Source organism: Dyadobacter luticola, assembly GCF_005860805.1.
Taxonomy (GTDB): domain Bacteria; phylum Bacteroidota; class Bacteroidia; order Cytophagales; family Spirosomataceae; genus Dyadobacter; species Dyadobacter luticola.
The window spans coordinates 1,903,162-1,960,832 of record NZ_VCEJ01000004.1 but is presented as its reverse complement, the minus strand read 5'-3'; the positions used below and the strand labels follow the sequence as shown (position 1 = coordinate 1,960,832).

Here is a 57,671-nt window from a genome sequence, read left to right as displayed (position 1 = left end):
AAAAGATTGGAATACATAGCAGTGATACATTTGGCATCGCTGGTCGAAAGGTGGTCACGCTGCACGCCGAATGTTTTGTTGTCGAGCGTGGTCATCACTGGCTGACCATTTTGCGAATAAGCATAGGAATCCAGCATCATGATGGAGCCGAAATCAAAGGCGCCGTATTTCCGGTTGTCGTAACCCTCATCGTCCAGAACAGTGAAAATGGATTTATTGATTTCGGCCACATTATTAAGGTTGACTTTCACGGCAGAATTCCGGTCGTAGCGGGTATGCTCATGCAGCAAGCCCAGCGTATGACCGATTTCGTGCAGGATACCTCCTTTTGTTGCACCAAGCGGCACGCTGATAAACTGCTGCCCACCAATCCTGCCAACCGAAGACGAATATCCCCTGGCACGTCCGAATGTCACATAACTGTCTTTAATTGGCAAGCCTCCCTGAATGTTGGGCATGGGTCGGCGGTAAACAAAACGTACCGGCGTGTTGGCTTCCACCTCTGCAATCGCCGCGAGGACCGCGCTCTGGTCGGTGATACCGTTGTCGATGGTGTACAGCACCCGGTTGTTTGGCCAGAGTGAATGTATTTTGGTAAACGCCTCGGTACGTGCGCCCGTGGTCTGGCCCAGCTGCTCGGGCGTCAGGATCATATCTCCTTCAAATACCGCTTTTCCATCGATCTCGGCATACGAGATTTTTTACCAAAAAGTGTCCCCTGCTTCTGTACACCGCTTTCTCCGGGATACGCTACCTCCGGATCTACGCGGCTGATACCGGCCTGCGGAGCGCTGACGATCGTATTTTCGTGCTCCGGTTTTTCGCAGGAGGTAATGTAAAGTGTGGCACATAATACCAATCCTGTTTTGACTAATAGATGCAATGATTTCATGAGTACGCTGATTGAATGTGATGTAGTTTTTTGAAAATGCGCCCTGCATTTGAATGACCAAAACTAAATCGCCCCGCCGCCGCCAGCCGACGGTAATCGGTGAACGGCCCGTCAAAATCGCTGAACGGAAGGGAATCAAGTAGATTTACTACACCGGCTACCCATATTCCAAATCGTGTTTTTACCTGCCTGCGCCAAAATACCTGATTTTAAAAACGGGTAGTCTGACGCTCAAAGACGGCTTGCCCGAAGTATAAATTTGTCAGGTTAAAAAATAACAAATCGAATATTTCGAACGAAGTCTTTCATGAAAGGAGGTGCGCTATGGGATAGTCAGCAGGAGTTTTGAGATACCGTTTTCACTGATCTTTTCCGGATAAAAAAGTCAAGAGCATCACCATTTAGCCATATCCAAAAATAAAAAACATGAAAACTTTCAAATTCAAGGACCTTGCCGTTACAGTCAACTTTGATCCCAATAAGACCAACGTATGCAGGCTCGTAAGTCCGTCCATTTGCGCCGGTCACACGGTGATCAACTGTCCGGCACATACATTGGTCACCTGTGCGGGAATTTCGTATTGCCACTGGCCGACGATTTGCCCGGCATTCACCTGCGGCGGATGCAGTGTCCTGGCTTGCAGCCACTTGCCTTCCTATATTACCACGGACATCACGGTCTGGAAAACCACCACGCCGGTACAGTATGTCGTGGACGAATTAGAGGAAACCGAGCTGAACGATTTCAGGAACAGCCTGGCGGAGCTTCAAAAGTATGTAGACGTAAAGATCCAGGATGCGCCAAACCAGCTGGATATGCTTGAAAAGAAATTGCAGGAAGCCATCGAAGAAGTGCGTACACAGCGCGGAAACAGATAAAATGTCCAAATCTGATGATCAAAGTCAAATTTCTTTTGCACGCCACATTCCGGTCAAACCCGGCATTTGAGCTGATTGAGCAGGGAAATTTAAATCCGCAGGCGCTTCATGCGCTTGCGGATTTAACCCAGGACCCTGAGTTCTTTGGAGTATTCCGGCGGAAAAACCCGGAAGCTGGCGAAAGTGCCCGGCTGGCTTACAAAGAAGTGGCGCTCCTCTTTTATTTTTTACAAAAAGCGGGTGAGCTGCCGCATTATTTTAAATCCGTATATGATGACGAGGTAAACCGCACAATGGCTAAAATGGTACTGGAAGGCATTTTCGAGATCCAGGTTGGCCAGGACTTTCACTCCGGTTTTGCAGCGCAACATTTCATTTATGAATCACAGGAGCGCGGCGAAGACCGTCCGCATCCTTTGTTCGAAATGTCGTCCCGGGCGATCCGGTATGCGGTTTATTTAAATGAAACAGATACGACTTCGCTGGCCGCAAAACTTTACGCCTACAACACCGTGCCGCTTTTTATCGCGCCTGACAATGTGCTGGCAACTTTTGAAGAAGTAGAAGCATTTTTGGGAATCAACAAAAATAATTTGCTGGACCGGCTGCTTTTGAAACATTGGAACAAGCAGGAGCCGAATGAAAAATTCAGCTGGATTTCGTGGAGCCGGAGGCAGCAGGTACGTCACGATGCCAGGCTGAGCCAGACTTATAAAATGTATATCAGTCCGGTTTTGGAAGAACTGCCCCAAGTTTTCGAAAAGGCCGTGAATGTGCTCACGGCGTCTGAGGCTTTCAGTTTCAAAATCGGTATAAACCGCGAAGGTCTGCTCCGCCCCGACAAATTCGTGGCCTACTTCACAAACTTTCCTCAGCTGAAAACCGCCGCCGACCAACTCACGCCTATTTTGAAAAACCACCAGGCGCAGGGTGTCCCTTTCACCGCTCCGCTGGACGAGTCGGGCATCCTATCCTGGGGTGTGGACCACGCTTCCGAAACGATTTTAAAGGATATTGAAGGAGGCAGCTGGCGAGGTGCAGTTACCCAAAAACTGGCAGCGTCCATAGCTTTATCCAAAACAGAAAAGCTTGGCCAGTCAGAAAGCGTTGACTTTGTTTTAAAAAAAATGATGCTGGAAGGGATTGATACCACCTCCTGGACCGCTGCCTGAAAATACCTGCGTAAAACTTAATCCATCATAAAACAAATCTTAAAGTCATGGCTTCCAATCAATTATACATACTGCCGGAAGATGTTCAGGTGCTGCCGGTAGAAGCATTGCCCGAACAGGCGCTGGCCAAATTCGAGTACGAAGCGGACGATTTCATCATCACTTACACGCACGCAAGAAATACGAGCAAGATCATCGACGCCTCTTCTGCGTCGCTTTTGCAGGAATTCCGCAAACCCAAATCCCTGCCGGAAGGCGTGCTCACATACGCGCTGCTCAACAACCTCGACGCCCAGAAGATCCTGGAAGGTTCTTACACTTTTCTGGCACGGCTCCGAAACGAAGGTTTCCTCGTTTCCTATGACGATACTTTCGGGCAGAAAAAGTCATTTTTCAGGGCTGGTGACCGGTTTAAGGAATATGAAGTTGTGTCAAAACTGGATGGGGTGGCTGATACTGAAATTTATAAAGTCAGTAAAAACGGTCGGCTACATGCGCTTAAACTTTTGAAAACCAGCAAAAAAACACCGCAGCTGCTGGCGAATTTTTATAATGAAATTGAAATTTTAAGTGCGCTCGACAACTTCGTCAATCCCGCGCTGACAGAACACGGCGAATTTGAAAATGACCACTATCTGATCATGGATTGGGTGGACGGAAAACCGTGCCTGCAGGCAGCCGAAAAATATCAAAACCTGCACGATCAGGCCAATGTGCTTGCTTTACTCGATCTTTCCAACCGCCTGCTCAATGCTTACCGGCATCTGCACAGCCAGGGAATGATCCACGGCGACGTGCATCCGGCCAATATCATCGTGACGGAATCGGGCGAGGTGAACATCATCGATTTTGGGCTTTCCAGGATGGTTTCAAAAAACCAGCATCCTGCACGGGGCGGACAGGTTTTCTTTTTCGAACCGGAATATGCGCAATCTGTGCTCGACGCCAAGCCCGCGCCGCCAGCCACATTTGAGGGTGAACAATATGCGATCGGCGCACTGATTTACCAGCTTTTTACCGGCAAGCCTTACCTCCATTTTTCTTTTGATAAAAAAGCGTTGTTTACGCAGATCGTGGAAGAAGCGCCGGTGCCTTTTCAAAAGCTGGACATTGTTATAGACGATCAGATTGAAAAAACGATCCTGAAAGCGCTTTCCAAGCGGAAAGACGATAGATACAGCAACATTGAAGAGTTCTATTTAGCCGTGATGAAAGTTCAGGAAAGTTTCCCGGACCGGTCTTCCGAAGACAAGAAATTGTCGGTGCAGGTCTTCCGGGATTCAATTCTGAGCGAGTATGGCTTTGATGGAAAACTTTTGAAAAACGGGCTGCAACTGGCGCCGAAAAGCTCCGTCAACTTTGGTGCGGCGGGCATTTCTTACTTGTTTCTGCGGAAGGCATTGATACGTTCCGACAGTGAAATCCTGGCCCTGGCAGATGTGTGGAGCGACCGTGCGGCGAGTTACACGCAGGATCCGGATGCTGGATTTTATTCAAAAGAAATGGACCTCACTCCTTCTGCGATCGGACGGTCCTCGATTTACCACACACCGAGCGGCGTGGATCTGGTGCAGGCGCTGGTTTGCCAGGCGTCGGGGAATTTGGGCGGATACTACAATGCCGTCCGCAATTTCCTGCATCACGCCTCGCAGCCTTGTGAAAATCTGGACCTTACACTCGGTAAGTCGGCGGAGCTGATCGGCAGCTCGCTGATTATGGAAAATATGCCTACTTATGACAAATTCATCCGGAATGATCTGCTCAACTTTGGCAAAAATGTATTGTCGGACATTTGGTCAAATGTGGATTCCTACGCAGCGATCGGGGAACAAAACCCGATCAATTACCGGGGGATCGCGCATGGCTGGGCGGGGATTTTATACGCTACTTTAAAATGGTGCAAAGTTTCCGGGCAACATTTACCCGCTCATTTTTTCGAAAGAGTCGGGCAGCTTGTCTCGCTTGGGATGGAAGAAAACGGGTACCTGCGCTGGGAAATTTCTAACAACGAACCGGTTTCCTGGACCGGCTGGTGCCACGGATCGGCCGGATATGTGTTTTTGTGGACAGCTTTATTCCGCTTCACAAACGAAGAAAGTTACCTTGAACTGGCCAGAAAAACCGCCGTGCACTTTCTGAATGCGGTAGCGGCGGGTATGAATGGTAGCTTATGCTGCGGAAGGTCCGGTGAATGTTACGCCCTTTTGAGCATCTACAAAGCCACGCACGATGATTTTTATCTGACCGAAGCCCGGCGCCTAGCGAAGGAAATGCTGCCGCACATGTATACAAATCAGATGAAAAACCACAGTTTGTATAAGGGTAACATCGGCGCAGCGGTTTTGTTTGAAGAGCTCGAAAGGCCGGAATTTGCGCGAATGCCGCTTTTCGAATGATATAAATGTTACCGGAAACCCTACGCTTCTACTTTCGGTGCACTCAAAGCGCGGTAATCTTTCGGCGACATTTTATTGATCTTCTTAAAACAGCGGTTGAAATAGGAAATATTGGCGTACCCGCATTCCAGTGCTATCTGCGTCACCGGCAAATCCGACTGCTGTAAAAGCCTGGCCGCAAAGCCGATACGTACCTGATTGAGGAAATCGGAAAATGTCCGGTTGGTGAGCGTTTTGAAAAAACGACAAAATGAATGCAACTGCAAGCCGGCCACGGACGCCGCCTGCTGCAAAGTAATTTCTTCCTTGAAATTCTGCTGAATGTAATGCATCAGCTTGTGGACGCGCCCCGGCGCCTGGCCGGCGTAGACCGAAACCAGGTTTGGCACATTGAGCCATACAAGGTCCTGCGGGTCGAGCAGCTGATGTAATATTTCTGCGAAAGAAGCCAGCAGCGCAATGTTTTTCTGGCCGGGCATTTGCAGCAGAATGTCTGTGATCAAAGCTTTTTTCGCCCCGCAAATGCTGATCCCCCGCTCCGATTCCTTAAAAAAATGCCGCAGCTCCTTGGTATCGATCAGCCCGTCGAGATGCTGGCTCACGGCATCCGGATTAATGTAAAGCGCCACCGAAACCGCTTCCTTCAAATGTATTTCAGTATCTGACTGGCTGTACCACACGTGCGGCACATTCGGCCCCACAAAAGTCAGGTCGCCCTCCTCAAAATGCTCGATGGAATCGCCGATGATGCGCGTGCCTGAACCCGACAGGACATACACCAGCTGACACTCCGTATGGAAGTGAAAATCCTTGGAAAAAGACGGCCTCACGATCTTCTTAACGAGGAACGGTTTCCGCATTTCAGCGAAATCGGGCAGCAGTGCGTAGGTAGGTTTCATGGAGATGCAAACATAGTATCACAAAATATCAACCTGAAATCAACTTACTGGATTTACCGACCATAATTTTGTACAATATCTTTAATAGTAAGGCTATCCAAGACAAGCATATCATTGAATTTTGCCCCCAAAAGTGACGGAATTAGCACATTTACTTACTTAAATACAGATTATAATTCGATTAAAAACAAAACAGGATCAGGGGCATTTGCAAACAAGGAACATTCTCAACACTAATAGCATATTGACATAAATATACGAATGCAGATCACTTCCATCGAAATAAAAGACAAACGATTCGACCTTTTAAACGGTGTGGGCTCCGACGCGACCCATACCACACCCCAATATGCCTACGCGGTTTGCTGCCTGAAAACCGGTACTTCGTTGACGGGAACCGGGCTTGCTTTTACGCTCGGCGTAGGCACAGACCTGGTTTGTAAGGCGATAGAATATCTTTCCGCGCCGCTGATCGGCCGGGACATTGAAGATCTGATGCAGGATTTTGGCTCGGTTTATCGCAAAATGGTGGATTCACCCTCGTTCCGGTGGCTGGGGCCGCACAAAGGCGTGGTGCACCTGGCCCTCGCCGCGATCGTGAATGCGTGCTATGATCTTTGGGCGAAATCGCGGCAGGTACCTTTGTGGAAACTGTTGCTGGACCTGACGCCGGAAGAACTGGTAAACTCGCTGGACCTCAGCTACCTGGAAGAAGTTCTGACAAGGGAACAGGCCATTGAAATACTGACGGAAAATTTGCAGACCCGCGCGCTGCGGCAGGACGTTTTGGCGACAGGCTATAAAGGATACGATACTTCGGTGGGCTGGTTCAACTTTTCGGACGAAAAAATTGTGGCCAACACCAAAAAAGCGATGGACAATGGTTTCACCGCATTGAAACTAAAAGTGGGCTCCGACGACCCGATGCGCGATATCCGCCGTGCCGGGCTGATCCGCAAAACTGCCGGCGACGACGCGACGATCATGGTCGATGCCAATCAGAAATGGAATGTGCCCGAAGCATTGGATATATGCAGAAAGCTGGGCGAAATCAATCCTTTCTGGATCGAAGAACCGACGCATCCCGACGATGTGATCGGCCACCAGACGATTGCCAGAAACATTGCGCCGCTCAAAGTGGCGACGGGCGAGCACATTCCTAACAAGGTGATTTTCAAGAATTTCTTCCAGGCGAAGGCAATGGATTTCTGCCAGGTGGATGCGGTGCGGGTAGGCGGCGTTTCGGAATTTCTGACGATCAGCCTGCTTTCGAAAAGGATGGGTATCCCGGTGGTGCCGCATGTGGGCGATATGGGCCAGATACACCAGCATCTGGTTTTGTTCAACCATATTGGTATGGGCCACGAACATTTATTCCTGGAACACATTCCGCATTTGAAACAACATTTTATAAACCCGGCAGAAATCGTGGACGCTTACTACCAGGTGCCGCAGATACCCGGCAGCAGCAGCGATTTAAAAGATTGAAATACAAGATTTTAACAAAAGAAAATAACAATATGAGTGCATTGGCGGGCAAGGTCATTTTTCTCACAGGCGGGGCTTCGGGCATCGGCAAAGCCTGCGCGGCCGCCTACATCCGGGCCGGGGCGAAAGTGCTGGTGATGGATCGGGATGAAAATGCCTTGCAGGACCTGGAAGCAACATTTGGCGGTGACAGCCTGGTCACTTTTGCCGGAAATGTTACCTCGGAAAATGATGTAAAAGAGGCGATTGAAAAAACAGTTGGGGTATTTGGCAAAATCGAAGTCATCCACAACAATGCAGGTATTGCCAACCCTTCCAAACCACTCGATCAAACCTCTGAGGAAGAGTGGGATAATGTGTTTTCTGTCAACCTCAAAAGTGTTTTCTGGACGACGAAATACGGTATTGAACATTTGAAAAAAACCAAAGGCTGCATCCTCAACACCAGCAGCATGGTGGGCGAAATCGGCCAGGAAAACCATGCGGCGTACGTGGCGACGAAAGGCGGCATGAGTGCGCTGACAAAGGCGATGGCGCTGGATTATGCGCCTTTCGGGATCCGGGTAAATGCAGTTTGTCCAGCGGGTGTCTGGACGCCAATGTTGAGAAAATGGTCTGCTGAGCAGCCGAATACGGCGGAGATTGAGCAGTACCTGCACAACATTCATGCGCTGGGCTATTGTCCTGAGGGTGATGTGATTGCGGATGTGGCAGTGTTCCTGATCTCGGATGCTGCGCGGTTTGTGACGGGTTGCATCATGCCGGTGGGCGGCGGTGCCGAACTGGGTTATAAAAGATAAAAAGATGGGCACGAAAAGAACCTGCATGGCGCTGGACCTGGTGGACGAGCCAAACCTGATCTCGGAATACGCGCATTACCACAGCCTGGAAGGCATGTGGCCGGAGATTCCTGCGGGGATCCGGGAGGCGGGCGTTTTGGACATGCAGATCTACCGCATCGGTTCGCGGCTTTTCATGATCGTGGATTTCGACGAAAACACGGATTTGACTGAGGCTTTCCAGAAAATGGGTCAGATGCCGCGGCAAACCGAGTGGGCAACATTGATGGCCGAATTTCAAAAAACGCTTCCCGAGGCCCGGGCGGGAGAACATTGGGCGGCTATGGAGCCGGTATTTCTCTTAAACGACCACATGCAATGAAAAACGGGAAGGCAGTGGTGGTCCCTTTACTGGTGGTTATGAGCCTGATGTTCATCTGGAACCTCAGCCGAAATATCAATGATATCCTTATTCCGCATTTGAAAAGAGCCTGTCAATTGACTGATTTTCAATCCTCCCTGGTGCAATCGGCATTTTTTGGCGGTTACTTTTTGCTGGCTTTGCCGGTGGGTCAATTCATCAGTAAATATGGCTACAAAGCAGGCATGGTCACCGGCTTGCTGACGGCCGCCTTGGGCACATTCCTGTTTTTCCCCGCAGCCGATACGCGGTTTTATCCTCTTTTCCTGGCGGCGCTATTTATCATGGCGGCCGGTTTTACCTTTCTCGAAGTGACCGCAACACCTTATATATCCGTTCTTGGCGACCCTGATCGGGCTTCCAGCCGGCTAAGCCTGGCTTCGGCGGTAGGCTCACTCGGCGCGACCATCGGGCCGTTTATTGGCAGCCGCTTTTTGCTGCATGCCACAGAGGTGGCACCTTCTACGGTGGCTGGTTTTAATGCTGCTGAGCTGGATCACTACTTAAATGCGGAAGCGCAACTGGTAAAAACACCCTATCTGAGCCTGGGCGGGCTTTTTGTCGTGATCGGGTTGCTTTTGTATTTTATCAAATTACCAACAATTCAGGAAGATGGCGGGTCGTCGGGCAGCCTGAAAGCCGTTTTTAAATTCCGGCATACCGTCCTCGGCGCGCTGGGCGTATTTTGCTATCTCGGCGCGGAAGTTGGGATTGTGAGCTTCATGATCCGCTACGCCAAATCGTCGGGGATTGCGGGACTTACCGAGCAAAATGCGGCTTTATTTATCACTTTATACATGGCCTTGGTGCTGGTGGGCAGGCTGGCGGGGGCTTACGGGCTGCGCAGCATTGATCCCGCCAAAATGCTGATGGTCTGCGCATTATCGGCAATGATCCTGCTTTTCATTTCTATTTCCCAAACCGGCTATATTTCCATTTACAGCATTTCGCTGATCGGATTTTTCACCTCCGTCATGTACCCGATCCTGTTCACTTTGAGCATCAAGGACCTGGGGAATTATACCAAAACCGGCTCGTCGCTGATCATTATGAGCATTGTGGGCGGTGCGGTGATCCCGCCGCTGATGGGGCTGGTTTCTGACGGCTTTGGCATTAAAACCGCATTTTTCGTTCCCCTGATCTGCTATGCGTACCTGGTTTTTTATGCGAGATCGGGGCACCGGGTCCTGACTCGCCCGGCGGCCCTGGATTTAGAAAATATCAACATTAACAGTTCTGTTTTATGAAAAAGCTCTTCTTCGTTTTACTCCTTTTATGCGCCTTTTTCAATGGTTTTTCCCAAAAAGAAAAATCCGCCGGGATACCGCAAGCCGAGCGGCTCAAATGGTGGCAGGATGCAAAAATGGGCTTATTCATTCACTGGGGGCCGGTTTCATTGATCGGGAAAGAAATCAGCTGGTCGCGAAAGGATTATGGGGCCGCGAAATATGATGCGCTTTATAAGCGGTTCAATCCTAAAAAATTCGATGCAAAAGAATGGGTAGCCCTGGCCAAAGCTTCGGGCATGAAGTACATGGTCCTCACCGCCAAGCACCACGACGGCTTCTGCCTTTTTGAAACAAAAACGACAGACTACAACATTATGAACACGCCTTTCGGGCGCGATGTGTGCAAGGAACTTGCCGAGGCCGCGCACGAAGCCAACATGCCGATCTGCTGGTATTTTTCGGTTGCCGACTGGAAAGATCCCGACTGCCGCGACCCGAAAATGAACCCGGTTTTTGCAGAAAGGGTGCTCAAACAAGTTGGCGAACTGCTGACCAATTATGGTAAAATCGGTTTGTTATGGATTGATTTTGAAGGTTGGCCCAGTCCTGTCGAGCCGAAAAAAGTGTATGACTTAGCGAGAAAATTACAGCCTGAAATCATCATCAACAACCGCCTCGAACCTTTCACACCGGACGAATCGCACGGCTTTGTGGGTAACTACGCGGATTATGCCACGCCCGAAGGTTTTGTAGCTGGCTATGGAAAAACCGCGTGGGAAACCTGTACGAATATGGGCCACCAGTGGGCCTGGAAATTCGGCGACCACCCACGGAGCCTCAAAGAATCGGTGCACACATTACTGCGCTGCGTGGGCGGAAACGGCAATTTACTTTTCAACATTGGCCCCGACAGCACCGGCGTTTTCCCGGCTGATTTCGCCGCGCGGGCGAGGGAAATGGGGAGTTGGATCAAGAAGAACGAGCCTGCGATATACAATACAAAAGGCGGGATCTACACGCCGGCTGCCGATTATGTGAGTTCTTTCAAAGGCGACAAGCTTTACATTCATTTGCTCAATGCTGCCAAAAACGAGCTCACACTTCCCGCGATTGCAGCCAAAGTGAAGAGAGCCACATTGATGGATGGGACGAAAATCAATGTGACGCAAAGTGGCAAAGACCTGAAAATCAGTTTCCCGGAAAACAAGATCGACTCCATCGCGACCATCGCGGTACTGACGATGGACAAACCGCTATCTGCACTTTCTCCCATCGCGCCATTTTCCACGACAAACTCTTTGGCCTACAATAAAAAAGCCACAGCGTCCAGCTCTGTCGGGCAGTTTTACCACGACCCGGCGGCGGCATTTGACGATAATCCGAAAACCTGCTGGAAGATCGGGCGGAGGAAAGACATTGACGTGCATCAGATTTATGGAAAAAACATTCATTACCTCTCCGATGAAATCATGTCGCTCTACCAACCGACCGGCTGGCTGGAAGTGGACCTCGGCAAGCCGCAACCGGTAGGCAGGATCAAGCTTGGCGAGTCGAAATACAGTGAATCGGAGATCAAAAAATTCAAGGTACAATACCTGGCCGGCAACAGCTGGAAGGATTTGGCGGCGGACACGAAAATGGGCGATTGGCAAAAAGACATTACGCCGGTGACCGCGCAGAAATTCAGGCTGGTGATCGATCAGTACCATGGCTATTTCGGCGTCAACGAATTTGAACTTTTCCCGCCCGGAAATTAGTCTGTTTACACTTCAAGGTATTAACATTCAAGATTTTACGCATAAACCTCAACACTAATCCTTAACCTATGAAAAAACTATTTTATCAGCTCTTATTTATTTCTGCCTTCTCCGGGGCAACGTTCGCGGAGGGAGGTACCCGGCTGCCGGCAACGCACGCCAAAACCGTGGCCAGTATCCGTGGAAAGGTGAAAGACGGCCAGGGAGTGGGCCTGCCCGGTGTGAATGTGGTCGTGAAAGGCACGCAGCGCGGGACCGTCACCAATGGTGAAGGTGATTTTACGCTCGAAACCCAGCCGGGGGACGAAATCCTGGTTTTCAGTTTTGTCGGCTACAAAACGGTGGAAGAGACGATCGGAAACCGTACCGAAATTGCTGTGGAACTATCACATGAAGACCGCGCGCTCGACGAGGTGGTCGTGGTGGGATATGGTACCCAGAAAAAACGGGACGTAACCGGGGCCGTCGGCAGTGTGAAAGGCAGTGACGTGAAAAGTGTGATTGCAGCCGATGCGTCGGCTTTATTGCAGGGACGACTGGCTGGTGTGACGGTGCAGCAAGGCGGTAGCGCGCCGGGACAGGCTCCGGCTGTGGTGATCCGCGGAACCGGAACATTCGGGAATGACCAGCCGCTGTATGTCATCGATGGAATGATCGCGGCATCGATGTCGTACATCAACCCGAATGACATTGAATCGATGGAAGTATTGAAAGATGCTTCCGCAGCGGCGATTTATGGTAGCCGGGCTGCAAATGGCGTGGTGCTCGTGACGACGAAATCGGGCAAGGCGGGCGACGTGAAAATTGCCCTCAATGTAAAAGGTGGCATCCAGGCGCCGAGCAAAAAGCTCAAATTCCTGAACGCGCGCCAATATGCTGACTGGAACAACCAGGCGCATGACAATGATGGCCTGGAACGTGCCCCGGCCAATGATGCGCAGTTTAACCCAGCGATCGATACCGACTGGCAAAGCCTGGAACTCGGCACGGCGCCGATGACGGACTACAACCTCAGCTTGTCGGGCGGCAGCAACTCGGCGAAGTATTTTATTTCGGGCCAATATTTTGACCAGAAAGGGATTGCGACGGATTCCTGGTTTAAAAGGTATAACCTGCGCGCCAATTCTCAGTTCACCAAGGGACGTTTCAAGTTTACGGAATCGCTGAGCTTGTCGCGGAGTGTCAACAATCCCAATACGTATGTAGGCCGGGAAACAGGCCCGCTGCCAACCAGCGCGGTGTATGATCCCAAAAATCTGGGTGGTTATGCCGGTCAGGACCCTGCATTTGCCGGGGTGGCGCGGACGGTGAGCTGGTATGGGCTGGCACACATGGACGATAACCGGTACACAACGGACCAGGCTCTGGGTAACATTGGCCTTGAATATGAGATCATTGATGGTTTGAAATACAAATTGAATGTTGGTCTGGATTACTCGGTTTACCGCCAGTACGACTTCACGCCGGCGTTTTTCATGAGTAATTCGCAGGAAGCTTTCCAGCAGCAGGCCACTTTGAATGATTCGTACATTCAATCGTTCACCACATTGGTTGAAAACACATTGACCTACAACAAATCCCTCGGCGATCATAATTTCGAGGTGCTGGTAGGTTATACTTCGCAAAATGGCCAGGCGAGAAGTCTGGGTGCGACGGCGGCGAATTTTCCTTCCAATGACCTGCGCGTAATCAATGCGGCGATCAACCGGACGGTGAATACCAATGGTGATTTACAGGAGTTTGTACTGCAATCGGCACTGGCGCGGATCAATTATAATTACAAATCCAAATACCTGCTCACTGCCACGATCCGCCGGGATGGTTCTTCCAAATTCCTTTATCCGCACAATACCTTCGCTACATTTCCTTCCTTCTCATTGGGCTGGCGGGTAAGCGAGGAAGCATTTTTTCCAAAGAATGCGGTGGTCAATGACCTGAAACTGAGAGGAAGCTACGGAACCTTGGGCTCACAGAATATTGGCAACTACCTGACTTCGCCAACATTTAACCTTACCTCGGATTATTATTTCGCAGGCGGTGCGCAGCCAGGAATCGCGGTGACACAGTATGTGAACCCGGCTCTGAAATGGGAATCGACCAAAACCAGCGATATCGGTTTTGATCTGGCTTTATTAAATAATGCGGTCACGATTTCAGCGGATTATTTTGATAAAACCTCCTCCAATGTACTGGCAAGTATCCCGATCCCGGCTTACGGCGGTGCGGGTAGCACATTAACCAAAAATGCGGCTTCGATCAATAACAAGGGTTTCGAGCTGGCAGCCACTTATGCGAGACCGGCCGGAAAGGATTTCAATTACAGCATAACGGGTACATTCAGCACGGTGAAAAACAAGGTAATCAGTTTGGGTGACGGGGTAAGCCCGATCATTGCGGGCGGATTTACCCAGCAGTCGCTGCAAGCTACCCGCACGGATGTGGGCCAGCCGATCGGCAGTTTCTGGGGTTACCAGGTATTAGGAATTTACCAAACCAAAGCGGAGGCAACCGAAGACGGACGTACTGACGCGACGGCGGGTGATTTTAAATTCAGTAAAAACCCGACCTGGCTGGGGAGTCCTTTTCCGAAATTCAATTATGGTCTTAATTTCAATGCGAACTACAAAAATTTCGACTTCGGCCTGTTTTTTCAGGGTGTAAATGGCAACAAGATCTGGAATGCAAAAGGCCGGTTCCAGTACATTCTGGATTACGGAAGCAACAAAAGTCCGGAAGTGCTGAATGCGTGGACGCCGACGAATACCGATACGGACATTCCTAGGGCGACCCAGCTGGATCCTGCCAATAACAAACGCTCGTCTTCCTTTTATATCGAGGACGGATCTTACCTGAGACTTAAAAACCTGACGATCGGCTACACTTTGCCGCAGTCGATCCTCTCCAAAGCGAAGATCAGCAATGCACGTTTTTATGTGAGCGGACAAAACCTTTTGACTTTTACCAAATACAAAGGGTATGATCCGGAAGTGGGACGGAACAGCAACGGTGGCAGCAACCCTAACAACATTGGCAGCCTGCTCAACAACGGTGTGGACCAGACGGCCTACCCGAATGCACGGATCGTGAGTATTGGTATTGACCTGAACTTTTAATTAGAAACCATGAATACAAGCATGAACACTCATAAAAAGCGGAAATTCATCACACTTCCCCTGGTTTTCATCATGGTCGTGATGATGACCGTGAATTGCAGCAAAGATGACCTGAACCTGACCAACCCGAACGCGCTGAGTACCGCAAGCTTCTGGAAAACAGCGGACGATGCAGAAAAAGGTCTGGTGGCCTGCTATGGTCCGCTCACCACCACCCAGGGATGGGGACGGATGCTCGGCGGAATCCTCACGATCCAGCGCGGCGACGACGCAAACGCATTTTCGTGGCCGGCGGTAAACGACCCGGGCACATTTACGGTGGTACCTACCGACGGTCGTGTGGGCGAAGGCTGGGGCGAGCTGAATGCGATTGTGGCGCGTACCAATTCGGTTTTGTTTTTTGTACCAAAAATCGAGATGGACGAGGCGCAGAAGAAGCGGATTTTGGGAGAAGCTTTCTTCCTGCGTTCGCTGGCGCATTTTTACCTGCTCAATATGTGGGGCAACATTCCGCTCATCCTCGCACCGGTGGAAGAAGTGAATGACCTTTTCGTGGAGCAGGCGCCGCAGACGGAGGTTTGGGCATCGATCATCAGCGACGCCAAAGCGGCACAGGCTGCCTTACCCGAAACAGTAGACGCCGCCAATGTGGGCCGCGCTACCTGGGGAGCCGCTACTGCGCTGCTTGGGAAAGCTTATTTGTTTACCAAAGACTGGACGAATGCGGCTGCTGAATTTAAAAAGATCATTGACAAACCGGGATTGTACCGGCTGGTGGCGAATTATCAGGACAACTTCCTGACGGCTACCAATAATAATGCGGAGTCGATCTGGGAGCTGCAATATGAAAGCAATGTGAATGCGAGCTGGGGTACCAGCGGCACACCGAATGTGGGCCGCGGCCAGGCTTACGAGCCCGACATTGCGCCGCCCGCGTATTCGAGCCAGGGCAGTATTTCGGTGAATAAATGGGTTTTCGACGCATTTATGAAACAAAAAACAAAAGATGGTAAGATCGATCCGCGGGCTTATGCGACGATGGTCTGGAATTATCCGGGGGCGAAAATTTACCAGGATAGCTTCAAAACGAAAATGACCGGCGCGGATACCAACCGCATCTGGGACCGTAAATATTTGAATTATGACCGGGAAAGTTCGCTGGTGCCGGGCTCCTGGTGGTATGCGGCCAACAATCGGAGGATGATCCGCCTGGCCGATGTGCTGCTGATGTACGCAGAGGCCAAAAATGAAGCGACCGGCCCTGAGGCGACCGCTTACGAGGCGATCAACCGGGTACGTGCGCGTGCCAACATGCCGGATATCCCGGCGGGATTGAGCAAGGATGCATTCCGCACGGCAGTCCGCGACGAGCGCGTGCTGGAACTTTCCCTGGAAGGCGACCGCATTTTTGACCTCCTGCGCTGGGGTACCATGGCAGAAGTGTTCACCAAACACCCGGAATACCGCTCCAACAGTGGCGGCAAATTCATCCCGAACAAGAATGAATATCTTCCGATACCATTCAATGACGTGAGTGCCAATCCGAAATTGAAGCAAAATCCGGGGTATATTGATTGAGGCACGATGAAAATCCGCTTACCAGGAATTACCGTTTTTATTTTGGTATTGCTTGTCTCCTTTGCCTGCAAACGCGGGGGAGACAGGCTTTTCAACAAACTTTCCCCGGACGACACGGGCATTCATTTCGCGAATAACATTACCGAAGGGGATACGATCAATACCTTCACTTACTATTATTGCTACAATGGCGGCGGGGTTGGTGTTGGTGATTTTAATAACGACCAGTTGCCGGATATTTTCTTTACGGGCAATATGGTTTCTTCCAAATTGTACCTCAACAAAGGAAATATGCAGTTTGAAGACATCACCATTCCAGCCGGCGTTACTACTTCCGACTGGATCATGGGCGTGTCGGTGGTGGACATTAACCACGATGGTTTCCTGGACATTTATGTCAATGCAGCCGGGCCGAGATTTGCCAAAAAGCACCATAACCTGCTTTTTATCAATCAAAAAAACCTGACATTCAAAGAACAGGCTGCCGAGTATGGCCTGAATGACAGCACCTTCTGCGTGCAATCGGCATTTCTGGACTACGACCGCGACGGCGATCTGGATATGTACCTGCTGACCAATGATGTGGATGAAGTGGAAAAGACCCTGATCATGCCTTCCACATTCGGGATCACCAGGGGTAAAACGGCGGACAAATTTTATGAAAATGTGGGCGATACGCTCGGACATCCGTTCTATAAAAACGTGTCTGCCAAAGCCGGGATCATGCAGGAAGGCTACGGACTGGGGCTTGCCGTGGGCGACCTCAACCAGGACGGCTGGCCGGACATTTATGCTGCCAACGATTTTATGCCAAATGATCAGCTGCTGATCAACCAGAAAAATAAAACCTTTAAAGAATCTGCGAAGGAGAGCATGCGGCACCAGACCTATAATGGTATGGGGGTTGACATTGAGGACATTAACAACGATGCGAAGCCTGACATTATGGTGATGGATATGCTGCCGGAAAACAACGAACGGCGCAAAACCATGATCGCGAAGGCGGATTACGAGAAGTTTTTTCTGCGCAAAAAGGCGGGGTACATTGACCAGTACATGCGCAACACGGTGCAGCTGAACCAGGGTACTACTCCCGGCGGCGTCACCTATTTTTCGGACATTGCCCAGCTGACCGGCATGCAGGCCACGGATTGGAGCTGGGGCGTACTCCTCGCCGATTACGACAACGACGGCCGCCGCGATGCCTACATTACCAACGGTTTTGTGAAAGATATTACGGACCTGGATTTCCTGGCTTACAATACTGAAAACAGTATGTTCGGCACGAATGAAGTGAAAGCGAACCGCACAAAAAACCTGCTCAGTTTGCTGAAAAGCGTCAAATTATCCAATTATATGTACCGGAATACCGGTGACCTTTCTTTTGAAAATCAAACCAAAAACTGGGGACTGAAATACGATTCTTTCTCAAACGGAGCGGCTTATACCGACCTGGATAATGATGGCGACCTGGATCTGGTGGTCAATAATATCAATGAAGAGGCCTTTGTTTTTGAAAACACCGCGATGAAGCGGGAAGCGAAGGACAACTATTTGCAGATTGTTTTTAATGGCAGTGAAAAAAACCGTAATGGAGTCGGCGCGGCGGTGACTTTGTACTGCGCGCAGGAGAAGTACTACAATTATTTTTCTCCGGTAAAAGGCTATTTGTCCAGCATGAACGCGCCGCTGCACGTCGGGTTGGGAAAGAATGTTGTGATCGATTCCTTAAAAGTGCTTTGGCCGGATGGGAAATCGCAGGTTTTGAAATCGGTGAAGGCAAATCAGCGGCTGACGCTGGACTATAAAAATGCAGTTGAAAGCGAAAATAATGGCCCGAGCAGTTCTGAGGCTGTTTTTTCCAATGGAAATGATCAATACAATCTGCACTGGAAACACACGGAAAACGAGTACAATGACTTCATCGACGAGTCTTTGCTGCTGGCGATGTATTCCAAAAAAGGGCCGGGCATTGCGGTGGGCAATGCGGATCAGCAGGGCGGAACGGACTTTTTTATCGGCGGCGCGGCTGGGATGCCGGGAACATTGTTCAGGCAGTCGGGAAAAGGTTTTGAGGAGAAAAAAATCAACGAAGCGGATGCCAAATTTGAAGATATGGGCTCGCTTTTCTTTGATGCCGACGGTGACATGGATATGGATCTGTACGTAGTCAGCGGCGGCAGTGAATTGAAAAATGAACCCAATGCGTACCAGGACAGGCTTTATGTCAATGACAGTAAAGGAAATTTCGCAAGAAATACGGGTGCATTGCCACCTACGGTTTCCAGCGGGAGCTGCGTGGTAGCTGCGGATTTTGACCGGGACGGTGACCTGGATTTGTTCCGGGCGGGCGCGGTTTCACCAGGCGCTTATCCCGAGCCGCCACGGAGCTATCTTTTAAAAAATGAGGGCGGGAAATTCACTGACGTTACCCGGCAGCTCGCCCCGGACTTGCTCAATGCCGGCATGATCAATGCTGCGGTCTGGACGGATTTTGACAACGATGGCTGGACCGACCTGATTGTCACCGGCGAGTGGATGGCGCCGGTTTTTATGAAAAACCAACAAGGAAAACTGGTGAATGTGACCACGCAGACCGGCCTGGAAAACATGGCGGGCTGGTGGAACAGCATTTACCCCGCTGACCTGGATAATGATGGCGACACCGACTATGTGCTCGGCAACATGGGCAACAACATTGACTACCGCCCGTCGAAGGATCAGCCGCTCGAACTTTTCTATGCAGATTTCGCCGGAAACGGAAAGTTCAAACCGCTGGTGACCAGCTACATTGCCGACAATGATGGCGAGAAAAAAAGTTACCCCCTCACCTACCGCGATGACCTTTTCCGCTCGATGCCGGTTTTGAAGAAAACATTCGGTACGTACGAGCCTTTCAGCAAAGCAAAGTTGGAAGATATTTTTAGTAAGGATCTCATTTCCAAATCGAAGCATTACACTGCCAATACTTTCCAGAGTGTGATTTTGATCAACAAAGGAAATGGCAAATTTGACGCGAAACCCCTCCCGGCGGAGGCGCAGCTTTCCTGCATTTTCGGCATCCTGGCCACGGATACCGATGACGACGGCAACCTGGATCTGCTGATCACCGGTAACTCGCATTCCAATGAAGTGGTTTATGGTTTCATGGACGCCTCGCTGGGGGTTTTGTTGAAAGGCGATGGAAAAGGGAATTTTAAGGCGATACCTGCCGAAAAAAGCGGTTTGTTCCTGGCCGGGGCTACGCGCGGGATCGGTTTGCTTCATGATACCCAGGGACTTGAACTGATTTTGGCCGTCTCGAATGAGGATAGCTTGCATGTTTTGGAAAACAAAAAACAGGCTTTTTCAAAAATCATACACCCTTCACCGGGTGATATCTATGCCAGCATGACATTAAAAAATGGCACAAAACGGAAGCAGGAATTTTATTACGGGGCGGGTTACCTGTCTCAGCAGGAAAGGTCGGTCGGTATTTCCGAGGCTGTGAAAGAGGTAATATTTTTTGATAAAAACGGGAAAGGAAGGAAAGTTTTCAGCCGGCAATAATGTCTTATTTAAAATACTTTAAATGTTAATAATGAAGCGCTTACTAATTATTTTATTGATCATTACGGGCTTTGCAGAAACAGCCTTTTCACAAAAAACCGAACCTTCCAGAACACTGGTGAATTTGCAGCAGCAGTTTGTCGACCTCGGTTTTGGCATGTTTATTCACTACAACATTCCCACTTACGGTGCCGACGACTGGGCCGATCCTGACGCGTCCCCGGCGGTTTTCAATCCTAAAAAACTCAACACCGATCAGTGGGCGGAAGCTGCGAAATCGGCCAACATGACTTACGGCTGCCTGACCACCAAGCACCACAGCGGATTTGCGATCTGGGATACCAAAACCACCGATTACAATGTCATGCACAGCCCGTATGAAAAAGATATTGTGGCCGAATATGCCAAATCTTTCCGCAAACAGGGCTTGAAAGTGATGCTCTATTATTCGATCCTCGACACCCACCACAAGCTGCGGCCCGGCCATATTACCCCGGCGCACATTCAAATGATCAAGGACCAGCTGACAGAATTGTTGACGAATTACGGCGAGATCACAGCCCTGATCATTGACGGCTGGAATGCGCCCTGGTCGCGGATTTCGTACGATGATGTGCCTTTTAAAGAAATTTATAACCTGGTGAAATCCATCCAGCCGCAATGTTTGCTCATGGATTTGAATGCGGCCAAATATCCCGCCGAAGCCTTATTTTATACGGATATCAAATCATACGAGCAGGGTGCCGGCCAGCACATTTCCAAAGAAACCAACAATTTGCCTGCACTATCCTGCCTGCCGATCAACAAATACTGGTTCTGGAAACCTTCATTTCCGACAACGCCCGTGAAAAAAGCAGAGGATCTGGTGAACAAAAATGTGGTACCGTTTAATCAAATTTACTGCAATTTTATCCTGAATGTGGCCCCGAACCGCGACGGACTGATCGACGATAATGTGATTGCAGAATTGAAGGAGATTGGCAAACTGTATAAAAAACCGGCCGCCTCTCCCACCCTGCCCGCCAACGAAGGTCCAATCATTTCTTCCAATCTGGCCAAAAACCGTCCCGCTGATTCCAGCTGGGGCGATGATATGATGATCATGGATTTCGCGAATGACGACGATTTCAAGACAAGCTGGATTTCGAATCCGTCTGTCAAACAGCCCTGGCTGGAAGTGGATCTTTTGAAGGAAATCAGCTTTAACACGGTGGTAATCACCGCTACGAAAGCCAATCCGCTGCATTACAACCTGGAATATTTTGCCAACAACAAATGGCATCCGCTGTCGGAAGGCAGGCAGGAAACGCGGATCCAGGTCGTGCGTTTCGACCCGGTCGTCGGGCAAAAAATCCGGGTTAAATTCAGCGATTTCAAGGAAGCGCCATCGATCGCTGAGCTGGGCGTTTACTAAACTAGTTCTGCTTGCCGCTCAGGTGTGAGCTGCGGCCGCGCATTGGCTTTTGCCAGCAAGGTCACGGCCATCGCTACCCAGACGATAATGGAATCATACACCCCGATACACATAAACGGCGCACCCAGTAAAGCGGCAATTGCAAGTAAGTTTGTTTTCATGGATCTGTTTGATTTGAGTTGTTTCTCAATGATTTAACAGATTAAAATTAACGGGCGTCGAAGCCTGATCAGGTTTGAAATACCTGCCCTTGAAATAGGTATTTCTTTTATCCTTTGCATAACCATCTCCCAGGGTTTCAAAACTTTCAAAATCGATGTCGTGAATGGTAACAATCCGCTGCTTTTTGGTCAGGTAATAATTTTGTCCTTCCCGGTATTCATCACAATAATAAGCCCGGTTGCAGTCCTTTGCATAATGTTCGTCGAGCGCTACAAATGTGGGCACATCCGCGTAATTGAATGCGTACAATTTGTAATAAGCGGTGGTCAGATCTTTTGCAAATGATTTATTGAAAACATGGAAATTTTTATTCTTAACAACCACCCCATTGAATTTAACGGGTTTAGGCTTTTCCGGAAGATGAAATATTTCGCGCAGCAAGCCGCCGAGAATCAGAAAGAATAATTTAAGCAGCCATTTAATTATTTTGAAAACGTCACGCATGATTTTGTTTTTTTAAATGGCTATAAAGTGTTTCGTGAAATTCTCTGCTCCGGATCATTTTCAATGATTTTCAATACCGCATAAAAATCGGCCGGCATTATTACTTTTTCTTCAATTGCTTTTTTATGAATGCTCTGGGTAATGCTGGAAAAGCTTACGCCGTCGGGCCTTTTAAAAGTATAGTCGGCATTTGCCTTTTCGATGAGGTAGCGGATCAGCCGCCAGGTATCCTGCCAGCGTTCGCTCGTGCCCGCATTTAATGCCGCAAACATTAGCGGCGTGTTCCCCTCCGCGTTTCTGACGTTGCACCTCGCCCCTTTTTGAACCAGTAAAATGGCTATGTCATTTTCGGTTTTTGTTTGCCCGATGGCTTCAAAAAGCAGCGGTCCGGACTTAACAAAACCGTGGGTATTCGGGTCGGCACCGGCATCGAGCAAAAGCCTAATAACGTCCTGCGGCAACCGCCTGATCCCCTCCGGAAGCGCCAAAGTTGGATTTGAGCCTGCCGCGATGAGCATTTTAATGATCGCCAGGTTCGGCTCTTCCTGAAATTTTTCGGTCGGGGTACTGCGGAGGCGGATCGCAAATTGAAGGTAGTTGAGACTGTCGCCGTCTTTGTGAGGCGTGCCCGTGATATTCAGCTCCTGGCCCTGGATCAACTGTTTTACAGCTGCCACATCCCCATTTTCAATAGCTTCGGCAATTTTTCTTTGGGATTTATCCTGGTAGTAAAATTCAGCCATGCTCAAATTCCGCTTGAAGCTGGGCAGGTAGTTGGAAGCGAGAATTGACAAGAGGATACCCAGCGGTAGAAAAGCAAAAAAGCCGGACATAATCAGGCTGAAATTTGACTTCCCGAAATGCAAAAAAGCAGCGCCAAGCGCAATCACAACCACGCCGGCAATGAACAAGATCGCCATCCACCCCGACTCCATGGTGTCCACATTCCGGCCGGCGGTGCTGGCAAAAAAAGCAATCGCCACTACCACCAGCGCGATAACATTCAGGCCCATCACGGCCCACAAAATTTTGGTAATCAAAGGGTGCATCAGTTCTGAAATTTATCTGACGCAAAGTTACCTACCCGCATTCCCCCGCCGCTATCGCGCAGGTATACAAGAGGTTTTTAGCAGGGGAAAAGAGGTATACAAAAGGTAGACGAAGGTTGGGAATAGGGCTGGACGTCGGGTTTTGGCAATGATCTGTTAGTTATAGAGTTGTGCGTCTGATTTTGAAAGAATGGTTTTGAAATGATTTTTTGTGATTTAAATCAAATGTTTCCACCCGCTACGGCTATTTACTTTGTATCAACAAAAACAAAGAAAGCCGCAGCCATGACTTCTCCCGCAACCTACCACGCGCCGATTTTTACTACTTTTAAACAGGTAGAAAGAAAACAAGTGGCAACCATCGAAAAATTAAAAAACGCGGCCGGAGAAGTATATGCGGTACTGACTTACGAGCCTAATAAGAACTACCTGTTGATGAAATGGGTGGGATACTCCACAGAGGAGGAAGTGAAGTTGGCGTCCTCAAAGATGATGGATTGGCAGCAAAAAGAGGGGCTGCTGCGGAAATGCAAATTTCACGTGCACGACACCAAGGAAATCGAAGGCGCCTGGATCGGTGTGGTAGAATGGATTGAAAAGGAGATGTTTCCATTTTGCTACCAATTTGGTTTAAGGTATAATCTCAGCGTCACTTCACCCGATCTTTTCTCTAAAATGTCGTCGGTTGCCTTGCACCAGATGAATTCAGGATTAGTGCCGACCATTTTGTTCGAGACACTTTCGCAGGCCGAATCCTGGCTTATGGCCAAGTACAAGAGCATGTAATCTTCAAAAAATGATACCGGAATTTCAGCCGACCGAAATATCGGGTGGAAAAACATTGTCTAAAAAATCAATTACTTAAACAATTAGTCATGAACAACAACAAAACACTTTTAAAAGGCGGCTGCGTGGTGACGATGGATGCCGAGCAGCAAATTTTTCGGTCGGCGGATGTGCTGATTACCGGCGAAGTGATTACGGCCATCGGCAAAGATATGGACGTGGATCAGGACTGCGAGGTGGTAGACGCCTCGGGGATGATCGTTATGCCGGGCTTTGTGGACACGCACCGTCACGTTTGGGAAAGTCTGGTGCGCGGAGCGGCTGGCAACTATTCGCTGATGGAGTACCTGCAGCACATTCTCGGTTCGCTGGCGCCCTCGTACCGCCCGCAGGATGTTTACACAGCCAATTTACTCGGCTCGCTGGAAGCTTTGGACGCCGGAATTACCACGGTGATGGACTGGTCGCACGTTATGAATAGCCCCGACCACGCCGACATGGCGATTGCCGGATTGAAAGACTCGGGTATCCGAGCGGTGTTCGGGTATGGCACGCCTGGGACATCGGTTTGGGAATGGTTTTATGAGAGCCAGCTCAACCATCCTGCTGATATTGAGCGCATTTTGAAACAACATTTCTCATCCGCCGATCAGCTGGTAACGCCTGCCCTGGCAATCCGGGGACCAGAATATTCCGCTTTTGAAGTAACCCGCCACGACATTGAGCTTGCGCGCAGACTGGGTTTGCCCATCTCCATGCACGTCGGCTGCGGCACATTTGCCGGCAAATATGAGGCTGTAAAAAAATTGGCAGACGCAAAATTGCTCGGCCCGGATCTGAACTTTGCACATTGTAATTTCCTGACGGTCGATGATTTCAGACTTCTGGCTGACCAAGGCTGCTCGGTATCGATCACACCTGAGGTGGAGATGCAGATGAGCCTCGGTTTTCCGGCGACAGGCAATGCGATCCGCGGGGGGATCCAGCCTGCTTTGGGCATCGACGTGGTGACCGGAGCGGGTGGCGATATGCTTACCCAAATGCGCATTGCCTTGCAAACAGCGCGGGCGCTGGCCAATCAGGAAATCCTGAATACAGGAGAAATGCCTCAGCAAATTCCGCATACCATCACCGACGCATTACATTGGGCGACGGTTAACGGTGCAAAAGCGCTGCATCTTGATCACAAAACCGGCTCGCTGGAACCCGGAAAACACGCGGATTTGATTTTAATTGATACTAAATCATTGAATATGTGGCCCGTAAACAACCCGATCGCATCGATCGCTACCCAGGCGCATGCCGGTAACATTGATTCCGTATTTGTGGCCGGAAAAGCGGTGAAGCGAAACGGCCGGCTATTACATGCCGATCTCTCCACACTTCGCAAGCAGGCATCGGAGTCTGCCGAGCACATTTACCAACAGACGCTGGTGACGTCGATGACCTCAGTCTAGTTTTTTATATATTTTTCAACATTCCATTTTATTAGTCATGAAAACAAACACCATTAATCCCTGGAGCTGGCAAGACAATTTCGGGTACGCCCAAGCCGTAGAAGTCAAACATAACAACGGGACACTCTATTGTTCCGGCCAGGCGGCTATCGATGTCGAAGGAGCGCCGGTTGCAGGAGATATGAAAGAACAAATTCAGTTAGCTTTCCAAAATCTGCACAAGGTGATCGAAAAAGCGGGATACCAGACTTCAAACACCGTGCGCGTCAATTTTTACACAATTTCCATAGCAGATTTTTTCGCAGAGTACGGCGAAGTAATTGGGTGGTTTCATGCTCAGCAATGCAAGCCTGCCAGCACATTGGTGGAGGTGAAAGCGCTGGCTTATCCGGGACTTTTAGTTGAGATTGAAGCCACCATTGTAGGCTAGATCCGGCTTCATCGACCGGGAATAGTAAAAACGCCCGGTTGATAGCCTTCATGCATTAATGCCAGCCGCTTAAGAAATTGACTTTATGCGCGTACTGTTTAATATTGAACGCCTCATTAATCCGACCCCTCAGGAAAAAGCAGAACTGGAAAAAGTCCTGCATGTGCGCACAATTAAGAAAAACGCGTTTTTTCTTCAGGAAGGCCATGTTTGTAAAAGCATTGCTTTTATTGAAAAAGGCAGCGTCCGGTATTTTTATCAATTGGAAGACAGGGAGGTATGTAAAGATTTTGTCTTTGAAAATGGGCTTATAGGTTCTTTTGCGAGCTTTTTTTCACAACAACCCGCTACCCTGAACATTCAGGCGATGGAGGAAACGCAGCTCATAGAGTTGAATTATCCTGATGTCATTTATTTGTACGACCATGTACCGGCCTGGCAAAAGTTGGGAAGAATTATCGCACAAGACCAGTTTGTGAGAGCAGAAAAACGAGAGGCCGCGCTGTTGAAAGATTTGCCGGAAGTACGCTTTCGTGCCTTAATCGAAGAACATCCTAAAATTTTCAAGCGGGTGCCACTGCAGTACATTGCGAGTTACCTGGGTATCACCAGAGAAACGCTGAGCAGGTACCGCAACAAGGTAAAAAATGACAAATAGTTGTTTCAAAAGCAGTTCTAAATTCCCATGTTGCTAATTAAAACTCTGCCGGAATTCCAGGGGCGAAAAGCTGGTTTTGGTTTTGAACATTTTGCTGAAAGATTGCAGGTGCTCGAAACCGAGCTCGTAGGCTATTTCGCTGACGGTGAGATTGGTGGTGGAGAGCTTTTCTTTTGCCAGCTCGATGAGCTTGTTGTGTAAATGCTGCTGGGTGTTTTGGCCCGTCAGGGATTTGAGCAGACTGCTGAGATAGCCGGGTGAAATGTTGAGACTATCGGCAATGTAAGTCACGCTGGGCAGGCCTTTTTCGGCGAGGGCGCCGCTTTTGAAATAGTCGCCCAGCAGATTTTCCAGCTTGGAAAGTATTTCGTGGCTGGCGATTTTGCGGGTGATAAACTGTCTTTGATAAAACCTTTCGGAGTAGGTCAGCATCAATTCCAACTGCGCAATGATGACATTCTGACTAAACCGGTCAATGTTCGCGTGGTACTCATTTTCAATGTTTTGCGCGATGTTAGTAAGCATGGTTTCTTCTTTGTCGGACAAATACAACGCTTCGTAAACCGAGTAGCTGAAAAACTCGTACTGCTTGATGGTTTTGGCCAAAGAAGTATTCCACAGAAAATCCGGGTGGATCAGGATCATCCAGCCTTCGGGGCGGTGTACGACTCCGCCTTTTTCCAGTTCCATCCCGAAAACCTGGCCTGGCGACATAAAAAATAGTACACCTTCATCAAAATCACTGGCCTGCTGGCCGTATTTGAATCTGCCATTTTTCACCCTTTTCATTGAAATCGAATAAAAATCGTAGATCAGGTTGAACGAGCTTTCGCCCAGCGGCCTGGTGAGGTCTTCCATGTGCACCACACTGATCAGCGGGTGCGCAGGTTTTGGCAAACCTGCGGCCCGGTGATATTCGGTGATCGTCTTGAAATGATAAAGCGGCTTACTGTTCATAGGATCAGTAAATTACAAGGATTATTTAGTATAAACACCGTTTTCAATGTCGGCCAGCAGAGTAGAATGTGTTGGCTGCCAGTTCAGTTCCTGCCGCGTCCGGGTGCTCGATGCCGGGCAATCGATCGCAGCCATGTGGGCGAACCACCCGAAATGTTCGGCGGCAGCTTCGGGTGTGATGGATACCACCGGCAGGTTCATTTGCTTTCCAAGGGCTTCTGCGATGGCTTTTACGGTGATACCTTCCTCGGCAGAACCATGAAAACGCTCCGCCAAACTATCCGCATTTTGTGAAGCCGCATTTTCAATCGCCAGTCTGTACAAATGTGCCGCATCGAGGCGGTGTACTGCATTCCAGCGATTTTGTCCGTCGCCAATGTAAGCCGAAACCCCTTTTTCCCGCGCGGTATTGACCAAGATGGGTATAAAACCATAGGTATCCCCGTCGCCATGCACCGAGGGTGAAAGCCGGATAGCAGCAGCCCGGACGCCCAGCGCAGCTACGGTGTCGGCGGTTTGCTCGGAGGCGCGCGGCCAGGCCGGGTTGGCCGGTGGCCTGATGTCTTCGGTGGCGAGGCTTCCCGGACTCACCAGTGCCGTGCCGGAAGTGACGATAAACGGACGATCAGAGCCCGCCAGCACGTTTCCGATCGTCTCAATGGCTGTTTTATCGACCTCACAAACCTCCGCAAAACGTGTAAAATCGTGGATAAAGCCGGCGTGGATTACCCCATCTGAGGCTGCGGCGCCGCTGCGTAAACTTTCCAGATCTTCCAGGTCGCCCCGATGCACTTCTGCACCTGCGTCGGTCAGTTTTTGGGCAGATGCATCCGACCGCGCCAGCCCGAGAACCTGGTGACCTGCGTCTAACAATTCCTGCACGATGGCAGTACCTATGAAGCCTGTGGCCCCTGTGACGAATATTTTCATGATTGATCTTTGTTTTTGGTATTACAAAGATCGGCTGCTTTGCCTGGCAGGACTTATCCAAATCAGCGTTTGGTTTAGCCAAAACCGGACAAGACGCGAGTTCAAATGCGGATGAATGTTCCCGGAAAATAAAAACCCGTCATTCCGCCCGAAGTGTATCCGCCGGATTGGTCATCGCAGTGCGGTATGCCTGCACACCAATAGTAATCAGTCCGATCAGGGCCAGGCTGGTAAGACATTTGAAGAAAACCGCCGGTCCCAACGGGGTGTGATAAGTGAAAATTTGCAGGAAAAGCCCGCCTAAAAAGTAGCCCAGCGGCATGGCGATGGCCGATGCGACCAGGATCAGCTTTACAAAACCGGATGAGAGCAAAAGCATGATCTGGGCCACGCTGGCCCCCATAACCTTGCGGACGCCGACTTCTTTTGTACGTTTTTCTGTCGTATAACTTACCATCCCGAGCAGGCCCATACCGGCAATGATAAAGACAATGAACACAATGACGCTCGTAAATCGCTGGTCGCCTCCTTCGGCGTAATCTTCGTATAGCTGCTGCTCGTACCACGCGTACACAAACGATTCTCCCGGGTGCGTTTTCTTCCAGATTTTGCTCAAAGCTGCTTCAACATTTTTATTATCAGCGCCTTCCGAGATTTTCAGCGACAGCACTTTAATCTCACGCGGATCATACGCCAGCACGAGCGGTGCGACGGGCAGCTCGTAGCGCATAAAGCAAAAATTGCGGATCACACCGGCCACCTGCACATTCGTTTCATTCAGCCGGATGGTTTGGCCTACCAGCTCCGCCGGATTGTTGTACCCGAGCACTTTCACGGCACGCTCATTCAACACCACAAAATGCCCGGTGGTATCTCCGATCGTTTCGGGCAGATTACCTCCTGCCACGAATTTCAATTTCATATTATCAATAAAATTGGCGTCCGTTGCGTAGATGTAAGTATCCTGGGCGTCAAGCTTTTGACCTTTTTCTCCAATGTTGCTGATTTTCGCCTTTCCGGCGCCATCATTCAAGGTAGCTGATGTGAGCCCCACTTTTTCAACATCCGCCAGCTTCGACATTTCCGTCGCCAGAATCTTGTAATCTCCCGACGTTACCGGAACATTCAAAATCCCTTTCCGGTTAAAGTTTTCATTGTCCGTCGCCATGTAGTCAAACTGGCTGTTGGAAATGCCGGTGAAAGTCATAAAGACGAGCGCGACAACAAACTGAATGACGACCAGCGACTTACGGAAGCCGATTTTTCCAACACCCATCGGCGCGAGCTCACCTTTAATGATCTGCGCAGGTTCATAAGATGACAAAATCCTGGCTGGCAACATTCCGGCAAAAATGCCGGTCAACAGCGCGAATAGTATGAAGGAAATCCACAATGTGCTGGTATCCTGCACCTCATACTGCAGCCAGCCCACATGCACATACGATTTGAAAATCTCCAAACCAATGTAGCCCACCCCCAAAGCAAGAAATGCGATGACGACCGTTTCGGTCAGAAACTGCGAGATCAGCTGCCAGCGTTTGGCGCCCGCCACCTTTCTCACGCCCACTTCCCGGCCTCGGCTCAGGGAGCGCGTCAAAGTCAGGTTTACATAATTAAAACCCGCTAACAAAATGACAGTCAGCGGGATCAGCAGACTCACACCCATTTTCCAGTAAGGCTCTACATACGGATTGTTCAGCAAACCTTCGGTATCCAGCGGAACGTCTTTCAACAACTGGCTACGGAAAGTGTGTCCTTTAATGTCTTTGAATTTGACCAGCTTGCTGTTTTCTTTACCGATCTTATCGAGTGCCTGGTTTAATGCGGCCTGGCTGCTTCCTTCTGTTAAAAGTGCAAATGTGTAAGTATTGTAATCCTGCCAGTTTTCGTCAAAAGCGTGTTTGTTCACTTCCTGGTAAGTCGACATCGAGAGGACCAGATCGGATTTCAAATGCGTGGTAAATGGTTTGATGGAGGCGAAAACCCCGGAAACGGTGAAAATGCCCAGCTCGGGATGGGTCAATGTTTTGCCCACCGGATCTGCTTTTCCAAAAAACCGCTCGGCCGTTTCAGGCGAAAGCACCACGGTGCGCGGCTCGGTGCAGGGCTTTCCGCTCGCCAGCTTGAAACCGAATATGTCAAAGAAAGCCGGGTCGACATACATACCATCCACCCGGAGTGTTTTGATACCATTATTCAGGTTTCCGCCAAAATTCCGGATAACCCTCGCCGACTTTTCGACGACGCTCTGACTGCCCGCAAGCTTTTCCGCCAGCGGAACCGGCGAAGATGCGAGCGAATAGACTTTGTTATCTTTCGCCGTGGCATCGGTAATGATGCGGTAAGTACGGTCGGGATAAGGATGGAAGGAATCTTTTTCAAAATTACCCTGAACCTGAACCAGTTGAAGAAAACAAAAACCCATCGCCAGCCCCAGGCCGAGCACATTGATAAGCGAAAACAGCTTGTGTTTCCAAAGGTTTCGGATCGCGATCTTGAAGTAGTTTTGGAGCATAGGACTTGAAGCATTTAGCCAGGATAACCCAATCACAAAAGAAACGTACCGCTGCTTTTACCAGCTGTAAATGAATGATTTATAAAAAATATCTTGTTCAATACTGGACATTTCGCGAGTGCGGCAGAACGCTTGCGGCAAGTTATTTGAGCGCATCGTCACCCCCTAAAAATCCGCCCGATATTTTCCTTGTAAGTTTCCCCAATCGGCAGTTCTTTTTCGCCGATGCAGATGGTGTCGCGCTTGATGGCGGTTACTTTTTGGAGGGCGATGAGGTAGGATTTGTGGATGCGGGCGAAGGATGAAGCAGGAAGTTTCTGTTCTATCGCCTTGATGGACATGCGGGTAAGGATGGGTTTGTTTGCTGTGGTGAGATAGATTTTGATATAATCGCCCAGGCCTTCGATGTATTTAATGTCGGAGGTGACGATTTTGACTTGTGAATATTCGACCGGCACAAAGAAGTCGGAGGGCTTTTCGGCCGGCGAGGAAAGGGCACTTTGCTGCAAAAGGAACAATTCATTTGCCCGGTTGCAGGCTTTCAGAAAGCGCTCGAAACGGAAGGGTTTTAAGATATAATCAACTACCTGAAAGGTGTAACCGTCCAGCGCGTACTGCTCGTAGGCGGTGACCAGAATGACCAGCGGCGGCTTGCTGAGCGATTGCAAAAATTCAAGGCCACTGAGCTGCGGCATCTGAATGTCCAGGAAAATCAGGTCGATGGGCTCGGCTTGCAGGGTAGCAGCGGCTTCCAGGGCATTTTTGCAGGATTTTACCAGTTCCAGAAAAGGTATCTGCCGGATCGTGCTCTCCAAAAGCTCCCGAACCAGTTGTTCATCATCTACCACCAGGCAACGCATCACAGTAAATCCAGGATTAGGGTGACATCAAACCAGTTATTAGTATTGGTAATCAGCAAAGTATGGGAATTTTTATAAAGCAGGTCCAGACGCGCGCGGAGATTTGCCAGGCCGATTCCCTGATTTTCATTTATAAGATTAATTGATTTTACATCAAACCGATTTTTAACATGAAACACCAGCCGACCATTTTTAACAAAAAGGTACATGTGGATTTCCGGGTTTTCCAGCACATTCACGCCATGTTTAAACGCATTTTCGACCAGCGGGATGAGTAACATGGGTTCAATATGGGATGTATAGGCCCCAGGATCGATTTCAATTTCACTGGTAACCGGCACGTCCGATCCGAACCGGAGTTTTTGTAAATCGATGTAACTTCTGAGGTAATCAATTTCCTGCGCAAGTGTGATTTTCCGACCATTTACATCATAAAGAATGTACCGCATGAGATCCGAAAGCATGAGCAGGGACGATTCCAGCTTGTCGGATTTCTGGCGCGCGAGGGATATTAAATTGGTCAATACATTAAATAAAAAATGCGGACTGATTTGCGAACGAAGGAACATTAATTCGGCCCTCAGCTGCTCAGACTGTTGCCTGGCCAGCTGTCGCTGGGCGTGTAACTGATTGAGAATGTTACGGTAAATGATACTAAGAAAGAAAAAGGCGACCGAGGGACCAAAGACAAATTTTTCCGCATTGGACGCTTGCAGCACTTCCGGAAACAATGATGTCAGCAGCTGATATTTTAACCGGAAAGACAACATGATCAGCCCGACGCTTGCCAGCAAATACAGCCACCAGAAGCGCTGATTGAGCCAGCGGGGATACATTACGTACGCATTGACATAGAAAATAACCAGGTGGATCAAACCTGCCAAAGTAAAAAACAAGCCGGGCATCACGCCGATTTTGTAACCACTGGCAGCGGAAGAAACCGCGTACGGCAGCAGCAGATAGATGCTCCAAAGCAAGGTGTGAAATGCGATGAGCGCGAGCCGGGAATTGCGGGTAAATGTCATTGGGCAAAATATAAAAGCCTAAGCAGCTGTATGTTCCGGGAATAAAACCGGCTTTCTCGCAGAGCTGCGGGTGCAATTTATCCAAACTTCCGCACCGATAAGATGCCCGACAAAACCAATCCAGAAGCCGGTCCCGAAAAAGTCGGCGAGCGCAAGGCCGGTCCAAGGGCTGGTGGCAAATAACAGGGCATTCACCAACCGGATTGTGGCCACCGCCAGGCCGATCGCATACACGCGGACCATCCACTCGCGGTGCAGGGCAATGTTGCGCTCCCGGATATGCCGAAAAGCCTGGAAAAGCGCTATCAGAAAGAAAACGGAAAATAATGCCGTCGCCGCGGCCTGGGTAAATCCGCCAATCGCCCGCATAAAAAAGCTCATCCACAGGCCAGTAAGCCCGATAATGCTACTGCAAATAACAAAAACGCGACCGCTCAACCGATGCCAGCGCGGATGGCGACGGCGGATTTTCTGGCTGAACTGCACCGGCCCCAAGATCACGAAGAGCAATGCCGGGAGTATATGTATCAGCGTGAGCAGCGGGTGCCCGACAAAAATATCATCCAGGTTTCCGAATGGGGAATTGGATTTCGGCGCAGTCACCGGCAACTCTTCCGTATGCATCAGTACCGGCCAGAGCGCATAAATCCTGCGTAGCACAATCCCCACCCCAATAAGGGAAAGAAGCGCGAGAACGATATTTTTAATAGAAAATCGGATGGTTTTTGCTAGCCTGTTCATGCCGCGATTTTTGTGGTCAAACGAAATTAGCTGGAGGAAATCAGGAAATGTGCGGAAATCGATGAACAGGGAAAGTGTGGCGGTCAACCCGGTGAGCCACGGCATTTTAAGAATATTCAGGCTAATAAATTGGATACAAAAACTTTGAAGTTTACCCTCACGATCGTTTTAATTTTTGGAATTTCCGGTGCTTTGTTCGCGCAAAGTCCCGGGAATGTGCTGGAACGGGATACGAAGGTGCGGGCTGACACGAACAAACTACTGGATTTGATTGATGTGGGGCGTCGGCTCCTGCACATCCGGATCCGGAAACCCGAGCAAACCGAAGGAAAATCGGTCTATTTTTCGGCCCTGCCTTTTTCCAACCAGGTACCCGGTGGAGGAACCGCGCTGGTCACTTCCACAACAGCCGGATTTTATCTTGGCGACAGGGCGGATACCTACATTTCGCGCGTCACTTTTACACCTTACTGGAATTTCAAACAGCGTTACGGTCTGCCGATCCGCTCGTCGATCTGGCTGCCCCGCAACCGCTGGGTTATCACCGGCGATACCCGGCTGATGATTTATCCGCAGTACACCTGGGGACTCGGAAGGCAGTACAAGCAGGATGAGAAACTATTGGTAAACTACTCTTACATAAGGTTTTATCAGCAAGCATTAAAGCGCCTCGCCCGCGGCTTTTTTATGGGTGTCGGCTATCACATTGACTACCGGGCCAATGTCCGGACGAATGCGGATGAAGCCCTGCTGGCGGATTATACCAAATACCCTTACGGTACGGGTCAGAAGATCGACAGCTACTCTTCTGGCCTGAGCTTCAACACGCTTTTTGACACAAGAAACAACTCTTTTAATCCGCTGGACGGCTATTATGTGAGTTTGCAATACCGACTCAATCCTGTTTTTCTGGGGAACAAAAATCAGTGGAGCTCGCTTTACCTCGATTTCAGGAAATACATTCGCTTCGACCCTACCCGCGAGCGGCAGAATATGCTGGCCGTGTGGTCGTACTTGTGGAAAGTGATTGGCAACAAAGTGCCTTACCTGGATTTGCCGAGCATCGGGTGGGAAGATTACAACCGCTCGGGGCGTGGTTTCGATCAGAACCGGTTTCGCGGGCGAAACCTGCTGTACGTGGAGACCGAGTACCGGCGGGACATTACGAATAATGGATTTCTCGGATTTGTTGTTTTTGCCAATGCAAATACCGTCAGCGGGCCAAAAAGCACATTTCTGCTAAGCTGGAATCCGGGAGCCGGGGCTGGTCTGCGGATTAAAATGAACAAGAAATCGGGGACCAACATTGCCCTCAACTATGGTTTCAGTAAGGGATACTCCGGTGTGAAACTTACACTGGGCGAAGTTTTTTAGTGGGAAAATATGTCGTTTAGGCATAATTTTTTGACATAACACGGAGACCTGCGCGGAACTTCCGGCAGCAATAGTTTATCACCACTTAAACAAAACATTACAATGAAAATCGCATCAACATTCTTGACACTCGCAACCATCGCCATGTTATCGGGCTGCGGTTCCAAATCGAACGAAGCAACCGACACGACCGAGTACGCGGACAGCACTAACGAAGCAAAAGCCGATAGCTCTGGCAGCGACACAACAGCCGCGGCCGCAGAAGGTGACGCTGACTTTGCTGTAAAAGCAGCCAATGGCGGCATGGCAGAAGTGGCACTGAGCAAAATCGCCGAAGAAAAAGCGACTGATCCAAAAGTGAAAGACTTTGCAAAACAAATGGTCACTGACCATACAAAAGCAAATGATGAGTTGAAAGCATTGGCAGCCAGCAAAAACATTACGCTTCCTTCGGCACCAAATGAAGAGAAACAAAAAGCAGCTGCTGACCTCGGCAGCAAAAGCGGAAAAGATTTCGATAAAGCGTATGTTTCTCAGATGAAAAAAGACCACGACGAAACTGTGAAACTTTTCGAAGATGCTCAGAAAGATCTGAAAGATGCTGAATTGAAAGCTTTTGTCGACAAAACTTTGCCTGTGATCAAAGCGCACGCTGAACACGCAAAGAGTTTGGACAAAATGAAATAAGATAGCGTAAAGCTGGATGAAAACAGGCGGCCACAATCGTGGTTGCCTGTTTTTTTTTGGTGGAAGATGTGGAGAATTGGTCGTAACTTGATAGGGACTAACTTCGAACGCTACATGCTCCAATCCTACCTGAAAATCGCGATCCGCAGCCTGCGAAAAAACAGGCTTTTTTCTGTCATCAACGTAGCCGGGCTGGGACTTGGCATCGCGGCATTTATGCTTATTTTCGAATATGTTGCTTTTGAAAAGAGCATCAATACCTTTCATAAAAACCTGCCCTCGCTGTACCGGATGCTCGAAAGCCGGCCTACCGGGGATGTGTTTGTGCAAATGGCCCCGGCGATAGCGCCGCTGGTTAAAAAGGAATTCAGCGAAGTAAAAGCATTTTGCCGGGTGGCTGAGAGCGCTGCCAATGGCATTGTCAGCGTTGAAAATCCTCAAAAAAAGGACGCATTATTATCATTCAAAGAGGACAGGATGGCTTATGCCGACGGAAGCTTTTTCACACTTTTTACATTTCCGCTCATTTCGGGCAATGCAGCCTCAGCGCTTGTTCAGCCCAATACCATCGCGTTATCCGCTGCCAGCGCGAAGAAGTATTTTGGTACGAAAAGTGCGCTCGGAAAGACCATGACGGTCAGTAATCAGTTTGGAAAAACATTATACACAGTCACCGCCGTCTTCGAGGACATGCCCGAAAATTCGGACCTGGAACTGAATATGATACTGTCGCTGCAAACCCTCGCCAATCCCGCCAACCTGAACGGAAACGGCTGGGCGCGACTGGATGGTTTTGATGGTTCCTACGTGACCAATTTTTTTCAGCTGACCGAAAAGAGCGATTACATCGCGCTGGAAAAGAAAGTCAATACATTGAAACAACAACTCGATGCATCGGATAAAAGCAAATTCCGGCTCCAACCGATGTCTGCTATGCACCTGGGCACCTCCATGGACGATCTCTATCCAACTAGCGGAAGCCTTTCATTTGTATATCTTCTGAGCGGCATCGCCGTGCTGATTTTGGTGATTGCGTGGTTCAACTACATTAACTTATCTACTGCCGCTTCGCTCAAAAGGTCGCGGGAAGTCGGTGTCAGGAAAGTGGTCGGTGCAGGTAAGTTTCAGCTGGTCAGTCAGTTTTTGGGTGAATCCTTTTTGCTGAATCTCATTGGTTTTGGTTTTGCCGTGGCGCTGGTGCTTTTGATCCAGAAAAACTATAATGATTTTACCCAGAAGAATTTTTCACTGACTGCATTACTCGCCGAACCTTCGTGGATTTTTGCTGCTGCGCTGCTGGTTTTGGGCGCGTTTTTGTCCGGCAGCTACGTGGCGTTTTCGGTGACTTCGCTGCCGCCCGTGCAAATTTTAAAAGGTACGCCGGGCAAACTGGGCGCCGGGAAAGATAACTGGCTCCGCAAAGTGCTGGTAGTGACGCAATTCAGCATGTCGGTCATGCTCATCGTGGCTACGCTGGTGCTTTATAAGCAGCTGCAATTCATGCAAAACAAAGACCTGGGCTTCAAGGCCGAGCAGCGGCTGGTGATCAACGGACCGGAACTGGGCGACCCTAAGTTACTGGAAACCAGCTCTGCCTTGCTCGACGATCAGGTGAGCGCGCTGCCCTATGTCAAAAACATTTCGCACACCGGCATTGTGCCGGGCACCTATTATTCTTTCAACGCTTCCGGCATTGTAAAACAGGGTGAAAAGATGGATGCGTCCAAGAAAGGCTTTGCAATGGGGATTGTGGACGACCGGTATCTATCTGTTTTTGAAATCCCGCTGGTGGCTGGCCGTAATTTTACAGTCCGTGAAGCCGAGCTCGCCTGGCAAAAAAGTAAAAAGTTGATGATCAACGAATCGGCGGCCCGCCAGCTGGGTTTTGAGTCTCCGCAGAAAGCAGCGGGGGCCATCATTAGTTGGGGCGAGCCTTATGAAATTGTCGGCGTGGTGAAGGATTACAATCACCAGGGACTGCAAAATGTCATAGATCCAATCATATTTATGCCGCGGCGGTCGGGCGGTCGGTTGGTTTTGCAAATTTCGGCTGCCAACATGCAAAAACAAATACAGGAGCTGGAAACCCTATACAAAGCTGCGTATCCCGGTAATCCGTTTGAATATTATTTTGTCGATCAGAAATACAATGAGCAGTACAAAACCGAGCAGCAGTATGGACAGGTTTTCGCGATGGCTTCCATGCTTGCGATTTTCATCGCCTGCCTCGGCTTGTTTGGCCTTGCCAGCTACATGACCGAGCAGCGTACCAAAGAAATCGGTATTCGTAAAGTGCTGGGCGCGAGCGTCTCCGGTATCCTGGCGCTGGTATCCAAAGATTTCCTGGGACTTGTGCTCGTCTCAATCTGCATTGCCTGCCCGGTGGCCGGATACCTGATGCAAAACTGGCTCGCCGACTTCGCCTACCGCACTGATCTCAGCTGGTGGATGTTTGCCGGCGCTGGCGGCCTGGTAATCCTCATCGCCGTAATTACCGTCGGATCCCAAAGTTTGAAAGCGGCTTTGATGAACCCCGTGAAATCGCTGAGGACGGAATAGGGTTTCATGTTTTGATTAAATTAGAATTCCTAAAAATATCAAGGTAATTAATTTGGAAAAACTGACTTGCGGAATGCCGCGGGCGAGAGGCCGGTTTTTTGTTTGAACAATTTGTTGAAAGACTGAGGATGTTCAAATCCCAATGTGTAAGCGATATCTGCCGTCGTAAGCAGATCGCTGCCGAGCATTTCCTTGGCCTTTTCAACCATTTTCAAATGAATGTGTTGCTGCGTGGTTTTGCCCGTCAGCGATTTCAGCATATCCGATAAATAGCGCTGCGATACTTTGAGCTGCTCCGCCACTTCCTGCGGCGTAGGCAAGCCGCTCACCAGTGCCTGTTTTTGGTCAAAACGCTCATTTAAATAAACATGCATGCGATCGATGAGATCGTGGTGCGCAACATTGCGGGTGAGAAACTGGCGATTATAAAACCGGTCGCAATGATGGAGCAGAAGCGCAAGTTGCGACACCAGTACATCCTGACTGAAATGGTCGATACTGGTTTCCAGCTCGGTCGCAATCGCTTCAAACACAGATCTGATCACCTTTTTTTCCTTTTCAGAAAGGAACAGCGCCTCCGTCACCGAGTAAGAAAAAAAGCCATATCGGTGCATGCGGGCCGCGAGCGGATGTTTGTACAAAAGATCGGGGTGAAAAAACAAGGCATAACCCTCGTGCTCCTCCAAATCATCGGATAATTCCACGATCTGGTTCGGCCCTACAAAAGCCAGCCCGCCGTCCCGGAAATCATACGAACCCGGCCCGTATTTCGCCTTTCCACTGAACTTTGATTTGAATGCGATTTTATAAAAATGCAGCAAATACTGACTTCCTGCATCCGCCAGGGCGGGTTTGGTTTCGTCATAATTCACCAAAGTAATCAGCGGATGGAGCGGCGACGGCAACCCGACCCGCTCCATCAAAACCGAAATATTTTCAAATACCACTGGCTGCCCGTGCATATCGAGACTTTCCTTTTTTTGTCTTTTAACTAAAATAAAATCACCCTAATCCTGAACAGCGGGCCGGATCACCATGTCCCCGACATCCACCTGGTCCGGTTGGCTGATCGCATAAGCTACGGCCTCGGCAATCGCACTGGCCGGGATCGCAATTTCGCCTGCGCGCTGCGTCAGCACATTCCGGATCGCTTCATTTTTAATGTTACCCGCAAAAGGCGTCGCCACAAATCCGGGTGAAATGCCCGTCACACGCCAGCGCCCTTTGGATTCCTGACGCAAAGCCTCCCCGATCGTGCGCACGGCATTTTTGGTAGCCGCATACACGCCCATCGTCCGCACAATGCTGATGCCCGCCGTGGAAATTATATTAATTATGTGCCCGGAACCCTGCGATTTGAAAACCGGCAGCGCGGCGGCAATACCGTAAAGCGTACCTTTCAGGTTCACATCGATCATTTGTTCCCAGCCTTCGATATCCACTTCTTCCATCAAATGCAACTGGCTGATGCCCGCATTGTTGATCATGACATCCAGCCGGCCAAATTCCGTTAAAGCCAGCTGCGCCAGTGCCGCTACTTCCGCACTGCTTGTGACGTCTGTCTGCAAGTAAACCGCCTGTCCACCAGCACTTTGAATGCGCTGAGTTAAATTTAACAAAAGATCGGCCCGCCTGGCGCCCAGTACCAATTTTGCGCCTCTGGCTGCCAACAATTCCGCTGTCGCTTCCCCGATGCCACTGCTCGCGCCGGTGATTACTACTACTTTATTTTCTACTCCGTTTGTCATATCGTATTATTCAATGTTACGATGACAAATTTCCGGAACCGGCGCGCCGCAAGTGTAGCCATTACCGCCAAATGTGTAGTCGCGAATTGCGATGAAGTCTCAACATTTGCCGACGACAGGTAGCCGTAATGCAGATGTACTTTTGGTTTTTTAAAACAAAAAACCACATTATGGACTACCATACATTACTCCGCCAGCTATATCAAGACTTCAATGACCGCCAGATCGATGCCATCCTGGCACATTTGCATAAAGACGTAACCTGGCCAAATGGCTGGGAAGGCGGCTATGTTTCCGGCCACGATGAGGTGCGTGCCTATTGGCTGCGGCAATGGCACGAAATAGATCCGACCGTTGAGCCAGTATCGTTTGAAACAGGGCCGGACGGTCGGATAACAATTGAAGTGCACCAGGTGGTAAAAGAGCACGACGGCCACATTTTGAGCGACTCGCGGCTGCGGCACATCTATACTTTCGAAAACGGGAAAGTGCGGAAAATGGAGATTGCTTTATAAGTCGATTTTGTCAAAAAGATTTTGACCTCGTAACACTTAAAAATCTACCACCTGCTTAAATGCGGGCTTTAGCTTATAGTTTTCGTCAAAAAGCAGCGGGTAATCCTTGCGGTTGGGCACGGGGAAATTGTCGAGCCAGGTGGATTTATCGGATACATTCCAGAAAGTGACGCTGGTGATCGTTCCTTTGTGTTTCCTGAAAACATCAAAAAGCATCTTGTACTGCGCAGTTTGTTTGGTGACCATTTCCGGCGTCAGCACACCTTCATCCGTCGATTTTTTGGCGCGGCGCTCGTGCTCCTTCGGGTATACGGAGAGGTCGAGCTCGGTAATCTGTACTTCCAGGCCGAGGCTGGCAAACTGTGTAATGGATTTTTCAAGATCAGCCGCGGTAGGTTCGTAAATCGACCAATGTCCCTGCAACCCCACGCCGTGCACCGGTACATTTTTCGCTTTCAGTTTTTTCAAAAGCTGGTAAATTTTCTCCCTTTTTTTCGCGCTTTCGGTATTGTAATCATTGTAAAACAATTTGGCATCCGGATCGGCGGCGTGGGCGTATTCGAAGGCCTTTTCAATGTAATCCTCCCCGATAATCTCGTAAAATTTCGATTTGCGGTAAATACTTTCGCTGGTATCTGGCACCGCTTCATTCACCACATCCCAGACGTACACTTTGCCCTTATACCGGCCAGCAACCGCATTGATATGTTCCTTCATCCGGTCCAGCAGCACCTCGCGGGTCACTTGTTTCCCATCATTATCAGTAAAAAACCACTTCGGCGACTGGTTGTGCCAGCACAAATTGTGGCCGCGTACTTTCAAACCATTCTTTTGGGCAAAAGCAACAATCGCATCCGCCTGCTCCCAGGCATAGCGGTCAGGCTCGGGATGGATCGGGCCCATTTTCATGGAATTTTCCGGTGTGATGCTGCTGAATTGGGTCGTAATCAGCTCGGCCTCCGGACCACTCAGGTTTCTCGGAGCGACCGCCACGCCGATCGGGAAGTAGTTTTTGTAGGCTTCTTTGAGCGTTTTTGAAGTCTGTGCACCTGACGGATTTGAAAGCATAAAAGCCAAACCTAGTGCGCAGATCAGTTTGATAGCAGTTGTTGATGTTTTCACAGTTTGTTTTGTTAAAGTGCTTGGATTTTGAAGGTACCATGCCTTGTCACACTGAGCGCAGTCGAAGTGCACGCGCGGTAGTGCTTCGACTCCGCTCAGCATGACAAAGGCGTTAAACAACAGGTTTATTAGCCATAAGCTTACTTAAACAACACCTGCGAAAACCCATGCAAATCATGCCGCCACACAGGCCAGGTATGCCCTCCCGGATATTCACTATACTGATATTTGACCCCCAGCTCATCATACTTCGAAAGCATAATCTTGCAATTCTTATAAGCAATATCTTCCTCCCCACCCATCGAAATCCAGAAGTTTTTCAGATTGGTATTGATCGTCTTCGCATTCTCTTTGGCAAAATCATAATGTGGCTTCGACAGCGCATCATTATTCGCAAACCAGCCCGAGCTGAAAACACCCAGCGAAGAGAACATATCCGTGTTTTTTACGCCCGCATACAATGTTTGAATCCCTCCCATCGACAAACCTGCCAGCGCGCGGTGCGCTGCGTCGGCCTGCACGCGGAATGTGCTTTCCACAAAAGGTATCGCGCCCATTTTCAGCTCGCTTTCAAAGGCTTTGAGAAAACCGTCGCCCGCAGTGGCCATGCTTCCCGGCCCCATCGGGCTACCCGGATTTCCGTCCATCATGGCGATGATCATCGGTTTTGCCTTGCCTTCGGCGATCAGGTTATCGAGGACCAGGTTCGTTTTTCCCTGCGTCGCCCAGCCGCGCTGGTCTTCGCCGCCGCCGTGCAAAAGGTATAGTACCGGATATTTTTCAGTGGATTGTTCATAGCCCGGCGGCGTGTACACATACATTTCGCGCCACATATTGCTAGCTTTTGAGAAGTATTTTCTGACGTGGACATCACCATGCGGCACCTCGCGCATCGCATAGTAACCGCCGCCGCGGAAAGGAATTTCAATGCCGCTGGCCATGCGACCCATGCCATAGAATGTTTCACTCGCCGGATCAGCCAGCGCCACACCATCGATTAGCAGGGAATAATAATGAAAACCTTCGCTGATGGAATCCGTCGTCACCGACCAAAAACCGGCGGTATCCTTCGTCATATCATACTTTTTACCCAGATCCACCTGCACTTTCTGCGCCTGCGGTGCTTTGGTACGGAACACCACCCGGTTGTCAGGTAAAATCTGCGGGTACTGTGCATTGCGGATGTTAGTAGCCGCAGGCGTTCCCAGAATGGTGTATTTGTTTAAAGAAGCTACATCCACCGGTTTGAATAAAAACTGCGAAAACATGTACAGCCCGTTTTTCCAAACCTTGAAATCATGCACGCCCGGCTCCACATAATACACGTGCGGCACCTCATGCTCAAACAGATAGTCGTGCGTGCGCTTGCTAAATGTGATCAGGCGGTCATTGTCGCCGCAGGAAATGAAAAGCAGTTTCAGTTTCTTCTTCGCTTCCTCCGGGTTCGGCATCAGCTCCTCCGGCTTTTTGGTGTTGGGCGCGGAAGAAAACCCTCCTACCCATGCAAATTTGTCTAAATTACCCAGCCCAAAGTTCAGCGACTGCCCGCCGCCCATTGATAACCCTGCAATTGCGCGGTGCTCGCGGTCGGTCAGCACCGGATATTTTTTCTCGACAAAAGGAATGAGATCATTCAGCAAATCCTTTTCAAAAGTCGCAAAAGCCTCCACCTTGTCCGGTGCCATAATGTTGCCGACGGCCCGGTCGTCCTTCATCGCGCGACCATTCGGCATGACCACAATCATCGGTTCGATCTTCTTGTCGGCATACAAATTATCCAGGATCAGCTGCGGGTTACCGCCTTTGAGCCACTCTTTTTCATCCCCGCCGATGCCGTGCAGGAGATACAGTACCGGATATTTTTTCTTTTTGTTAAAACCCGGCGGCGTGTAGATCAGCGCTTTCCGCGCATTTCCGACGGTTTTGGACTGATAACTCACCGAATCCAGCTTTCCCGCAGGTACCTCTTTGCGCAGCACATCATAGCCTTTCGGCATCTCCATCTGTTGGTTTTGTGCAAATGTTGCGGAGCCGAATAGCAGGACACCCAGGAGAAAAGTTATCCCGAAAAAACGGTCACCGGCAGCTGCCAGGCGGGATTTTGAAATACCTGACATTGCGCCGCGGTTTTCGTTTTTGTAAATAAAATGCGTCATAAGTCAACGGGTTTAATGATCCTCAATGTGGAAATAATCAAAATCTGCATAGCCTCCGGCCGTCTGCGTGGCATAATTGAACAAGGCGAAGCGATAGCCCATAAAATGCGGCAGGGTATAGGCCATTTTCAGCGGCGAGCCGATGGGTTGCCAGGTCGCGCCGTCCGTGCTGTAATAAAATTGGGCAATGTCTTTTTTATCGGTAAAGTCGCAATGCGCTTTGAAATAGGCCTTTTTTCCTTGCAGCGGAATACTTTGTACTTCTACCGCCGCGCCAGATTCCGCATTTACCATCACGACATGGACAGTTCCGCGTCCCATTTTCACGCCCACCAATCCGTATTTCTTCTGCAAAAGTCCCAGCCCGGCAAAGTCGCCTTCTTTCATATTGGAGATATCAACCGCGACTGAGCCAGACGATTGCGGGCCGAATGTGCGCTGCGTCAGCGTGTTGCGGGCCGATACAAATGAAGTATCTACCCGACCGGCTTTAAGCCGAAGGTATCCCGCACGCTCGGTCACCGACCAGAGCGCATTGTCAGGATTATGGTTCCACTGCCATACCAGCGGCAATGCAGCGGCGCCTTTTTTACGGGAAAATTCATCGGAAGCCACAATGCCGGGCATCAGACCTTTACTTTTTGGCAAGTCGAGGTTGTCGGGCACCTTGCCATCAACGCCGAGCACCGGCCAGCCGTCTTCCCATTTCACCGGCACCAGGTATGGAATGCGCCCCACCGATCCGTAATCGCGGAACAGATACGAAAACCATTTCCCGTCCGGCGTGTCGATGAGCCCGCCTTGCGCCACGCCCATATCTGCCAGGGCGACGCGGCCCTCGTAAGGTCCGGTAATCTTATCGGCGCGATGAATGATCACGGTACGCATGCCGCCCCGCGGCCAGGTAATGTTGAAAAGATAGTATTTACCCTTGATTTTGAAGAGTTGCGAACCTTCTGCCGGAAGCCCCGGGCCTGAGCCCGCTGGCGCACTCGCATTTTCTATGATTACCTGCTCGGTACTACCCGGCTTGACACCTGAAACCGTCTCGTCGAGCTCTACTAGCTTGATTTTCCCGGCCCCATAAATCAGATACACTCGTCCATCATCATCAAAAAACAAAGAATGATCATGGTAGGAAGGTTTGAAAGAGGTAGACTTCCAGGGGCCTTTTTCAATATTTTTGGTGGTAAAAATGTAGGTCTTGCCTGTGGTCTGTGCAAATGTAGTCACGTAAAAAGTGCCTCGATGATACCGCAAACCGCTCGCCCAGGAACCCCGGCCATACGTATTTTTACCATTTACCAGGTTGAGCTCATCCACATTCGCCAGCGTATCATACGCATAGCTGACCAGCTCCCAGTTCACCAGGTCCTTCGACTTCATGATCGGCACGCCGGGATTCATGTGCATGGTAGTGCTGCTCATATAGTACGTATCCCCCACCCGGATCATGGCCGCATCGGGGACGTCCGCGAATATGATCGGATTCCGCGCACCTTGGCCCATCGACCCAAATGCGGTCAAAAAGAGCAGAAAAGCCAGTAAGCCGGACGAAAAAAATCTCAGGTTCATTTTGTTGGGGCATTAGAAACCTTCCCGAACATCGGGTCATTGCCGCTGTATTTCAAATACTTAAATGAAGCCGAGCTGGTCGTTTTTTCTCCTGACGAAGTCGCGTACATGCCGAACAGACAGCCTATAAAACCACCCGCTTCCTTCGTACTCAGGAATTTGGCATCGAGCTTATCTTTCAGCAGTTGCCAAGAATTTCCTTTAGAAAAATAAAAGCTATAAGTGCCTCCTTCGGCCACAATGCGCAGTTTAACCGGCGTAGCTGCGTCCGCGAGCGGCATTTGGGTCAACAGCTCCATTTCTTTGTCCTTCGGATTGGATTTGTAAAGCTGGATTACCGGTTTATTTTGGTCAAATGATTTGCTGATCAGGTAAAAATGGCGCTCGTCCTGGAAAATCGTCAGGCCTGCTTTTTCCTTTTCTGATTTGGCTGAAAAGCTGAGCTCGGTTTCAGTCGTACAATACAAATGCTGCTGGCGCTTGCCGATGAAAGAAGGGTTATCCAGCTCCATGATGGTTTCAGGCTTCAATTTCAATGTCAGGCCATTTTTTGCAGAAAGCGAAAAAGAACTGCTGTCGATCGTCCGCATGAAAAGCAGCGCCGGGTCGAGCGACTTTTCAAATGTGAGTGTATAACTGAAATTTCCTGCCTGCTGACGTGCGCCGGGCTGCTTCACCTCGGGGAATGCGGCTTTATACTGGTACTGGATTTCTTTGACATCCGGGTTAATAATCGGCCACTCGTCTTTCCACGTCACCGGCGCGATGAATGTTTCCCGGCCCGTATTGTAGTAGTCGCCCTCATAAGGTCTTACTGCCAAAAAGATAGCGTAAGTTTTTCCATCGGGTCCATCCACAAACTGCGCATGCCCGGCTGATGTCACCGGGTCTTTGCGATCCTCCGGCAATCCTCTTTGGGTTAAAATCGGGTTATTTTCGTAAGGGACATAAGGTCCCCACACAGATTTACTTCGAAACACAACTTCGGTATGATTCACGGACGTACCGCCCTCCGCTGCGTATAGATAATACCAGCCAAACCGCTTCATAATGTGCGGTGCCTCGATCCAGACGGGCTTTTTACTCAGATCCACCCCACCATTGACCAGCTGCTTTTCCTCCCCGATCACCTTCAATGTAACCGGATCCATTTCATAAATGCGGATCGTGCGGTGACCGGAATACAGCGGTTTGTGGTCCGGCGCATCGCTGTTGTAAATGATATAAGCCTTGTTGTCCTCATCAAAAAACAGCGAAGGATCAATCCCGCGAACCTGCGGAATGCGTACCGGGTTACTCCACGGGCCTGCAGGATTTTTAGCAGTCGCCACAAAGTTTCCGTCATGGTCAATATCGGTGCAGGTCACGTAGAATGTACCTTTGTGGTAGCTGATTGCCGGTGCAAAAAGTCCGCGCGTGAGTTTTTCGCCCATGAAATCCATCTGCGACGGCCGATCGATCACATTGCCGATCTGCTTCCAGTTTTTAAGGTCTTTGCTATGAAAAACCGGGATGCCTGGAAAGTAGGAGAATGTCGAATTGACCAGAAAATAATCCTTCCCCACCTGCACTACGCTCGGGTCGGGATAGAAGCCTGTCAGTATTGGATTAACCAGCGTAATGGACTGAGCGAAAGCTTGATAGCCTGCTACCAGGCACAAGAAGGTGAAAACAGTCCTGAGAAAAAGCCTGTACATTTAATATTTGATAACGGTTTGAAAAAATCTATTGCGCTGAGAATGCGTACACTTTACCCGCCTGCGTCAGGAGGTCGTAAAGCATTGTTTGTTTTAATGTTGCCTTTTCCAGACTTGCTTTGGACGAAATGACGGGTGTCGCGATCTTGTCCGTCATATAAAATGCATTTGGATTGTCACCGGCGGCATTTTTCAATGTGCCACCCGCCAATTTCAATGCATTGGGCACACGCAGCCGCAGGTTACCACCGAGCTTCGAGCGGATTTCCACCTTGGTCAGCTTCGAGCCGCTCCACTGCATATTGACAATTTCAAAACCGCCCCGCGCGAGCAGCCCGGTAATGCTTCCATCTTTCCAGACATCAGGCAAGGCAGGCAGCAAGTGAATTGCGCCGTCTGCGCTTTGCATTAGCATTTCGGTAATGCCCGAGGTGCAGCCAAAATTTCCGTCGATCTGAAAGGGCGGGTGCGCATCAAAAAGATTGTTATAAGTCCCGCCGCCGCGATTGCTCGGCGGACTTAACTGGTCCTGGATCAACTTGTAAGCATGATTTCCATCCTGCAACCGGGCCCACCAGTTCACTTTCCAGCCCATACTCCAACCTGTGGACACGTCGCCGCGGTGGTTTAAGGTAGTCCGCGCTGCGGAGAATAGTTCAGGGTTCCGGTAAGCCGAAATTTGCGACGCCGGGAACAATCCGTACAAATGCGACACGTGCCGGTGCTGGTCTTTGGGATCATCCACATCGTCGAGCCACTCCTGCAACTGGCCGTACTGGCCCACGTGCATGGGCGGCAGCTGGCTGCGTTTTTGGCGGAGGGTATCGGTAAATGCGGCATCTTTTTTCAATATTTCCGCAGCGCGGATCGCCGAAGTAAACACGTCAAAGGCAATCTGGTTATCCATCGTGGTACCCGCATCGAGGGAAGAACCTTCGTGCGCGGCAGGTGCATTTTCGGGCGAGCTGCCCGGATTGGTCACCAGCCAGTGGTATTTCGGGTGTTCGATCAGGTAATCGGTGTAAAAAGTGGCGGAGCCTTTCAGGATGGGGTAAATTTTCGCGAGGAAATTTTTGTCGCCGGTGTACAGGTAATGTTCCCACAAATGCTGGCTCGTCCAGCCGCCGCCCGCGATCCACATACCCCAGAATGCACCGTCGATCGCGCCGGTTGCGCGCCAGATATCCGTATTATGATGCGCCATCCAGCCCCGCGCGCCATACATGACCCTGGCTGTTTCCTGCCCGGTTTCTGAAAGCTCGCTTACCATCCTCAAAAAAGGCTCATGCAGCTCTGACAGATTTGTCTTCTCCGCCGGCCAGTAATTCATCTGCGCATTAATGTTGATCGTATACTTGCTATCCCACGGCGGACGCATTTTATTATTCCAGATTCCCTGCAAATTAGCAGGTTGTCCGCCGGGTTGTGAGCTGGAAATCAGCAGGTAACGTCCATATTGGTAGTATAATGTTACCAGCGCCGGATCACTCGCAGTCTTGAAATTCCTGATTCGCTCATCAATCGGCAACTTAGCCGCTTCGCTGGTACCCAGGTCCAGTTTTACCCGGTTAAAATATTTCTGAAAAGCCGCTACGTGCGGTTTCAAAAGCGCATCCCAGGATTTAGCATAAGCTTTATCCAGATAACCTTTCGCCAATGCATTCTCATCCCCAGACAATTCGTGAAAATTCGTAAAATTCGTGGCAACAGAAACATAAATAGTCGCCGCATCCGCATTCCTGACGACAACCGCAGTATCCCCGGCAGCAACACTCCCACCTTCTACTTTCACCCGCGTAATCGCCTTCATTTTAATCATCCCCTTCACTCCTTCATGGTCAACTCCGGTAGCCGCAAGCGTCAGCTCATTGGGCGAATTCACCTTAATTTGGGGCTGCGGATTAAGCGTCGAATACGCAGCAGAAAACGATATTTTTCCTGGTTTATCAGCCGTCAACCGCACCACAATCACCTGATCCGGAAAAGACGCCAGCACTTCCCGCGTGTAAGTCACGCCATCGACCTGATAGCTGGTTTTTGCCACCGCGCGCTCTATGTCAAGTTCGCGCTGATAGTTCTGACAACTTTCGTGACCCGGAAATGCCAAATGCAGCTCGCCCACCGGCAGATACATTTGCCCATGCGATTTTTTGGTAATAATTGCCTGGTTAGCAAGCTTTTCGGCTTCTTTTTGTTTTCCGTCAAAGATCAGTTTCCGGATCTCCGGCAAGGCTGCCAGCGCTGCCGGATTATCATTCCGGTTTGGCCCGCCCGACCAGAATGTACTTTCATTCATCTGAATCGTTTCGTCGGCCACATTGCCGTACACCATCCCGCCAAGCCGGCCATTTCCTACCGGCAAAGCATTTTCCCAGGTGTTGCCGGAGGGGGTGTTATACCAAAGTTTAAGCGGCTGCGGGTTCTGGGCAAAGCTGCCATAAGACAGCGTAATCAGTAAGCAAAAAAGAAATCGGGTTCTCATGAATGTTGATAAAATGCGAATTATTTTAAGGCTCGATGGTACGGATCGCCCCGTCTTTTTCCCGCAAAAGCTCGCGGACTTTGATATTTCGTAAATGCGTTTTGCCGGACAATGCTGCGTCGTGGTAATAGATGTACCATTTCCCCTTAAAGTCGACGATGGAATGATGCGTCGTCCAGCCCTCTACCGGCTTCATAATCACACCTTTGTAAGTAAATGGTCCGTAAGGTGAGCTGCCTTCCGCATAGCACAGGAAATGTGTGTCGCCTGTGGAGTACGAGAAATAATATTTGTTATTAAACTTGTGCATCCACGCACCTTCGAAAAACCGGCGGTCTTTGTCTCCTGCCAAAATCGGTTTTCCATTTTCATCGACGATCTGCACGTCCCGGAGCGGCTCATCGAAAGAAAGCATATCCTTACTCATTTTTACCACTTTGGCGCTCAGGGCAGGTTCGTTTTCATGTCCTTTGCCCAAATCGGTCGATAAACTTTTTTCATACTTTCCGGTATGCCAGCGTTGCAGCTGCCCGCCCCAGATTCCTCCAAAATACATATAAGATGTACCGTCTAAATCCGTAAATACCGCAGGATCAATGCTGTAACTTCCCGGGATCGGCTCGGGCTGTGGCTTAAATGGACCAGTCGGTGATTTGCTGGTAGCGACGCCGATGTGAAAAACATCCTGCTTGTCTTTGGCAGGAAAATACAGATAGTAAGTCCCGTTTTTGAATGCAGCATCCGGCGCCCACAGCTGGCGGCCTGCCCAGGGAATGTCTTTCAGATCGAGCACCACGCCATGGTCGGTGACTTTTCCCGTGGGGCTGTCCATCGAGTACACGTGGTAATCGCGCATGTTGAAATGTCCGCCCTCGTCGTCCTGGGGCACATTGGCTTCAATGTCGTGGGAAGGATAAATGAAGATTTTACCATTGAAAACGTGCGCGGAAGGATCGGCTGTAAAAAGATCTGTCACGAGCGGCTTGATGGCAGCAGGCTTATCCTGGCAAAAACCGGGAACCGCAAATGTGCCCGATAGCGACAAGGCGAGCACTATCGAAATTTTACGCACATTATTTGTCAAATTGACAATATATTTTTTAAACATAGGACTTCTATACAGGTATTGGTGACCCATCATTTTTTTAATATTATATTTAATTTATTAATGAGCAAATGTAGGTGGCAAGGGGTGTTTTGCGTGAGCATATTTGTTGAAACTAATGTCACAAATGTTCAAAAAGGGCCACTATCGTGAAATTTAAATCAAAAATACCGGACCGTATGCGATCAGCGTCCCTGAAATATCTGTTTGTTTTTTTGAATGTCTTTTTGTTCGCGCTGCCTGGCAACTGCCAGGCCGACGGGAATGATCCGCAGCTAAATTTTACGGCGATTACCTCGATGGACGGCCTTTCGTCGAACACCGTGCACACGATTTTGAAGGACCGTTATGGTCTGGTTTGGTTCGGTACGGACGACGGTTTGAATAAATACGACGGGACGGAATTTACGATTTACCGGCACGACAGAGCCAATCCGACGAGTCTCGCTTCGAATGATATTTCTTCCCTGCACGAAGACAAAGCGGGAAGGATTTGGGTAGGTACGATCCAGGGATCATTGCATTTATATGACCGTAAAAAAGACGCTTTCAAAAGAATTTTGGTCAACGAAAGCGTTACCGCGGTAACCAGCGACCACACCGGGCAATTGTGGGTAGCGACGACGACCGGGCTGGTTTTGGTGGATCCGCTGACATTCAGGCTTACCCGCCTGAGCCAGCGCACAGGCGTTCCCAATCAGATCCGGAACGAGTTGGTGCAGAGCTTATTTGACGATGGCGCGGGGCGTATGTGGATCGGCACCGAGATCGGTTTATTCCTTTGTGATCTTAAAACCAAACAATTTACCCGCGTTCAATATGAGCAAAATGCCGCCAGTGGTAATGCAAACCAGGTGAAAACGATTACCGGCGACAAAACCGGCCATATCTGGGTGGGGACATTCAGCGGACTGTACAAATTTGCAACCGACGGCTCGCTGCTTCAGACATTCCGGTACCAGGCGAACGACGAACATTCGATCAGCAGCGATATGGTGTATGCCGTGGCCGCCGAAAACCGCGAAACACTCTGGATCTGCACAGACGGCGGGCTGGACTTAATGCACATGGAAACCGGAAAAGTGACCCGCTACGCCCCGGATACCCGCACACCTTTTACGCTCACCAACAAGTCGGTGCGCAGTATTCTGATTGACAGGCAGGGGATTTTCTGGCTGGGGACTTACAAGGGTGGCGTCAATAAATTTGATAAAAACCTGACAATTTTCGCGCTGAAACGCTCCAATCCCTACGATCCGCATGGGCTGAGCGCACCGTTTGTGACCTCATTTGCGGAGAAAAAAAATGGCGATTTGTTTGTAGGGACCGACGGCGGCGGGTTGAATTTGTACCACCACGAAACCAATTTATTCACCAAAATCCCGGTCGTACCCAAAAACAAGCAAGCCTGCTCCGGCCTGGCGATTATGTCGATGGAGCTGGCGGGCGACAAGCTTTGGATCGGCAGTTTTCAAAACGGACTTTTTGCGCTGGATGTGAATTCCGGTCAATACCAGCAATTTACGCAGGGAGAAAATTCCGCCTCACTCAATAACAATGATATCTTTTCGCTCATGACCGACCGGCAGGGTAAGCTGTGGATCGGTACCAACGGAGGCGGAGTGAATGTTTTTGATCCTGGAACACAGCAGTTTGAGCGTTACTTTGAGGGCAGCACCCCGCTTGCCCGCCGCATGATCCCATTGAATGGTTATATCCGGGGTTTGTTGCAGGACAAAAATGGTCAGATCTGGATTGGGTCGCATGGTACAGGGCTGGTGATCTTTGATCCGATAAAAAGAAAGTCCATTCATTTTGACAAGTTAAACAGCACATTACCAGGCAATAACGTACTTGCGCTGCTCGAAGACAGTCACGGCAACATTTGGGCCGGAACGGGTGGCGAAGGGTTGGCAAAGTTTGATGCAAAAACGCGCCGGTTTGTAGTTTTTGATCAAAAAGCGGGACTGGCGAGCGGGGTGATCAACAAGATCCTGGAAGATGCGGAGGGACGTATCTGGGTAAGTACCGATCGCGGTGTGAGCTACCTGGACCAAACGACGAAGCGGTTTATCAATTACTCGCAGTATAATGGTTTACAGAACAACACTTTTATCCTCGGCGCGGGTATCCGCACACATGACAACCTGCTATACTTCGGTGGGATTCAAGGATTTAACTACCTGGATACGCGTGAGCTGAGGCAAAACAGCCACCGCATGCCGGTGGTTTTGAAAGAGCTTCGGGTGGGTAATAAGTCCATCACGCCAGCTGATTCCACGGTACTTGACGAGCACATTTCCATCGCGAAATCCATTCATTTAGACTATAAACAAAACTTTACGCTCTCCTACGCCGCGCTCAATTACTCCGATCCTACACAGACTGTGTACCGCTACCGACTGAATGGTTTTGATGCGGAGTGGCATGATGCCGGGGCTTCCAAGACCGCAGGTTACACCAATCTGAACCCCGGTACTTATGAGTTTGAAGTGCAGGCCAAAAACCAGAGCGGCGATTGGGGTAGCCACGGTACCAGCGTCGAAATTGTTGTGAAGCCGCCGTTTTACATGACCATCTACGCCTATATTTTTTATGGGCTGGCTTTGTTCGGCTTGTTGTTTTTGATCCGGCACCGGGGCATTCAAAAGCTGAAAAACAAATTCCGGCAGGAAGAACTGGAACGGGAAACGGAACGAAAAAGGGAGCTAGATGCGATGAAAATCAAGTTTCTGACCAATCTCAGCCATGAGTTCCGGACACCGATTTCGCTGATCCTGGCACCGCTGGACCAGCTGCTGAGCCGGCCGGTACCTGCCGAAAATACGCCGCATTTGCAGGGTATCAAGCGAAATGCACGTCGGTTGCTCAACCTGGTCGACCAGCTGCTGGATTTCAAAAATTTGCAGGAGCACGAATCGAAACTGGAAACCACGCAGGGCGAAATCGTTTCTTTCATCCAGGAAACTTCGGAATCTTTCCGCTATCTCTCTCAGACAAAAGGAGTTGAGTATATTTTCGAAAGTGCCGTCGGGAATCTGGACATGGAGTTTGACCAGAATAAAATTGAGCGCATTGTACTGAATTTGCTTTCGAATGCATTTAAACACACGCCACGAGGCGGGAAAGTGACGCTGGCACTGTCGCAAACGGAGCGTGACGGGCACTCGTTTTACATTCAGGTGTCGGATACCGGCGTGGGTATTCCGCTGGACAAGCAGGAGAAAATTTTTGAGCGTTTTTTCCAGAACGATTCGTCTGCTGCGATACTTAACCAGGGCAGCGGGGTCGGTTTGTCGATCGTAAAAGAATTTGTGCAAATGCACGGCGGCTCGATCCGTGTGGAAAGCGCGCCGGGCGAAGGCAGCACATTCACCGTGGCACTCCCCTGCCACATTTCGGCGGCTACTTCGGAAAAGGAACCGACGATTTTTGACCATTATAAAATGCAGGAAACTGCTGTTGCGCAAGCGCCTGAAACCACTCCGGCTGCGGAACCTTCGGCTGATATCCTGATTATTGAGGACAATGACGAATTCCGGCATTATCTGAAAAGTAGCCTCGAATGTTACTATAAGGTGATTGAGGCGACCAATGGGAATGAGGGCTGGCAAAAGGCGCTTTCGCAGCATCCGCAGATCATTATCAGTGACATTGCCATGCCTGAGATGGACGGTACCGAGCTGAGCCGGAAAATCAAGGCCGACAAACGCACGGCGCACATTCCAATCATTCTGCTGACCGCCTCCACCGGCGAAGAGCACGAACTGCGCGGACTGAGCTCGGGTGCGAATGATTACCTGACCAAACCTTTCAATTTTGATATTTTAAATGCCAAGATCAACAACCTGCTGCTCCTTAACCGGCTGCTGAAAACGACTTATTCCAAGCAGATTGACATCGTTCGCCCCGAGCCGCAGATGGTATCCGGCAATGAAAAATTGCTGAAAGAAATCCTGGCCTACATTGATGAAAACCTCACGAACAGTGCGCAGCTGAGTGTTGAAAAAATGAGTAAACAGCTGGGTATGAGCCGTGGAACATTATACAACCGTGTTCTGGAAATCACCGGCCAGACGCCCATCGAATTTATCCGGACCATTAAACTGGAAAAAGCGGCTATCCTCCTCGAAAAAAGCGACCTGAACGTCTCGCAGATCTCCTACTCGACCGGATTTGCCACGCCCAACTACTTTGCCAAATCCTTCAAGGCAAAATTCAACATGCTCCCATCGGAATATATGCACGCAAAACGCAATCAGCAGCTGGTGTAAAGTAATGTCAGGAAGGGAAATTATGTAAGAATTACTGGAACAAATGTTCAATTTTATCCCTGAATCGTCCCATCGGTTAAGTGTGTAGTTGACATTTGATGAAATTTCACCAACCTTTGACCAGTACAAGTTTTTGTTCTTTAAGTCCATATCTATCAACCTATGAGAGACCTTATACCAGGGTATTATTTCATGAGGATCAGGCTGTTGCTTTCGCTGCTCGTAGCGGCGGCAATATTTGCCGGTCCAACGTTCGCTAAGACTGCTTTTGAGAAAGCGGCCGCCGACAAGCAGGTAGCCGGACGTGTGACAACGGATGACGGGGAAGCATTACCGGGCGTCAATGTTACATTGAAGGGTTCCAGCATCGGAACAAGCACCGATACTAAAGGTGATTTTGTGATTTCAGTTCCATCTGAAAGCAGCGTGCTGGTTTTCAGTTTTATCGGTTATGCCAAACAGGAAATCAAGGTGGGCACCCAAACCCGCATTGATGTGAAGCTCGCCCCAGAAAACCAGGCTCTGGAAGAAATGGTGGTGATCGGGTATGGTACCCAAAAGAAATCGTCGCTGACCGGCGCGGTATCTTCGGTTTCACCCAAAGAACTCACGGCGCTTCCGGTAGTCAGTGCCGAGCAGGCGCTGCAAGGCCGCGTGCCGGGTGTGCGTGTGGTGAACAATGGTAGCCCCGGCCAGACGCCGATCGTCCGTATCCGCGGGATTGGTTCTATCAACTATGCTTCGGGGCCGCTTTACGTGATCGACGGGATTCCCGCAGGTGATTTGAACAACCTGGACCCGAAAGACATTGAATCTCTGGAAGTGCTGAAAGACGCCAGCTCTGCAGCCATTTATGGTTCGCGGGCTTCGAATGGGGTCATTATTATTACAACCAAAAAAGGTTCGAAGGACGGTAAGCTGCATGTAAACCTGGATACTTATTTCGGTACGCAATCGGCCTGGAAAAAGTTGGATGTGCTCAATACAGATCAGTACGTTCAATATGCTACCGCGCTGCTGGGCAACGCAGGCATCGCCATGCCGGGCAGGCTTTCGGACCTGAACCAGCCGACTTACCAGGGTTCTAACCAGACATTTGCGCAGACGCATACCAACTGGCAGGACGTGATGTTCCGCAAAGCACCGATTCAGCAGCACCAGATTTCGGTATCCGGCGGCAACAGTGTCTCGCGCTTTTTTACTTCTGCCGGTTATTTCGACCAGGAAGGGATATTGATCGGTACCAATTATAAAAGAGCAAATGTGCGCCTCAACTCTGACCACCAGGTAACAAAATTCCTGAGCATCGGTCAGACTTTGACGATCTCTTATGACAAATCGCGCGGGGAGCAAGGCTTTGGCGGCGGTCGTACGGCGGTGATGCAAATGATCCGCAACCTGCCTTACTGGCCGGTTACCGACCCGACCAAAGTGGGCGGATACAGCTCGCCGACAGCCGCAGACGGAAGTGACCCGGACAACCCGGTCCGCATTGCGTTGATGGACGTGACCCGGAACCAGCGGCTCAAATTACTAGGCTCAATTTTCGCCGAAGTAAGGCTTGCCAGCTTCCTAAAATACCGTTTCAGCTTCGGAGCGGATGTGGTTTCGAACACGAATACCAACCAGTTCCCGATTTACAATGATGGTTTCAAATCGCGGACGCAATATGAGATCCGGGATAGCCGCACCAGCTACTTCTCGCCGGTGGTTACCAATCAGCTGACATTTGATAAAACTTTTGGCAAACACCAACTGAGCGTGACGGCGATCATCGACAAGCAAACTTTCCGCACCAACACATTGAATGGTTCGGGTTACCGTCCAAACAATGACATCGACGAATTGCAGGGCGTATCCAACCCATCGGCATCGAGCTCGCTGGACGAAAGTTCACTGATTTCCTACGTGGGTCGTCTGAATTATGAATACGGCGGCAAATACCTGCTGAGCGGCTCGATCCGCCGCGACGGTTCCTCACGTTTTGCGCCAGGCAATAAATGGGGTACATTCCCTTCATTATCAGTAGGATGGCGTCTTAGCGAAGAGGAATTCATGAAATCGATTCCTGAAATTTCCGAGTTGAAAATCCGCGCCAGCTACGGACAAACCGGCTTCAACGGCATCGGCAGCTACGCCTGGCAGGCGCTTGTTTCTGCGGATAACAGCAACTACGTTTTCGGTGGGAACAAAGTGTTGGGATCTTATTTCAGCTCCCTTGCCAACACCCAGCTGAAATGGGAAAGCACCACGATGACCAACCTGGGTATCGACCTCGCATTGTTTAACAACAGTGTGACATTCACGGCTGAAACTTACAACCGGAAAACCGACGGACTTTTGTTGCAGGTACCGATCCCGAACTCCATCGGCTACTCGTCTTCTCCTTTGTCCAACATTGGAAGCATGAAAAACTGGGGCTACGAATTCCAGTTGGGATACAATAAAAATGACGGTGATTTCAAATGGAATGCGTCTGTAAACCTGGATGTTACGAGGAACAAAGTATTGAGCCTCGCTACACCGAGCGCCACGCTTTTCTCTGGAAATAACTCGGATTTCGGCGGTTTTGACATCACAAAAACAGAAGCCGGTCATCCGATCCAGTCGTTTTATGGATGGCAGGTGGAGAAGATTTTCCAAAATCAGGCGGAGATCGACGCAGCCAATGCGCTGGACGGTAACGACAAAACCAAATACCAGGACCAGGCTGCGCCGGGCGATATCAAGTTCAAGG

General features: G+C 49.8%; 42 protein-coding genes (2 of these 42 only partly in view). 22 read left to right on the top strand and 20 right to left on the bottom strand.

The window, feature by feature from the left end:
- Together FEN17_RS18860 and FEN17_RS18855 are read right to left on the bottom strand one after the other, a co-directional pair.
- Positions 1-653 carry the start of a M12 family metallopeptidase gene (locus FEN17_RS18860; RefSeq protein WP_138366859.1) on the bottom strand. Its footprint begins 694 nt before the window's first position, so only the first 653 of its 1,347 coding nucleotides appear in the window; the start codon lies at positions 651-653; its stop codon lies beyond the left edge, outside the window.
- On the bottom strand, positions 650-892 hold the full coding sequence (locus FEN17_RS18855) for a hypothetical protein (protein ID WP_138366858.1): 243 nt from the start codon (positions 890-892) through the stop codon (positions 650-652). Before FEN17_RS18855 ends, FEN17_RS18860 begins: the two co-directional genes overlap by 4 nt.
- Before the next feature lie 426 nt (positions 893-1,318).
- Between FEN17_RS18855 and FEN17_RS18850 the strand changes: the two genes are divergently transcribed.
- The 3 genes from FEN17_RS18850 to FEN17_RS18840 are packed head-to-tail and all read left to right on the top strand — an operon-like array spanning position 1,319 to position 5,339.
- Positions 1,319-1,771 carry a hypothetical protein gene (locus FEN17_RS18850; protein WP_138366857.1) on the top strand — a complete coding sequence of 151 codons (453 nt, stop codon included), beginning with the start codon at positions 1,319-1,321 and terminating at the stop codon, positions 1,769-1,771.
- A 14-nt stretch (positions 1,772-1,785) separates the two neighbouring features.
- Positions 1,786-2,943: a hypothetical protein gene (locus FEN17_RS18845; RefSeq protein WP_138366856.1), complete on the top strand. Its 1,158-nt coding sequence runs from the start codon at positions 1,786-1,788 to the stop codon at positions 2,941-2,943.
- A 47-nt stretch (positions 2,944-2,990) separates the two neighbouring features.
- Positions 2,991-5,339, top strand: coding sequence for a lanthionine synthetase LanC family protein (locus tag FEN17_RS18840; RefSeq protein WP_138366855.1), 2,349 nt, complete (start codon positions 2,991-2,993; stop codon positions 5,337-5,339).
- Positions 5,340-5,359: 20 nt separating this feature from the next.
- Here FEN17_RS18840 and FEN17_RS18835 read toward each other — a convergent pair whose 3' ends face one another.
- Complete coding sequence (locus tag FEN17_RS18835; RefSeq protein ID WP_138366854.1) at positions 5,360-6,238, bottom strand: AraC family transcriptional regulator; 879 nt, start codon at positions 6,236-6,238, stop codon at positions 5,360-5,362.
- A gap of 261 nt (positions 6,239-6,499) precedes the next feature.
- Between FEN17_RS18835 and FEN17_RS18830 the strand changes: the two genes are divergently transcribed.
- The 9 genes from FEN17_RS18830 to FEN17_RS18790 all read left to right on the top strand — a co-directional run bounded on the left by FEN17_RS18830 (position 6,500) and on the right by FEN17_RS18790 (position 21,566).
- Positions 6,500-7,726, top strand: coding sequence for an enolase C-terminal domain-like protein (locus FEN17_RS18830; RefSeq protein WP_138366853.1), 1,227 nt, complete (start codon positions 6,500-6,502; stop codon positions 7,724-7,726).
- Between the two features lie 32 nt (positions 7,727-7,758).
- A complete protein-coding gene (locus FEN17_RS18825; protein ID WP_138366852.1) occupies positions 7,759-8,526 on the top strand; it encodes an SDR family NAD(P)-dependent oxidoreductase in 768 nt (255 codons plus the stop codon).
- A gap of 4 nt (positions 8,527-8,530) precedes the next feature.
- Entirely contained in the window at positions 8,531-8,887 is a 357-nt protein-coding gene (locus FEN17_RS18820) for an L-rhamnose mutarotase (protein ID WP_138366851.1), read from the top strand.
- Positions 8,884-10,173, top strand: coding sequence for an L-fucose:H+ symporter permease (gene fucP, locus FEN17_RS18815; protein WP_138366850.1), 1,290 nt, complete (start codon positions 8,884-8,886; stop codon positions 10,171-10,173). Before FEN17_RS18820 ends, fucP begins: the two co-directional genes overlap by 4 nt.
- Positions 10,170-11,912 carry an alpha-L-fucosidase gene (locus FEN17_RS18810; protein ID WP_138366849.1) on the top strand — a complete coding sequence of 581 codons (1,743 nt, stop codon included), beginning with the start codon at positions 10,170-10,172 and terminating at the stop codon, positions 11,910-11,912. The genes fucP and FEN17_RS18810 overlap by 4 nt, the downstream gene beginning before the upstream one ends.
- Positions 11,913-11,980: 68 nt before the next feature.
- A complete protein-coding gene (locus FEN17_RS18805; protein WP_138366848.1) occupies positions 11,981-15,025 on the top strand; it encodes a SusC/RagA family TonB-linked outer membrane protein in 3,045 nt (1,014 codons plus the stop codon).
- A 9-nt stretch (positions 15,026-15,034) separates the two neighbouring features.
- Complete coding sequence (locus FEN17_RS18800) at positions 15,035-16,603, top strand: RagB/SusD family nutrient uptake outer membrane protein (protein ID WP_138366847.1); 1,569 nt, start codon at positions 15,035-15,037, stop codon at positions 16,601-16,603.
- Between the two features lie 6 nt (positions 16,604-16,609).
- Entirely contained in the window at positions 16,610-20,152 is a 3,543-nt protein-coding gene (locus tag FEN17_RS18795) for a VCBS repeat-containing protein (RefSeq protein WP_138366846.1), read from the top strand.
- Between the two features lie 31 nt (positions 20,153-20,183).
- The gene (locus FEN17_RS18790) at positions 20,184-21,566 is read left to right on the top strand and encodes an alpha-L-fucosidase (protein ID WP_138366845.1); all 1,383 of its coding nucleotides are present in this window, start codon (positions 20,184-20,186) and stop codon (positions 21,564-21,566) included.
- Here FEN17_RS18790 and FEN17_RS27320 read toward each other — a convergent pair.
- Genes FEN17_RS27320 through FEN17_RS18780 form a run of 3 tightly spaced genes read right to left on the bottom strand, consistent with a single transcriptional unit; the run spans position 21,563 to position 23,281 of the window.
- Positions 21,563-21,727 carry a hypothetical protein gene (locus FEN17_RS27320; RefSeq protein WP_171037954.1) on the bottom strand — a complete coding sequence of 55 codons (165 nt, stop codon included), beginning with the start codon at positions 21,725-21,727 and terminating at the stop codon, positions 21,563-21,565. The genes FEN17_RS18790 and FEN17_RS27320 overlap by 4 nt on opposite strands.
- 25 nt (positions 21,728-21,752) lie before the next feature.
- Entirely contained in the window at positions 21,753-22,232 is a 480-nt protein-coding gene (locus tag FEN17_RS18785; protein WP_138366844.1) for a DKNYY domain-containing protein, read from the bottom strand.
- A gap of 20 nt (positions 22,233-22,252) precedes the next feature.
- The gene (locus FEN17_RS18780) at positions 22,253-23,281 is read right to left on the bottom strand and encodes an ankyrin repeat domain-containing protein (RefSeq protein ID WP_138366843.1); all 1,029 of its coding nucleotides are present in this window, start codon (positions 23,279-23,281) and stop codon (positions 22,253-22,255) included.
- A 285-nt stretch (positions 23,282-23,566) separates the two neighbouring features.
- Here FEN17_RS18780 and FEN17_RS18775 point away from each other — a divergent pair, with 285 nt between their 5' ends.
- The 4 genes from FEN17_RS18775 to FEN17_RS18760 all read left to right on the top strand — a co-directional run bounded on the left by FEN17_RS18775 (position 23,567) and on the right by FEN17_RS18760 (position 26,612).
- Positions 23,567-24,067, top strand: a complete 501-nt coding sequence (locus FEN17_RS18775; RefSeq protein WP_229208880.1) for a hypothetical protein — start codon at positions 23,567-23,569, stop codon at positions 24,065-24,067.
- A gap of 89 nt (positions 24,068-24,156) precedes the next feature.
- Positions 24,157-25,524: an amidohydrolase family protein gene (locus tag FEN17_RS18770; protein WP_138366842.1), complete on the top strand. Its 1,368-nt coding sequence runs from the start codon at positions 24,157-24,159 to the stop codon at positions 25,522-25,524.
- Between the two features lie 37 nt (positions 25,525-25,561).
- The gene (locus FEN17_RS18765; protein ID WP_138366841.1) at positions 25,562-25,954 is read left to right on the top strand and encodes a RidA family protein; all 393 of its coding nucleotides are present in this window, start codon (positions 25,562-25,564) and stop codon (positions 25,952-25,954) included.
- A gap of 85 nt (positions 25,955-26,039) precedes the next feature.
- Positions 26,040-26,612, top strand: coding sequence for a Crp/Fnr family transcriptional regulator (locus FEN17_RS18760; protein WP_138366840.1), 573 nt, complete (start codon positions 26,040-26,042; stop codon positions 26,610-26,612).
- A gap of 33 nt (positions 26,613-26,645) precedes the next feature.
- Here the strand turns inward: FEN17_RS18760 and FEN17_RS18755 are convergent, their stop codons facing one another.
- The 6 genes from FEN17_RS18755 to FEN17_RS18730 form a co-directional block, all read right to left on the bottom strand.
- Positions 26,646-27,569 (bottom strand): helix-turn-helix domain-containing protein, encoded by a 924-nt coding sequence (locus FEN17_RS18755; protein WP_138366839.1) that lies wholly within the window; start codon positions 27,567-27,569, stop codon positions 26,646-26,648.
- Between the two features lie 21 nt (positions 27,570-27,590).
- Positions 27,591-28,499, bottom strand: a complete 909-nt coding sequence (locus tag FEN17_RS18750; RefSeq protein WP_138366838.1) for an SDR family oxidoreductase — start codon at positions 28,497-28,499, stop codon at positions 27,591-27,593.
- Positions 28,500-28,638: 139 nt separating this feature from the next.
- Positions 28,639-31,014 (bottom strand): ABC transporter permease, encoded by a 2,376-nt coding sequence (locus FEN17_RS18745; protein ID WP_138366837.1) that lies wholly within the window; start codon positions 31,012-31,014, stop codon positions 28,639-28,641.
- A gap of 158 nt (positions 31,015-31,172) precedes the next feature.
- The gene (locus tag FEN17_RS18740) at positions 31,173-31,874 is read right to left on the bottom strand and encodes a LytR/AlgR family response regulator transcription factor (RefSeq protein WP_171037968.1); all 702 of its coding nucleotides are present in this window, start codon (positions 31,872-31,874) and stop codon (positions 31,173-31,175) included.
- On the bottom strand, positions 31,874-32,899 hold the full coding sequence (locus FEN17_RS18735; RefSeq protein WP_138366835.1) for a sensor histidine kinase: 1,026 nt from the start codon (positions 32,897-32,899) through the stop codon (positions 31,874-31,876). Before FEN17_RS18735 ends, FEN17_RS18740 begins: the two co-directional genes overlap by 1 nt.
- An 18-nt stretch (positions 32,900-32,917) precedes the next feature.
- Positions 32,918-33,745: a DUF2306 domain-containing protein gene (locus tag FEN17_RS18730; RefSeq protein WP_138366834.1), complete on the bottom strand. Its 828-nt coding sequence runs from the start codon at positions 33,743-33,745 to the stop codon at positions 32,918-32,920.
- A 39-nt stretch (positions 33,746-33,784) separates the two neighbouring features.
- Between FEN17_RS18730 and FEN17_RS18725 the strand changes: the two genes are divergently transcribed.
- The 3 genes from FEN17_RS18725 (at position 33,785) to FEN17_RS18715 (ending at position 38,260) form a co-directional block, all read left to right on the top strand.
- On the top strand, positions 33,785-35,014 hold the full coding sequence (locus FEN17_RS18725) for a BamA/TamA family outer membrane protein (protein WP_205748173.1): 1,230 nt from the start codon (positions 33,785-33,787) through the stop codon (positions 35,012-35,014).
- 102 nt (positions 35,015-35,116) lie between these two features.
- A complete protein-coding gene (locus FEN17_RS18720) occupies positions 35,117-35,701 on the top strand; it encodes a DUF4142 domain-containing protein (RefSeq protein WP_138366832.1) in 585 nt (194 codons plus the stop codon).
- A gap of 114 nt (positions 35,702-35,815) precedes the next feature.
- Positions 35,816-38,260 carry an ABC transporter permease gene (locus tag FEN17_RS18715; RefSeq protein WP_138366831.1) on the top strand — a complete coding sequence of 815 codons (2,445 nt, stop codon included), beginning with the start codon at positions 35,816-35,818 and terminating at the stop codon, positions 38,258-38,260.
- A 47-nt stretch (positions 38,261-38,307) separates the two neighbouring features.
- Here FEN17_RS18715 and FEN17_RS18710 read toward each other — a convergent pair whose 3' ends face one another.
- Positions 38,308-39,222, bottom strand: coding sequence for a helix-turn-helix domain-containing protein (locus FEN17_RS18710; protein ID WP_229208879.1), 915 nt, complete (start codon positions 39,220-39,222; stop codon positions 38,308-38,310).
- 45 nt (positions 39,223-39,267) lie between these two features.
- Positions 39,268-40,008: an SDR family oxidoreductase gene (locus tag FEN17_RS18705; protein WP_138366830.1), complete on the bottom strand. Its 741-nt coding sequence runs from the start codon at positions 40,006-40,008 to the stop codon at positions 39,268-39,270.
- Between the two features lie 170 nt (positions 40,009-40,178).
- Here FEN17_RS18705 and FEN17_RS18700 point away from each other — a divergent pair, with 170 nt between their 5' ends.
- The gene (locus FEN17_RS18700) at positions 40,179-40,523 is read left to right on the top strand and encodes a nuclear transport factor 2 family protein (RefSeq protein WP_138366829.1); all 345 of its coding nucleotides are present in this window, start codon (positions 40,179-40,181) and stop codon (positions 40,521-40,523) included.
- Between the two features lie 36 nt (positions 40,524-40,559).
- On the opposite strand, the gene FEN17_RS18695 is transcribed toward FEN17_RS18700, so the two are convergent.
- The 6 genes from FEN17_RS18695 to FEN17_RS18670 form a co-directional block, all read right to left on the bottom strand.
- A complete protein-coding gene (locus tag FEN17_RS18695) occupies positions 40,560-41,591 on the bottom strand; it encodes an endo-1,4-beta-xylanase (RefSeq protein ID WP_171037967.1) in 1,032 nt (343 codons plus the stop codon).
- Positions 41,592-41,785: 194 nt separating this feature from the next.
- Positions 41,786-43,648, bottom strand: coding sequence for an alpha/beta hydrolase-fold protein (locus FEN17_RS18690; RefSeq protein ID WP_229208895.1), 1,863 nt, complete (start codon positions 43,646-43,648; stop codon positions 41,786-41,788).
- A 165-nt stretch (positions 43,649-43,813) separates the two neighbouring features.
- Entirely contained in the window at positions 43,814-45,376 is a 1,563-nt protein-coding gene (locus tag FEN17_RS18685) for a glycoside hydrolase family 43 protein (RefSeq protein WP_138366827.1), read from the bottom strand.
- Positions 45,373-47,073 (bottom strand): glycoside hydrolase family 43 protein, encoded by a 1,701-nt coding sequence (locus FEN17_RS18680; RefSeq protein WP_138366826.1) that lies wholly within the window; start codon positions 47,071-47,073, stop codon positions 45,373-45,375. The genes FEN17_RS18685 and FEN17_RS18680 overlap by 4 nt, the downstream gene beginning before the upstream one ends.
- A gap of 28 nt (positions 47,074-47,101) precedes the next feature.
- Positions 47,102-49,555, bottom strand: a complete 2,454-nt coding sequence (locus FEN17_RS18675; RefSeq protein WP_138366825.1) for a glycoside hydrolase family 95 protein — start codon at positions 49,553-49,555, stop codon at positions 47,102-47,104.
- A 25-nt stretch (positions 49,556-49,580) separates the two neighbouring features.
- Entirely contained in the window at positions 49,581-50,663 is a 1,083-nt protein-coding gene (locus FEN17_RS18670) for a glycoside hydrolase family 43 protein (RefSeq protein WP_138366824.1), read from the bottom strand.
- Between the two features lie 176 nt (positions 50,664-50,839).
- Here FEN17_RS18670 and FEN17_RS18665 point away from each other — a divergent pair, with 176 nt between their 5' ends.
- Positions 50,840-54,934: a hybrid sensor histidine kinase/response regulator transcription factor gene (locus tag FEN17_RS18665; RefSeq protein WP_138366823.1), complete on the top strand. Its 4,095-nt coding sequence runs from the start codon at positions 50,840-50,842 to the stop codon at positions 54,932-54,934.
- Between the two features lie 162 nt (positions 54,935-55,096).
- On the top strand, positions 55,097-57,671 hold the 5' portion of the coding sequence (locus FEN17_RS18660) for a SusC/RagA family TonB-linked outer membrane protein (RefSeq protein ID WP_229208878.1). Its footprint extends 584 nt past the window's final position; only the first 2,575 of its 3,159 coding nucleotides appear in the window; the start codon lies at positions 55,097-55,099; its stop codon lies beyond the right edge, outside the window.

Bases quoted from the DNA above. Each gene is read 5' to 3' on its own strand.
- FEN17_RS18855 (WP_138366858.1), bottom strand. From the start codon at position 892: ATGAAATCATTGCATCTATTAGTCAAAACAGGATTGGTATTATGTGCC.
- FEN17_RS18850 (WP_138366857.1), top strand. From the start codon at position 1,319: ATGAAAACTTTCAAATTCAAGGACCTTGCCGTTACAGTCAACTTTGAT.
- FEN17_RS18845 (WP_138366856.1), top strand. From the start codon at position 1,786: ATGATCAAAGTCAAATTTCTTTTGCACGCCACATTCCGGTCAAACCCG.
- FEN17_RS18840 (WP_138366855.1), top strand. From the start codon at position 2,991: ATGGCTTCCAATCAATTATACATACTGCCGGAAGATGTTCAGGTGCTG.
- FEN17_RS18835 (WP_138366854.1), bottom strand. From the start codon at position 6,238: ATGAAACCTACCTACGCACTGCTGCCCGATTTCGCTGAAATGCGGAAA.
- FEN17_RS18830 (WP_138366853.1), top strand. From the start codon at position 6,500: ATGCAGATCACTTCCATCGAAATAAAAGACAAACGATTCGACCTTTTA.
- FEN17_RS18825 (WP_138366852.1), top strand. From the start codon at position 7,759: ATGAGTGCATTGGCGGGCAAGGTCATTTTTCTCACAGGCGGGGCTTCG.
- FEN17_RS18820 (WP_138366851.1), top strand. From the start codon at position 8,531: ATGGGCACGAAAAGAACCTGCATGGCGCTGGACCTGGTGGACGAGCCA.
- fucP (WP_138366850.1), top strand. From the start codon at position 8,884: ATGAAAAACGGGAAGGCAGTGGTGGTCCCTTTACTGGTGGTTATGAGC.
- FEN17_RS18810 (WP_138366849.1), top strand. From the start codon at position 10,170: ATGAAAAAGCTCTTCTTCGTTTTACTCCTTTTATGCGCCTTTTTCAAT.
- FEN17_RS18805 (WP_138366848.1), top strand. From the start codon at position 11,981: ATGAAAAAACTATTTTATCAGCTCTTATTTATTTCTGCCTTCTCCGGG.
- FEN17_RS18800 (WP_138366847.1), top strand. From the start codon at position 15,035: ATGAATACAAGCATGAACACTCATAAAAAGCGGAAATTCATCACACTT.
- FEN17_RS18795 (WP_138366846.1), top strand. From the start codon at position 16,610: ATGAAAATCCGCTTACCAGGAATTACCGTTTTTATTTTGGTATTGCTT.
- FEN17_RS18790 (WP_138366845.1), top strand. From the start codon at position 20,184: ATGAAGCGCTTACTAATTATTTTATTGATCATTACGGGCTTTGCAGAA.
- FEN17_RS27320 (WP_171037954.1), bottom strand. From the start codon at position 21,727: ATGAAAACAAACTTACTTGCAATTGCCGCTTTACTGGGTGCGCCGTTT.
- FEN17_RS18785 (WP_138366844.1), bottom strand. From the start codon at position 22,232: ATGCGTGACGTTTTCAAAATAATTAAATGGCTGCTTAAATTATTCTTT.
- FEN17_RS18780 (WP_138366843.1), bottom strand. From the start codon at position 23,281: ATGCACCCTTTGATTACCAAAATTTTGTGGGCCGTGATGGGCCTGAAT.
- FEN17_RS18775 (WP_229208880.1), top strand. From the start codon at position 23,567: ATGACTTCTCCCGCAACCTACCACGCGCCGATTTTTACTACTTTTAAA.
- FEN17_RS18770 (WP_138366842.1), top strand. From the start codon at position 24,157: ATGAACAACAACAAAACACTTTTAAAAGGCGGCTGCGTGGTGACGATG.
- FEN17_RS18765 (WP_138366841.1), top strand. From the start codon at position 25,562: ATGAAAACAAACACCATTAATCCCTGGAGCTGGCAAGACAATTTCGGG.
- FEN17_RS18760 (WP_138366840.1), top strand. From the start codon at position 26,040: ATGCGCGTACTGTTTAATATTGAACGCCTCATTAATCCGACCCCTCAG.
- FEN17_RS18755 (WP_138366839.1), bottom strand. From the start codon at position 27,569: ATGAACAGTAAGCCGCTTTATCATTTCAAGACGATCACCGAATATCAC.
- FEN17_RS18750 (WP_138366838.1), bottom strand. From the start codon at position 28,499: ATGAAAATATTCGTCACAGGGGCCACAGGCTTCATAGGTACTGCCATC.
- FEN17_RS18745 (WP_138366837.1), bottom strand. From the start codon at position 31,014: ATGCTCCAAAACTACTTCAAGATCGCGATCCGAAACCTTTGGAAACAC.
- FEN17_RS18740 (WP_171037968.1), bottom strand. From the start codon at position 31,874: ATGCGTTGCCTGGTGGTAGATGATGAACAACTGGTTCGGGAGCTTTTG.
- FEN17_RS18735 (WP_138366835.1), bottom strand. From the start codon at position 32,899: ATGACATTTACCCGCAATTCCCGGCTCGCGCTCATCGCATTTCACACC.
- FEN17_RS18730 (WP_138366834.1), bottom strand. From the start codon at position 33,745: ATGCCGTGGCTCACCGGGTTGACCGCCACACTTTCCCTGTTCATCGAT.
- FEN17_RS18720 (WP_138366832.1), top strand. From the start codon at position 35,117: ATGAAAATCGCATCAACATTCTTGACACTCGCAACCATCGCCATGTTA.
- FEN17_RS18715 (WP_138366831.1), top strand. From the start codon at position 35,816: ATGCTCCAATCCTACCTGAAAATCGCGATCCGCAGCCTGCGAAAAAAC.
- FEN17_RS18710 (WP_229208879.1), bottom strand. From the start codon at position 39,222: ATGCACGGGCAGCCAGTGGTATTTGAAAATATTTCGGTTTTGATGGAG.
- FEN17_RS18705 (WP_138366830.1), bottom strand. From the start codon at position 40,008: ATGACAAACGGAGTAGAAAATAAAGTAGTAGTAATCACCGGCGCGAGC.
- FEN17_RS18700 (WP_138366829.1), top strand. From the start codon at position 40,179: ATGGACTACCATACATTACTCCGCCAGCTATATCAAGACTTCAATGAC.
- FEN17_RS18695 (WP_171037967.1), bottom strand. From the start codon at position 41,591: ATGCTTTCAAATCCGTCAGGTGCACAGACTTCAAAAACGCTCAAAGAA.
- FEN17_RS18690 (WP_229208895.1), bottom strand. From the start codon at position 43,648: ATGGAGATGCCGAAAGGCTATGATGTGCTGCGCAAAGAGGTACCTGCG.
- FEN17_RS18685 (WP_138366827.1), bottom strand. From the start codon at position 45,376: ATGAACCTGAGATTTTTTTCGTCCGGCTTACTGGCTTTTCTGCTCTTT.
- FEN17_RS18680 (WP_138366826.1), bottom strand. From the start codon at position 47,073: ATGTACAGGCTTTTTCTCAGGACTGTTTTCACCTTCTTGTGCCTGGTA.
- FEN17_RS18675 (WP_138366825.1), bottom strand. From the start codon at position 49,555: ATGAGAACCCGATTTCTTTTTTGCTTACTGATTACGCTGTCTTATGGC.
- FEN17_RS18670 (WP_138366824.1), bottom strand. From the start codon at position 50,663: ATGTTTAAAAAATATATTGTCAATTTGACAAATAATGTGCGTAAAATT.
- FEN17_RS18665 (WP_138366823.1), top strand. From the start codon at position 50,840: ATGCGATCAGCGTCCCTGAAATATCTGTTTGTTTTTTTGAATGTCTTT.